The sequence below is a fragment of the Corynebacterium striatum genome, from assembly GCF_016728105.1.
In the GTDB taxonomy this organism is placed as follows: domain Bacteria; phylum Actinomycetota; class Actinomycetes; order Mycobacteriales; family Mycobacteriaceae; genus Corynebacterium; species Corynebacterium striatum.
Window position 1 is genome coordinate 745,624 of the sequence record NZ_CP068158.1, and the last position, 57,671, is coordinate 803,294.

At 58.7% G+C, this 57,671-nt stretch carries 49 protein-coding genes and 1 pseudogene (2 of these 50 only partly in view); 22 read left to right on the forward strand and 28 right to left on the reverse strand.

Going from position 1 to position 57,671, the window contains the following annotated elements; all coding sequences use genetic code 11:
* On the forward strand, positions 1-290 hold the final stretch of the coding sequence (gene cobA / locus I6I72_RS03460) for a uroporphyrinogen-III C-methyltransferase (RefSeq protein ID WP_053093403.1). Its footprint begins 469 nt before the window's first position; the window shows 290 of its 759 coding nt (coding positions 470-759); the start codon falls outside the window, past its left edge; its stop codon occupies positions 288-290.
* Between the two features lie 19 nt (positions 291-309).
* On the opposite strand, the gene I6I72_RS03465 is transcribed toward cobA, so the two are convergent.
* The 4 genes from I6I72_RS03465 to I6I72_RS03480 are packed head-to-tail and all read right to left on the reverse strand — an operon-like array spanning position 310 to position 4,003.
* Positions 310-1,350, reverse strand: coding sequence for a sulfite exporter TauE/SafE family protein (locus I6I72_RS03465; RefSeq protein ID WP_049146848.1), 1,041 nt, complete (start codon positions 1,348-1,350; stop codon positions 310-312).
* 3 nt (positions 1,351-1,353) lie between these two features.
* Positions 1,354-2,073, reverse strand: coding sequence for a sirohydrochlorin chelatase (locus tag I6I72_RS03470; RefSeq protein WP_005528155.1), 720 nt, complete (start codon positions 2,071-2,073; stop codon positions 1,354-1,356).
* 2 nt (positions 2,074-2,075) lie between these two features.
* Positions 2,076-2,330, reverse strand: coding sequence for a hypothetical protein (locus tag I6I72_RS03475; RefSeq protein ID WP_034656575.1), 255 nt, complete (start codon positions 2,328-2,330; stop codon positions 2,076-2,078).
* Positions 2,327-4,003: a nitrite/sulfite reductase gene (locus I6I72_RS03480; protein ID WP_049063003.1), complete on the reverse strand. Its 1,677-nt coding sequence runs from the start codon at positions 4,001-4,003 to the stop codon at positions 2,327-2,329. Before I6I72_RS03480 ends, I6I72_RS03475 begins: the two co-directional genes overlap by 4 nt.
* 307 nt (positions 4,004-4,310) lie before the next feature.
* Here I6I72_RS03480 and I6I72_RS03485 point away from each other — a divergent pair, with 307 nt between their 5' ends.
* On the forward strand, positions 4,311-5,660 hold the full coding sequence (locus tag I6I72_RS03485) for an FAD-dependent oxidoreductase (RefSeq protein ID WP_049063004.1): 1,350 nt from the start codon (positions 4,311-4,313) through the stop codon (positions 5,658-5,660).
* A 312-nt stretch (positions 5,661-5,972) separates the two neighbouring features.
* Here I6I72_RS03485 and I6I72_RS03490 read toward each other — a convergent pair whose 3' ends face one another.
* Positions 5,973-7,340, reverse strand: a complete 1,368-nt coding sequence (locus I6I72_RS03490) for a phosphomannomutase/phosphoglucomutase (RefSeq protein ID WP_049146850.1) — start codon at positions 7,338-7,340, stop codon at positions 5,973-5,975.
* A 77-nt stretch (positions 7,341-7,417) separates the two neighbouring features.
* On the reverse strand, positions 7,418-7,915 hold the full coding sequence (locus tag I6I72_RS03495) for a DUF3499 domain-containing protein (protein ID WP_080548590.1): 498 nt from the start codon (positions 7,913-7,915) through the stop codon (positions 7,418-7,420).
* A 94-nt stretch (positions 7,916-8,009) separates the two neighbouring features.
* On the opposite strand from I6I72_RS03495, the gene I6I72_RS03500 reads away from it, so the two are divergent.
* Complete coding sequence (locus I6I72_RS03500; RefSeq protein ID WP_005528148.1) at positions 8,010-8,480, forward strand: metallopeptidase family protein; 471 nt, start codon at positions 8,010-8,012, stop codon at positions 8,478-8,480.
* Between the two features lie 86 nt (positions 8,481-8,566).
* Here the strand turns inward: I6I72_RS03500 and I6I72_RS03505 are convergent, their stop codons facing one another.
* From I6I72_RS03505 to I6I72_RS03515, 3 genes are all read right to left on the reverse strand, one after another.
* Complete coding sequence (locus tag I6I72_RS03505; RefSeq protein ID WP_005528147.1) at positions 8,567-8,815, reverse strand: WhiB family transcriptional regulator; 249 nt, start codon at positions 8,813-8,815, stop codon at positions 8,567-8,569.
* A gap of 507 nt (positions 8,816-9,322) precedes the next feature.
* The gene (gene manB, locus I6I72_RS03510; protein WP_201807474.1) at positions 9,323-10,417 is read right to left on the reverse strand and encodes a mannose-1-phosphate guanylyltransferase; all 1,095 of its coding nucleotides are present in this window, start codon (positions 10,415-10,417) and stop codon (positions 9,323-9,325) included.
* A gap of 87 nt (positions 10,418-10,504) precedes the next feature.
* Positions 10,505-11,413, reverse strand: a complete 909-nt coding sequence (locus tag I6I72_RS03515) for a glycosyltransferase family 2 protein (RefSeq protein WP_049146854.1) — start codon at positions 11,411-11,413, stop codon at positions 10,505-10,507.
* Between the two features lie 170 nt (positions 11,414-11,583).
* On the opposite strand from I6I72_RS03515, the gene I6I72_RS03520 reads away from it, so the two are divergent.
* A complete protein-coding gene (locus tag I6I72_RS03520) occupies positions 11,584-13,227 on the forward strand; it encodes an LCP family protein (protein ID WP_201807477.1) in 1,644 nt (547 codons plus the stop codon).
* Between the two features lie 99 nt (positions 13,228-13,326).
* Positions 13,327-13,998: a TIGR03089 family protein gene (locus I6I72_RS03525; protein WP_049063892.1), complete on the forward strand. Its 672-nt coding sequence runs from the start codon at positions 13,327-13,329 to the stop codon at positions 13,996-13,998.
* Here the strand turns inward: I6I72_RS03525 and I6I72_RS03530 are convergent.
* Complete coding sequence (locus I6I72_RS03530; RefSeq protein ID WP_005528141.1) at positions 13,995-14,888, reverse strand: LysR family transcriptional regulator; 894 nt, start codon at positions 14,886-14,888, stop codon at positions 13,995-13,997. The two genes, I6I72_RS03525 and I6I72_RS03530, sit on opposite strands and share 4 nt — an antisense overlap.
* A gap of 137 nt (positions 14,889-15,025) precedes the next feature.
* On the opposite strand from I6I72_RS03530, the gene I6I72_RS03535 reads away from it, so the two are divergent.
* Genes I6I72_RS03535 through I6I72_RS03545 form a run of 3 tightly spaced genes read left to right on the forward strand, consistent with a single transcriptional unit; the run spans position 15,026 to position 19,083 of the window.
* The gene (locus I6I72_RS03535; RefSeq protein WP_005528139.1) at positions 15,026-16,684 is read left to right on the forward strand and encodes a thiamine pyrophosphate-dependent enzyme; all 1,659 of its coding nucleotides are present in this window, start codon (positions 15,026-15,028) and stop codon (positions 16,682-16,684) included.
* A gap of 26 nt (positions 16,685-16,710) precedes the next feature.
* The gene (locus I6I72_RS03540; RefSeq protein WP_201807478.1) at positions 16,711-17,988 is read left to right on the forward strand and encodes an amino acid permease; all 1,278 of its coding nucleotides are present in this window, start codon (positions 16,711-16,713) and stop codon (positions 17,986-17,988) included.
* A gap of 54 nt (positions 17,989-18,042) precedes the next feature.
* Positions 18,043-19,083, forward strand: a complete 1,041-nt coding sequence (locus tag I6I72_RS03545) for a histidinol-phosphate transaminase (RefSeq protein ID WP_005528137.1) — start codon at positions 18,043-18,045, stop codon at positions 19,081-19,083.
* A 26-nt stretch (positions 19,084-19,109) separates the two neighbouring features.
* Here the strand turns inward: I6I72_RS03545 and I6I72_RS03550 are convergent, their stop codons facing one another.
* A complete protein-coding gene (locus I6I72_RS03550; RefSeq protein WP_005528136.1) occupies positions 19,110-19,823 on the reverse strand; it encodes a TetR/AcrR family transcriptional regulator in 714 nt (237 codons plus the stop codon).
* Between the two features lie 162 nt (positions 19,824-19,985).
* Between I6I72_RS03550 and I6I72_RS03555 the strand changes: the two genes are divergently transcribed.
* The 4 genes from I6I72_RS03555 (at position 19,986) to I6I72_RS03570 (ending at position 25,512) form a co-directional block, all read left to right on the forward strand.
* Positions 19,986-21,497 (forward strand): flavin monoamine oxidase family protein, encoded by a 1,512-nt coding sequence (locus I6I72_RS03555; RefSeq protein WP_049166687.1) that lies wholly within the window; start codon positions 19,986-19,988, stop codon positions 21,495-21,497.
* Positions 21,498-21,500: 3 nt separating this feature from the next.
* Positions 21,501-22,424: a universal stress protein gene (locus I6I72_RS03560; RefSeq protein WP_049151908.1), complete on the forward strand. Its 924-nt coding sequence runs from the start codon at positions 21,501-21,503 to the stop codon at positions 22,422-22,424.
* A 76-nt stretch (positions 22,425-22,500) separates the two neighbouring features.
* Positions 22,501-24,063, forward strand: coding sequence for an APC family permease (locus tag I6I72_RS03565; protein ID WP_049151909.1), 1,563 nt, complete (start codon positions 22,501-22,503; stop codon positions 24,061-24,063).
* 72 nt (positions 24,064-24,135) lie between these two features.
* Positions 24,136-25,512 (forward strand): NAD-dependent succinate-semialdehyde dehydrogenase, encoded by a 1,377-nt coding sequence (locus I6I72_RS03570; RefSeq protein WP_005528132.1) that lies wholly within the window; start codon positions 24,136-24,138, stop codon positions 25,510-25,512.
* Positions 25,513-25,624: 112 nt separating this feature from the next.
* Here the strand turns inward: I6I72_RS03570 and I6I72_RS03575 are convergent, their stop codons facing one another.
* From I6I72_RS03575 to gabT, 3 genes are all read right to left on the reverse strand, one after another.
* Entirely contained in the window at positions 25,625-26,836 is a 1,212-nt protein-coding gene (locus tag I6I72_RS03575; RefSeq protein ID WP_201807480.1) for an aromatic amino acid transport family protein, read from the reverse strand.
* A gap of 127 nt (positions 26,837-26,963) precedes the next feature.
* On the reverse strand, positions 26,964-28,445 hold the full coding sequence (locus tag I6I72_RS03580; RefSeq protein ID WP_049151910.1) for an NAD-dependent succinate-semialdehyde dehydrogenase: 1,482 nt from the start codon (positions 28,443-28,445) through the stop codon (positions 26,964-26,966).
* A gap of 31 nt (positions 28,446-28,476) precedes the next feature.
* Entirely contained in the window at positions 28,477-29,805 is a 1,329-nt protein-coding gene (gabT, locus tag I6I72_RS03585) for a 4-aminobutyrate--2-oxoglutarate transaminase (protein ID WP_005528129.1), read from the reverse strand.
* 144 nt (positions 29,806-29,949) lie between these two features.
* Here gabT and I6I72_RS03590 point away from each other — a divergent pair, with 144 nt between their 5' ends.
* From I6I72_RS03590 to I6I72_RS03605, 4 genes are all read left to right on the forward strand, one after another.
* Positions 29,950-31,458 carry a PucR family transcriptional regulator gene (locus tag I6I72_RS03590; RefSeq protein WP_236592661.1) on the forward strand — a complete coding sequence of 503 codons (1,509 nt, stop codon included), beginning with the start codon at positions 29,950-29,952 and terminating at the stop codon, positions 31,456-31,458.
* 257 nt (positions 31,459-31,715) lie between these two features.
* On the forward strand, positions 31,716-32,672 hold the full coding sequence (locus I6I72_RS03595) for a DUF418 domain-containing protein (protein ID WP_049063911.1): 957 nt from the start codon (positions 31,716-31,718) through the stop codon (positions 32,670-32,672).
* 2 nt (positions 32,673-32,674) lie between these two features.
* On the forward strand, positions 32,675-33,748 hold the full coding sequence (locus I6I72_RS03600; protein WP_201807494.1) for a trypsin-like serine protease: 1,074 nt from the start codon (positions 32,675-32,677) through the stop codon (positions 33,746-33,748).
* Positions 33,749-34,011: 263 nt separating this feature from the next.
* Positions 34,012-34,158, forward strand: coding sequence for a hypothetical protein (locus I6I72_RS03605; protein ID WP_155115456.1), 147 nt, complete (start codon positions 34,012-34,014; stop codon positions 34,156-34,158).
* 31 nt (positions 34,159-34,189) lie between these two features.
* Here the strand turns inward: I6I72_RS03605 and I6I72_RS03610 are convergent, their stop codons facing one another.
* Positions 34,190-35,209 (reverse strand): YbjN domain-containing protein, encoded by a 1,020-nt coding sequence (locus tag I6I72_RS03610; RefSeq protein WP_049146875.1) that lies wholly within the window; start codon positions 35,207-35,209, stop codon positions 34,190-34,192.
* Positions 35,210-35,882: 673 nt separating this feature from the next.
* On the opposite strand from I6I72_RS03610, the gene I6I72_RS03615 reads away from it, so the two are divergent.
* A complete protein-coding gene (locus I6I72_RS03615) occupies positions 35,883-36,020 on the forward strand; it encodes a hypothetical protein (protein ID WP_236592662.1) in 138 nt (45 codons plus the stop codon).
* A gap of 304 nt (positions 36,021-36,324) precedes the next feature.
* Positions 36,325-36,627 (forward strand): hypothetical protein, encoded by a 303-nt coding sequence (locus I6I72_RS03620; RefSeq protein WP_201807497.1) that lies wholly within the window; start codon positions 36,325-36,327, stop codon positions 36,625-36,627.
* 147 nt (positions 36,628-36,774) lie between these two features.
* Here I6I72_RS03620 and I6I72_RS03625 read toward each other — a convergent pair whose 3' ends face one another.
* The gene (locus I6I72_RS03625) at positions 36,775-38,022 is read right to left on the reverse strand and encodes a M20 family metallo-hydrolase (protein ID WP_005528108.1); all 1,248 of its coding nucleotides are present in this window, start codon (positions 38,020-38,022) and stop codon (positions 36,775-36,777) included.
* Between the two features lie 123 nt (positions 38,023-38,145).
* On the opposite strand from I6I72_RS03625, the gene I6I72_RS03630 reads away from it, so the two are divergent.
* From I6I72_RS03630 to I6I72_RS03640, 3 genes are all read left to right on the forward strand, one after another.
* Positions 38,146-39,273 carry a helix-turn-helix domain-containing protein gene (locus tag I6I72_RS03630; RefSeq protein ID WP_034656565.1) on the forward strand — a complete coding sequence of 376 codons (1,128 nt, stop codon included), beginning with the start codon at positions 38,146-38,148 and terminating at the stop codon, positions 39,271-39,273.
* A gap of 247 nt (positions 39,274-39,520) precedes the next feature.
* Complete coding sequence (locus I6I72_RS03635) at positions 39,521-40,801, forward strand: arginine deiminase (RefSeq protein ID WP_049064071.1); 1,281 nt, start codon at positions 39,521-39,523, stop codon at positions 40,799-40,801.
* A 15-nt stretch (positions 40,802-40,816) separates the two neighbouring features.
* Positions 40,817-42,133, forward strand: a complete 1,317-nt coding sequence (locus I6I72_RS03640; RefSeq protein ID WP_201807500.1) for an SLC5/6 family protein — start codon at positions 40,817-40,819, stop codon at positions 42,131-42,133.
* On the opposite strand, the gene I6I72_RS03645 is transcribed toward I6I72_RS03640, so the two are convergent.
* The 8 genes from I6I72_RS03645 to I6I72_RS13970 form a co-directional block, all read right to left on the reverse strand.
* Complete coding sequence (locus I6I72_RS03645) at positions 42,130-42,381, reverse strand: hypothetical protein (protein ID WP_034656564.1); 252 nt, start codon at positions 42,379-42,381, stop codon at positions 42,130-42,132. The two genes, I6I72_RS03640 and I6I72_RS03645, sit on opposite strands and share 4 nt — an antisense overlap.
* Positions 42,382-42,420: 39 nt before the next feature.
* The gene (locus I6I72_RS03650; RefSeq protein WP_049146139.1) at positions 42,421-43,998 is read right to left on the reverse strand and encodes a PTS ascorbate transporter subunit IIC; all 1,578 of its coding nucleotides are present in this window, start codon (positions 43,996-43,998) and stop codon (positions 42,421-42,423) included.
* A 9-nt stretch (positions 43,999-44,007) separates the two neighbouring features.
* Positions 44,008-44,847, reverse strand: coding sequence for a PTS sugar transporter subunit IIA (locus I6I72_RS03655; protein ID WP_005528102.1), 840 nt, complete (start codon positions 44,845-44,847; stop codon positions 44,008-44,010).
* Between the two features lie 236 nt (positions 44,848-45,083).
* Entirely contained in the window at positions 45,084-46,583 is a 1,500-nt protein-coding gene (locus I6I72_RS03660; protein WP_046646292.1) for an integrase core domain-containing protein, read from the reverse strand.
* Between the two features lie 231 nt (positions 46,584-46,814).
* Positions 46,815-48,086, reverse strand: coding sequence for a Fic family protein (locus tag I6I72_RS03665; protein WP_070420882.1), 1,272 nt, complete (start codon positions 48,084-48,086; stop codon positions 46,815-46,817).
* Between the two features lie 142 nt (positions 48,087-48,228).
* Entirely contained in the window at positions 48,229-50,514 is a 2,286-nt protein-coding gene (locus I6I72_RS03670; protein ID WP_236592663.1) for a sigma factor-like helix-turn-helix DNA-binding protein, read from the reverse strand.
* Between the two features lie 77 nt (positions 50,515-50,591).
* A complete protein-coding gene (locus tag I6I72_RS13605; RefSeq protein WP_349018542.1) occupies positions 50,592-51,389 on the reverse strand; it encodes a 3'-5' exonuclease in 798 nt (265 codons plus the stop codon).
* A 54-nt stretch (positions 51,390-51,443) separates the two neighbouring features.
* Complete coding sequence (locus I6I72_RS13970) at positions 51,444-51,581, reverse strand: exonuclease domain-containing protein (RefSeq protein ID WP_279109908.1); 138 nt, start codon at positions 51,579-51,581, stop codon at positions 51,444-51,446.
* Between the two features lie 366 nt (positions 51,582-51,947).
* Here I6I72_RS13970 and I6I72_RS03675 point away from each other — a divergent pair.
* Positions 51,948-52,055 (forward strand): annotated as a pseudogene (locus I6I72_RS03675) (IS3 family transposase); the annotation flags it as partial.
* A gap of 126 nt (positions 52,056-52,181) precedes the next feature.
* Here I6I72_RS03675 and I6I72_RS03680 read toward each other — a convergent pair.
* From I6I72_RS03680 to I6I72_RS03695, 4 genes are all read right to left on the reverse strand, one after another.
* On the reverse strand, positions 52,182-55,748 hold the full coding sequence (locus I6I72_RS03680; protein ID WP_236592664.1) for a SpaA isopeptide-forming pilin-related protein: 3,567 nt from the start codon (positions 55,746-55,748) through the stop codon (positions 52,182-52,184).
* A 5-nt stretch (positions 55,749-55,753) separates the two neighbouring features.
* Positions 55,754-56,584 carry an isopeptide-forming domain-containing protein gene (locus I6I72_RS03685; RefSeq protein WP_049192331.1) on the reverse strand — a complete coding sequence of 277 codons (831 nt, stop codon included), beginning with the start codon at positions 56,582-56,584 and terminating at the stop codon, positions 55,754-55,756.
* A complete protein-coding gene (locus tag I6I72_RS03690) occupies positions 56,577-57,515 on the reverse strand; it encodes a class C sortase (RefSeq protein WP_070420881.1) in 939 nt (312 codons plus the stop codon). Before I6I72_RS03690 ends, I6I72_RS03685 begins: the two co-directional genes overlap by 8 nt.
* Positions 57,516-57,615: 100 nt before the next feature.
* A protein-coding gene (locus I6I72_RS03695; RefSeq protein WP_201807503.1) for a SpaH/EbpB family LPXTG-anchored major pilin crosses the window boundary here: on the reverse strand, positions 57,616-57,671 show its 3' portion. The gene runs 1,417 nt beyond the window's last position; 56 of the gene's 1,473 nt are visible here — the last part of the coding sequence; its start codon lies off the right edge, out of view; it ends in the stop codon at positions 57,616-57,618.

Genomic DNA, 57,671 nt, shown 5'->3' on the forward strand with positions numbered 1-57,671 from the left:
ACCTCCCGCCTGGCCACCCCAAGTCCTTGTTGGACTGGGGCGCGCTTGCGCAGTCTGGCGCCACCCTCAGCATCATCATGGGCGTAAAAAATGCCCGGGCCATTGCCCAGGCAGTACAAGATGGTGGACGCTCACCGCAGACCCCAGTCGCCTTCATCCAAGAGGGAACCATGGAAGGTGAGCGCACCTTCCGCTGTACCCTCGGGTCCCTCGGCGAGACGGTAGAGTCCGCGACCATTGCCCCGCCGGCCGTCTTTGTCATCGGAGACGTTGCGGGGCTTACGACTTAGCTTCCCCCTTATTGGGCCCCTATTGGGCGCGCACCGACGCCCGCTTCGCGCAGTGATCAGCCTCTGGCTCCTGTTCAGCGATGACTTTGAATCCCCGACCAGAGCGAGCCGAGTGTCCACGCGGTGCATGGAACGCTGCGTGCGCATCACGCTCAGCGTTTTCAGCTTCAAGCTCTGCCGCCCGCGCGGCCCTGGTGCGGCGCGCGCCCAGCGTGGTGGTCGCAATTCCGACCACAGCGATGGCAACCTGCACCACCGGAATCACCCAGCTAGCGACCTCCCAGCCGAAGTAGGTCTCCGCGCCACCGATGACCTTGCCCACGTTCAGGTCAACAATCGCGGTGCCCACGAACCCGCCCAGAACCACAGGGTTAACGCGCGAGATGAGCCAAGCCGCAATCGGGGCGGTGATGGCGCCACCGATGAGCAGCGCGATGACCGCAGCCAGGTGCGCCACAATTTCGTGCCACAGCCCCACGATGAAGCCAGCGGTAGCGCCAAAGGTCACAAGGAACTCCGCGGTATTTACCGTGCCCACAATACGTCGCGGCTGCTCCCGCCCAATGGCCATCATCGTTGACGTAGAGACCGGCCCCCAGCCGCCGCCACCTGTCGCATCCACAAATCCACCTACCAAGCCGAGGCCGGCAAGAAAGCCCGTGGAGTGCTGACGCTTATATGCGGAGCGCTTGGGACGCGGGCGGGAAAAGCGCCACACCAGGTTCGCGCCGATGGCCACGAGGATGATCGCTGTGATGGGCGCAGCCGATTCCGTCGAAACGTTGGAGAGCACCGTTGCTCCTAAGAATGCGGCGATGGCGCCCGGCACGCCAAGTTTGAACACCGTAGGCCAATGCACGTTTCCAAAACGCCAGTGGCTCAAGCCAGAGACCAACGTGGTTCCCAGCTCAGCGGTGTGCACCACCGCGGAGGCCTGCGCAGGACCTAGGCCCGCCAGCAGCAGAATGGTGGTCGAGGTTACGCCGAAACCCATGCCGATTCCGCCGTCGACAAGCTGCGCCGCCGCACCGGCTAGCGCGATAAGAATGAGGGATCGCATCTTTTATCGTCCGATCTGTACAAGCTGTCGAGTCTGATAAGGCAGGCCCGCTGCATGAGCAAAGCGGTGGGAGACGATTCCCGCAAGGTCAACGCCTAGCGGGGAGTCTACATACGCTGGGGCTTCTGCGAGCAGGTCAAGAAGTAGACCTTCAGTAACGAACAGCGGCAGCACCCGCACCGAGCCATAAATACGCGCCTGCTTGGCGACGTCTTCCCTACCGCCCCGTGTAGCAAAAGCCACTGAGGTACTCACGCCGGTCAAGACAGCCACCCGCACCGCTAGGCGCGCAATGGCCTGGTTGGCTTGCAGATTCGATGAGCCCACCGAGTAGATGACCAAATGATCGGTCATCGGCGCGCACTGTGGTTGGCAGCCTGCGCGCTGCGCCAGCACCTGCGCCATGTCGGCCCCAGTGCCCAGCGAGTCACCGCGCAGCAGGCGCAGCCCGGAGGCTTCCTCTGCCGCAGCGATGGCCTCCGGCACGTCCACGCGATGGTGGTAGCCCTCAGTAAAAAGCAGCGGCACCACCACGGCCTCGGTTTCCCCGCGCGCTGCGAGCTGCTGCGCTGCCGTGGCGAGATCGGGCTCGTTGAACTCGAGGTGCGCACACTGCCAGTGCGCGACGTCGGCAAGCGCGGCGGCGCGTTGGGTAAGCACCTCGATGCCAGCTACAGCATTCGGGTGACGCGAACCATGCGACAACGTAATGAGGGCGGTCATGGTTATTCCTTGGGGGTCGCAGTGACGTGGCCGCGACGCTGGAGCGATCGCTGCAACGCCTCGTTGGAAGAAACAGTCTTCGCCGGGGCGACGGGAGCGTCGTCCTGACCATGAAACATCACGGAGAAAATCCGCAGGCATTCAGTGCATTTCCAGGCAAACTCCCCTTCCTCATCCGGGAAGAGCCCGGTGCCCCCGCAGTACGGGCAGTACATGGGGTGGTTGCGGTTGGGATTGGGCTTGCGTCGGAAATTCACTGCAGATCCTCCTCAGCGGCGCGCAGAACCCAGTGGCGGAATTGCTCGCCTTCCGCGCGCTGCTCCTTGTACTTGTTAACCAAGCGGATGACGTAGTCAGGCACCTCGTCCGCAATGACCTTGTGGCCACGCAGCTTGCGGCCCCAATCCGGGGACAGGCCCAGCGCACCGCCCAGGTGCACCTGGAAGCCCTCGACGCGGTTGCCGTCAGCGTCGGTGACAATCTGGCCCTTCAGGCCGATGTCGGAGACCTGCGAGCGGGCGCAGGCGTTCGGGCAGCCGTTGAGCGCAATGGATATCGGAACGTCCAGGTCACCCAACGTGTCCTCGAGGATGTCCACGAGTTCGATGGCGCGGGCCTTGGTGGTCACGTGCGCGAGCTTGCAGAACTCCAGGCCCGTGCAGGAGATGACGCCCCGGCGGAACTCGGAAGGCTGGGAATACAGGCCGGTCTCGTCGAGTGCCCGGGAAAGCGCCGGGATGTCCTCTTCCTTGACATCGAGGAAGAGGAGCTCCTTCATCGGCGTGGTGCGGATGCGGGTGATACCGAACTTCTCAGCGACGTCGGCAATGGCGATTAGCTGCTCGCCGGTGGCATGGCCCACGGTGGGCTTCACACCGAGGTAGTAGTTGCCGTCCTGTTGCTTGTGCACGCCCAAGTGATCGCGGGAACCGGGCTCTACAACGAGTGGCTCGCCGTCGAGAAGCGGTGCGTCCAAGTACTCGGTCTCTAGGACCTCGCGGAACTTCTCAATGCCCCACTCAGCTACCAGGAACTTTAGGCGGGCGCGGTTGCGGTTGCGACGGTAGCCGTAGTCACGGAAGATGCGGGCTACGCCTGCCCAAACCTCAGGAACGCGCTCCAACGGGACCCAAGCGCCCAGGGACTGGGACAGCATCGGGTTGGTGGACAAGCCGCCGCCAACGAAGCAGTCGAAGCCAGGACCATATTCAGGGTGGTTGACGCCGACGAAGGCAATGTCCTGAATCTCATGGGTGACGTCCTGGCGGCGGTTGCCGGAAATCGCGGTCTTAAACTTGCGCGGGAAGTTGTGGAATTCATCGCGTGGCAGGTAGTTCTCCACAATGTCGTCGATTGCCGGGGTGGCATCGATGATCTCGTCTTCTGCCACGCCCGCGACTGGCGAACCGAGGATGACGCGTGGGACGTCGCCGCAGCCCAGCAGCGTATCGAGCCCTACGGCGCGCAGTTTTTCCCAGATTGTGGGAACGTCCTCGATCTGAATCCAGTGCAACTGGATGTTCTGGCGGTCCGTGAAGTCCGCGGTGGAGCGAGCGTAGTCGCGGGAGATTTCGCCCACGGTGCGCAGCTTGGCCGGGTCCACGCGGCCACCGTCGAAACGCACGCGCATCATGAAGTACTCGTCCTGCAGCTCTGTATTGCTCAGCTTAGAAGTCAGCTCGCCGCCCAGGTTCTGGTTGCGCTGGGTGTAGAGGCCGAGCCACTTAAAGCGTGGGGCAAGATCCTCTGGCGGAATCGACTTAAACCCCTGCTTGGAGTAGATATCGATGACGCGCTGGCGAGCGGACAGGCCGCCGTCTTCCTGTTTGATCTCCTCGTCGGTGTTGAGCGGCTCCTTGCCGTCAATCTTCCATTGCCCCTCGGGCTTGCGCGGACGAGCCTTGCGTTGTGGTTTCGTTGCGGTAGTCATGGGGATGAACACTTGCCTTTCGTCGTGGATGACAAAAACCTACCGGTCTAAGAACGATAGACAAAGCGGTACGGATTAATTTCACCACTCTTTACATTGTGAGCTGGGACAACGTCGCCACGCTGGAAGAATCTAAATAATCGAGTTGCCCAGCGTTCCAGAAAGCGGTTCAATAAACCCCACGCTCACACGCTTTTAGCAGACTGATCAGTCTAATATTCATTAAAAGAACTAGAACAGCTAGTATTACGACCAGTAACCGAATTCTTTAGCTGTTTATTGATTTGAGGAAAGGCCCACTACTGACATGTCGCAAGCCCCACTGAAGGTAGCCGTCATCGGCGCTGGCCCAGCAGGTATCTACGCCTCTGACATCCTGGTCAAGAAGACCGGTGGCAACGTCCAGATCGACCTCATCGAGCAGATGCCAGCTCCCTTCGGTCTCATCCGCTACGGCGTAGCCCCAGATCACCCACGCATCAAGGGCATCGTTAACTCCCTGCACCGCGTCCTGGAGACCGAGCAGATCCGCCTCATCTCCAACGTGCACATCGGCCGCGACCTCACCGTCGAGCAGCTCAAAGAGCACTACGACGCCGTAGTCTTCGCCACCGGTGCCGTAGGAGACCGCGTCCTCGACGTGCCGGGGGCAGACCTCGAGGGCGTCCACGGCGCCGGCGAATTCGTGGGCTTCTACGACGGCAACCCGCGCTTCAACCGCGACTGGGATCTCTCCGCTGAAGAGGTAGCCGTCGTGGGCGTGGGTAACGTGGGCCTTGACGTCGCCCGCATCTTGGCCAAGACCGGCGATGAGCTCAAAGTCACCGAGATCCCAGACAACGTCTACGAGTCCCTGTCCAAGAACAAGGCTCACACCGTGCGCGTCTTCGGCCGCCGCGGCCCGGCACAGGCAAAGTTCACCCCGCTGGAGCTCAAGGAGCTCGACCACTCCCCGACCATCAACGTGGTCGTGGACCCGGAGGACATCGACTACGACGAGGCTTCCCTCGAGGCACGCGCCAACTCTAAGTCCCAGGATCTGGTTTGCCAGACCCTGGAGGGCTACGCCATCCGCGAACCGAAGGAAGCACCACACACCCTGCAGATTCACCTGTTCGAGCAGCCGGTTGAGATCCTCGGCGAGAATGGCAAGGTCACCGGCATCAAGACCGAGCGCACCGCCCTCAACGGCGACGGCTCCGTCTCCGGGACCGGCAAGTTCACCGAGTGGCCGGTTCAGGCGGTCTACCTCGCTGTGGGCTACCGCTCCGACGCTATCGACACCGTTCCTTTCAACTCCGAGAAGAACGTCATCAACAACGACGGCGGCCACGTCACCGAGCTCGACGGCACCATCGTCCCTGGCCTCTACGCCACTGGCTGGATCAAGCGCGGCCCGGTGGGCCTCATCGGCAACACCAAGTCCGATGCCTCCGAGACCATCGGCATGCTGCTTGACGACGCCGAGGCAGGCAAGCTCTCCCACGCTTCCGAAGAGGACATCACGGAGACCCTGAAGGCTGCGGGCGTGGAGTTCCTCTCCTGGGATGGCTGGAAGAACCTCGATGCGGCAGAGCGCGCACTCGGCGAGGCCGAGGGCCGCGAGCGCAAGAAGTACGTCGAGTGGGAGGACATGGTTTCCCACTCCCGCGGCTAATTTTCCCGAATAAAAGCGCCAGCACAATGCTGACGCTTTTTGTGTTTTGCGGCGCAGCCGGGGCGGCGCGGCTCAGCCGCTGCAAATGTACCGTTTCTTGCAATTAAGCCGGCAAAGATGAGCCGTTCGGGTTCACTATTCACAAGGAAAGGTACGAGCTCTATGGACCGAGATGTGCGACAATCGTGGCGGCATCCAGGAGCCTTTTTCCTGCAAATAGCGGGCCAAAACACACAATTGTAGGGCACTATTTACAGGAAACGGTACGAACAGAAGAATGGTCGCCACGAAGGCGCCCGCACGGGAAAGTGCCTAAGCGCGGATGATTCCAAGCACCTCATCGACGATGGCCTGGACTTCATCAGCAGTTTTCGCCTCAACGTTCAGACGCAGCAGTGGCTCAGTGTTCGAAGCGCGCACGTTAAACCACGCATCCGTGCCCTTCAACTCAACGGTCACGCCGTCCAACTCGTCGACAGACTCAATCTTGTCCGCCAAACCATCTAGCACAGCCTGGGTTGCAGCCTTCTGGTCTGCCACGGTGGAGTTGATCTCACCGGAAGCCTCATAACGCGAATACTGAGCCATCAGCTCGCTCAACGGCTTATCGGTCTCCCCCAAAGCAGCCAGCACGTGCATCGCAGCCAACATGCCGGAGTCCGCATTCCAGAACTCCTGGAAGTAGTAGTGTGCGGAGTGCTCGCCGCCAAAAGCAGCCTTCTCCTTGGCCATCTGCGCCTTAATGAACGAGTGGCCCACCCGGGTACGCACAGCCTTGCCACCATTTTCGGCAATCAGCTCCGGCACCGTCTTCGACGTAATCAGGTTATGGATGATCGTCGAACCTGGGAACTTCTGCAAGTAACGCTGCGCCACCAACGCACAAATAGCTGACGGCGAAACAGCATCACCATTCTCATCGACCACAAAGCAACGGTCCGCATCACCATCGAAGGCAAGGCCAATATCAGCCTTCTGCTCAGTGACAAACTTCTGCAGATCTACGAGGTTCTTCGGATCCAGCGGATTAGCCTCGTGGTTCGGGAAGGTGCCATCCAACTCGAAGTACAAATCACGGACATCAAACGGCAGGCCCTCAAACACAGCCGGAACCGTATGGCCACCCATGCCGTTAGCAGCGTCTACCGCCACAACCAGTGGACGTGAAGACTCCAGCGGCACCAAAGAACGCAGGAAGTCCGCATAGTCCGGGAGCACCTCGCGCTCGCTGACAGAGCCAGGCTCGCCGTCAAAGGCCGGCACACCCTCAATCAGCATGCCCTTGATAGCCTCCAGGCCAGTCTCCTGCCCCACCGGCACAGCACCCGCACGGCACAGCTTGATGCCGTTGTACTTCGCCGGATTATGCGAGGCAGTAAACATCGCACCCGCACAATCCAAAGAACCAGCCGCAAAATACAATTCATCAGTCGAAGTCAGGTTCAACTTGATGACATCCAAGCCCTGAGAAGCCACGCCCTGCGCAAAAGCGTCAGACAACGCCGGTGAAGAAGGACGCATGTCGTGACCCACCGCCACCTTGGTCTCCCCTTCACCGCGCAAAATAGCGGCATAGGCAGCACCGGTGTCACGAACGAAGTTCTCATCAATATCTTCGCCCACGACGCCACGGACGTCATAGGCCTTAATAACGGCATCTAGCTGTTCACGAGTACGCATAACCTGCAATACTACCCCTTTTGCATATGCAAGAACGGACAGCGGCCTAGGAACAGGATTTTTAATCTTCTCTATTTTTAATCTTCTCTGACGCGATGATGATTGCCGCGGTCGACGTCGCTAAGCGCGGCTTCCTCACTCTCGTCCCGCACAACCGTCAGGTGGGCGCGACGGTGTTGCTTCGCCTCACTGACACGTCGAGTGCGAAAAACCGGGTGATTCGAGCTATCCGGATCTGCACCATCGAAGTTCGCGGCGTAGTCGATGGGGTCAGAACCGGAGCCAGCACCATCGTCCACCAGGCCGGTGGTCACACGGCCAGCCTCACGCACGGCCTCAGCGAGTGCCATGAGGTCATCTTCCTCGTCCAGCTCGATGCGATCCACGCGCACCATCTCCCAGCCGATGGGGGCGGTGATGCGGGAGCTATGCTTCTCGCACAGGTCCCAGCTATGCGGGTCAGTCTCCTCCGCAAGCGGGCCAACGACGGCCGTCTGCTGTGAATATGCGTAGGTCAATGTTGCCACGGCAGGTCGGCCGCAGCCTGGGCGAGAGCAATGACGAGAATGATTCACGGCAATGAGTCTAAACCCTTACTTGAGATTTGAATAGTCGGAACTCGGCGCGCCCCGCACCGAAAAGCACCTGCGGAGTCCTAAGATCACGCTCATGACAATGCGCCGCCCACATGTACGCCCGTTCCGCAATCGCCGTGGACGCGGCATGCGCGGCCCACTCCTGCCACAGACGACACCGCGTTTCCGCAGCAACAGCGAGCGCTTCGACATGGCAGTCCTCGAGGCCTACGCCCCGATTCAAAACGCCTTCGCGGAGCAGCTCGCGGGCCTCGACCTAGCTGTGGACACAGTTCCCCGCATGCGCCTTTCAGCAGACATGACCGTGCTGCCTGAAGAAATCATTGCCGATGGCCCGGTCCCTCTCGGACGCGTAGTTCCCGCCGGTGTGGATTCGGCCGGCCGTCCTACCCGCGCACGAATGGTGATCTTCCGCATGCCCATCGAGGAACGCGCACAGAATCCTGGAGAGCGGGCAGAACTCTTGGGGACAGTCCTCACCGCACTAGTGGCGAACTATCTAAATCTTGACCCCGAAGACGTCGACCCAAGGTTTAGTTGGTAAAGAAAAATCCCCCACCTAGCAGACGCTCAACCGAAAAAGTTGAACAGAACTAAACGGGGGACTTGAGCTAAGTCGGCTTTAGCTAACTAGCCAATCTCACGCTTGAGGCGGCGACGCTCACGATCAGACAGGCCGCCCCAGATTCCGAAGCGCTCGTCATGCTCAAGGGCATACTCGAGGCACTCATCACGCACCGCGCAGGCCTGGCAGATGCGCTTAGCCTCACGGGTGGAGCCTCCTTTTTCTGGAAAGAAGGCTTCAGGATCGGTCTGCGCGCACAGTGCCTGGTCTTGCCACTCCTGCTCGACGGCGCCAAAAAGCTCGTCAAGCGACATCTCTGCGGCAGCACCGCCACGGAGAATAGCGCCATTATTCGAGTTTTTCTCCACGCTACTTCCTTTCTCCGAGGTTGGGTTGTTCTTACTTAGTGGCACCGACTGTACACCAGGACCAACAAAGCCAGTCCGGCACCGCCGATGCGTTTGATTACACTGATGTTATTTCACACCGGATCACTAAATATCGTCAACCTGACCAGAGTCCATTTTGCCCAAATTCGCCAAAAACGCAGCACACGATCCTCAACTTTCACATCCGTCACACAGATCCCCCCATGGGGGTAAGGTGTGGGGGTACTACATATAGTGGTGCCTCATGATCCTGTAAACAATTCCCAGGTTTGATCGGCGTGTCGCCACCACTCTGAATTTTCTAGTGGATCTCAAAAAACACTTTGGCCACTTTGATCCCATGTAGCACCCAGCGGTTACGCAAGCCCATAAAAATATCCCCCCACCAGTGTCAATAGAGACAATGGTGAGGGAAACCCTCCAGCTCGAGCTTTAGGCGTCTGAGCTAAAGCGCACGCCCGCGTCAGGAATCTGCACGCCCGGGAAGACGCGCATGCCGCCCTTGAGCTCACAGCGCGCACCAATCACAGCGCCTTCGCCAATAACGCAGTTATCAATGTGCGCATTCGCCCCGATGTGAGCACCAGAGGCGATAATCGAATTGCTGATTACTACGCCAGGTTCGATTGTCACGCCGGCAAAGACCACTGTGCCGTCCAAACGCGAACCGGCCCCCACCTCAGAGCCACGGCCCACTGCCGTACCCGAAAGCAGCAGGACGCCGCCAGCAATACCCGCGGAATCATCCACCACGGATTCACCCGTGCGGCCCTCCAGCAACGGTGAGTGCGCAATGCCACGCACCAAGTCCGAGGAACCGCGTACAAAGTCATCCGGGCGGCCCATATCGCGCCAGTAGGAGTTGTCCACGTGGCCCACTACCAAGCAGCCTTCCTCCAGCAGATTAGGGAAGGTCTCACGCTCGACCGAAACCACACGGTCAGCCGGAATGCTCTCGATAACTTCGCGCTTGAAGATGTAGCAACCAGCGTTGATCTGGTTGGTTGGTGGATCCTCGGTCTTCTCCAGGAACGCCGTCACGCGGCCATTGCTGTCCGTCGGCACGCAGCCAAACGCACGCGGATCCGCCACGTTGAGCAGGTGCATTGTCACGTCGGCGTTCTTCTCATGGTGAGTCTGCAGGATGCCGTTGAGGTCCATGCCGGAGAGCACGTCACCGTTGAAGACCATCACCGTGTCGTGGCGCAGCTTGTCATACACGTTGCGAATGCCACCACCGGTTCCCAGCGCGGTCTCTTCCACCACGTACTCGATCTCTAGACCCAAGTCAGAGCCGTCACCGAAGTACTCCTCAAAAACCTCCGCTTTAAAGGAAGTCGACATCACCACGTGGTCGATGCCAGCAGCCTTAATACGTGCCAGCAAGTGCTGCAAGAACGGGTAATTTGCAGTCGGCAGCATCGGCTTTGGAGTACCGATGGTCAGCGGACGCAAACGCGTGCCGCGGCCGCCTACAAGGATGACGGCGTCGGCGGAGGCACCCCATTGGGTAGCTGCTTCAGTCATAACGAGGATTCCTTATTCGAATTAATCGACGTGTTATATCGGCAGATGTTGTATCGGGCTAAGTTTATAAGGCAAAAGGCGTGAGTATTAACTACGGCACGCAAGTGCCGTAACCGCATAGGCACGCAGCGTCAGGCCAGCTCTTAACACGAGCCGAATTGGCGCTTGCCACCAGTAAGGGTGACGGTCGGCCTGGAAGCGATACGCAGAATCATGGTGGGCGTGTAACATCGCGCCGGCGTGAGCCTGCGTCGAGTGGCCCTTAGCGTGGGTAATTATGGCATCTGGGCAGAAGACGTTGTTCCAGCCAGCGCGGCTAAAACGGTCACCCAGGTCGACGTCCTCCATATACATGAAATAGCGCTCGTCAAAGCCGCCAATCTGTTCATAAGCTTCCCAACGCACCAGGAGGCAGGAGCCTGATAGCCAGCCGGCTACACGCTCTACTGACATGTCTTTATCATCTCGGTACGCGCGGGACCATGGGTTACCCGGCCAGATTGAGCCAAAGAGGGCGTGTCCAATCCCGGTCGCCAGCGTCGGCACAGCACGCGCTGAAGGATAGTTGGACCCGTCCGGCTCTACGATGCGCGGGCCCACAGCCGCGGCCTGTGGGTTGCGGCGCGCGCACTCGAGCATGGTGTCCAGAGCCCCTGGCGTGAAGGTGACATCTGGGTTGCTAATGAGGAAGAACTCATCGTCGACCTCCCCCAAAGCACCGCTCTTGATGAGGCGTGCTCCCGCGTTCATTCCGCCGCCGTAGCCGATGTTTCCACCCGTGTCTAAAAACACAACGTTGGCGTGGCTTTCCGCGGCAGCCTGCGGGACCCCATCGGTGGAGCCGTTATCGGCTAAGACCACCGTGGTGGGTTGCTGGGTGGCATTCTCCAGCGAATCGAGGAAATCCCCAAGGTAGTGGCCCGGCGAATAGGTCACCGTCACCACTGCGAGGGGAGCGTTATTTTCTGTGTTCACGATGGTCCATAGCGTACCCATACTTGACGGGAGGATGCCGCCAAGACACTGCGAGCTAGAAGAAAATCATGCGCAGATCACGATTTCGCGCTTACCTCGCCTAAACTGTCACAAGACTAAAACAAATTATGCATCGGAATCACCACCGATACCTACAGGTGAAGAACTCCAAAATAGAAAGTCCTCCCACTGTGTCATTTGAAAAAAGATCGGACAAGCAGCGCCGCGCTCGTGCCATCCAGCCCGCGCCATCTTCGGCGTCGACCGTCAAGCAGCAGGGTTCCAAGCCGCTAAAGGCAATCCTTACTTTCTTGTCGGCCGCGATTCTTGTTTTCTCTGGCGTGGGTTATGCCACCGTGGGCCGCGTGGGCGACGGAGTGGCCTCAGTGGGAAATTTGGCGCTCGGCAACCAGGGCGGTTTCAAAGCTAACACCCAGGACGGCGCAGTGGACATCCTCTTGGTGGGCAAGGATTCGCGTACCGATGCACAGGGCAATCCTCTCTCTGAAAAGGAACTGGCGGATCTGCACGCAGGTGTCGCTGAGGGCGAGGAGAACACAGACACCATCATGATCATCCGTATTCCGGATGATGGCTCACGCGCAACCGCGGTGTCCATTCCCCGCGATACCTACGTCGACGACGGCGAGTACGGCAACACCAAGATCAACGCGGTCTTCGCAGCGCACAAGGCAGATAAACTCAAGGAACTCGAAGAGGAGAATGCGGTAGCGGAGGCCCAAGGCGATAAGAAGCCGTACTCCGACAAGGAGATTGAGCAGAAGGGCGTCGAGGCCGGCCGCCAGGGACTTATCGATATGGTCCGTTCCCTTACGGACATCGATATCGATCACTATGCAGAGGTCGGACTCTTGGGCTTTGTGCTGCTTACCGACGCCGTCGATGGCGTCGACGTGTGCTTGAACAACGACGTCAAGGACGAGATGTCCGGCGCCGACTTCCAGAAGGGAAGGCAGACTCTCCATGGCGCCCAAGGCCTGTCCTTCGTCCGCCAGCGCTACGGGCTGCCACGCGGCGACCTCGACCGTATTGTTCGCCAGCAGGCCTACATGGCTTCGTTAGTCTCGAAGGTGCTGTCCTCAGGAACCCTGGCTAATCCGAATAAACTCTCTAAGATCACCGAGGCGATTGAACGTTCCGTCGTCATCGATGAGGGCTGGGACGTCATGGGCTTAGTCACCCAGCTGTCTGGCCTGGCCGGCGGAAATGTCACCTTCACCACCATTCCAGTGACCTCCATCGACGGTGTCGGCGACTATGGCGAGTCCGTGGTGACCATCGATAAGGCTGAAGTCCACAAGTTCATGGATGACCTCGCAAGAACTGCGGAACAGGATGAAGCAGCCGCGGCGTCGGCAAGCGCTGAAGAAGGCTCCAACCCTTCGGAGCAGCCAGTCGCGGATGGCATCGAGCTTAACGTTCTCAACGCGGGCTCCATTGACGGTCTCGCGTCAGGCATCGGCAAGTGGCTCACCGGCGTGGGCTACATGGTCGAACGCACGAGCAACGCCGAGCCAGGCTTGTACGCGCAGTCGCAGATTGTCGCCGCCGACGAGAATGACCAGCGCGCCAAGGACCTCGCGGAGCAGCTCGGTGGCCTGCCCGTGACCTCGAACCCTTCCTTGGATGAAAACACCTTCGTGGTCGTTGCATACGACGACTACACCGGCCCATCCGATGAGGCCGCCCAAGCCGCTGAACCGGCTGAATCCGCTGCCAGCGACCAGGTAGGAACCCCAGGCAGTGACCTCGGAACGGCTATGGTTTCGCCGGAGATCGACGCCGGTGGCGACGGCCCGCGCTGCGTGAACTAAACGCCACACAAACTAAGTAATTCTCAAGCCGGGGCCTAGGGCCATCGCGCGAAAGCACTCCCTGCCACGCTAAGGCTAAGTCACCTACGATGGTCGGACATGGATATGCTTCAGCACCTACTTTCCGCAGATGCCGCAGCGCCGCGCCTGACTTTCTACAACGAAGCCACCGGCGCGCGCATGGATTTTTCCGCGCAGACCTTGGATAACTGGGTTTCCAAGATTGCCAACATGCTCTTAGAAGAGCTTGAGCTCGATTCCGATTCCCTCATTTTCTTCGACCTCCCTGTTTCCTGGCAGCCCGCGGTTATCGCTTTGGGCGCCCTTGCTGCCGGCGTCGACACAGCGTTCACGCGCGCTGAGCTAGACGGCGCAAGCCCCGATGTTATTTTTGCCGCGCCCGAGGGCTTTGCAGAGTTGACTGAGGAATTCACAGGCGCCGATGTTGTGCTCGTTACCGATGATCCATTCGGGCGCGGCGTCATCGAATCTGGCGGCGAATTGCCCGCTGGCGCCATCGACTTTGGGCCCACCGTGCGTTTCTACGGCGATCAGTTCTATGGCCCCACCACCGCTTTGCCGGAGCTTTATTCGGCCGCCGGCCCTGCCCAACGCGTGATGTCCGCGGGGTGGAAGGACAAGGATTCCTTTAAGAAGTTGATTCTCGAACCGCTCGCATGTGGAGGCTCCGCCGTTATTGTCGCCGGCATGTGCACTGCCGAGCGTTTAGAAGAAATCGCCGCCAACGAGAAGGTGGATCTGCGTCTTTAGCTGGCACGAACGCCATCGGCGGTGTTAATTCCCAGAAACTCCTGGAGGCGCGTGCCCACGGCATGGATTTCCGCGGCGGCAAAGTGCCCGCTACGCCAAGCCGCATGCAGGGGCACACCGCCTAGCATCTCCTCCTTGTTGCAGATGCGCAGGCCTACCGCGTCGTGGTCCTGCAGAGCACTGGAGATGGCGATTGCGCGCCCGGCTCGCGCGAGGGCGATGAGCGTAACGGTGTCCTCGCACTCGACGACGTCGCCAAGCACAGCGTGGCTGCGCCCTACGAAGGCATCGAAGAGCCCGCGCGAGACGCTGCGCCGGCCTGACATGGCGAGACGATGAGTGACCAAGTCCTCCACATCGATGCTGTCTTGGCCTGCTAGAGGGTGCTCCTTGTTTACCCAAGCTCGGATAGTGGCCTCCCCCAGCGGAACGGAATCGAGCCCCTCCTTTACTGGAATTGGCGTCACCACCACATCCGCGGTGGTATCTAGCGCTTGGTACACCTCGTAGTGCTCGACCGCCAGCGTGGTCAGAAGCGGAATTACCCCGCGCGCATCAGCGATGAAAGGCGCCAAAATCGTCGAGATGGTCGTCGGCGTTGCGGCCACCTGCAAGGCTCGCATTTCGCCGCGTTGCAACGCCGCAACCGCCTGCGTAGCCCTGTTATTATCTGCCACCAATTGCTGGCACACAGGAATCAATGCCTTGCCCGCTTCGTTGAGACGCAGCACCCCAGCTGCGCGTTCGAAAAGCTCGAGCCCCAGCTCCTCCTCAAAGCGCCGCAGCTGGCGGCTTAGCGCCGGCTGGGTGATGCTCAATTGCTCTGCCGCGGTAGTCACGGAACCGGTGCGCGCGAGCGCCAAGAAATATTTCGCCCTCGTGTAGTCCATAAAGCTTCATTTAACACGAGCTATTACCAATGGGCATGGATTTCAAAATCCTTAGACATTAGACAACATGGTCAAAAGTCCCTCACAATAAGGTGAAAATGTTGCACCAATCACAGAAGAAGGATTGTTTAAAAACTATGACTCGTCGCCATGTTGGCACCGCCATCGCTGAATCTCTTGCAGCGCACAACGTCAAGCGCGCATACCTTGTCCCGGGCGAGAGCTTCCTGCCAGTGCTTGATGGACTCTATGACAGCCCCATCGAAGCCATCGTTACCCGCCAGGAAGGCGGCGCTTCCTACATGGCAGAGGCACACGGCAAGGCGACCGGTGAGCCGGGCGTCGCAATGGTCACCCGCGGCCCAGGTGCTTCCAATGCCTTCGTTGGTATCCACACCGCCTGGCAGGATTCCACCCCGCTGGTCCTCTTCGTGGGTCTTATCCCCTTCCCCGACCGTGACCGTGAGTCCTTCCAGGAGTTCGACCCAAAGGCTTGGTTTGGCACCCAGACCAAGCAGGTCTTCATCCTCGATGACCCATCCCGTGCTTCCCACGTGGTGGCCGAGGCGTTCTTCCAGGCCAAGCAGGGCCGCCCAGGCCCAGTAGTGGTGGGCCTGCCGGAGGACATTCTCCACTTGGACTTCGACGGGGAGATTGTCCAGCCAATCAACGTGACAGACGGCGCGGTATCCCCAAGCGATATCACCGCGCTTTCCGAGGCCCTACGCTGCGCCGAGCGCCCACTCATCTTCGCCGGCGGCCCGCGCTGGACCCCAGAGTCCGCACGCCAAATCACCGAGTTTGCAGAGACCAACCAGATTCCGGTGGTCCACGATTTCCGCGCCAGCGACCGCGTCCCTTTTTCTTCCCCGGCCAACGCCGGCTGGCTGGGCTACGGCCGTGATGAGAAGGCAGCTGCGCTGCTCCAGGATTCCGACCTCGTACTCGCCGTTGGAGCAGTGCTTGGCGACGTCTCGACTGACGGCTACAAGCTGCGTCAAGGCGCAAATGACCGCAACTTCTTCATCAACATCGATTCCAGCCTGCGTGGCAACTCCGCAGCCGTCACCCGCCACATCCTGGCCAGCCCGGTAGCCTTCGCCGAAGCGCTGTCTGAGATCGATGCGGGCGAGGTCTCTGCTGCCCAGCAGCAGTGGTTCGCGGATGCGCACGCGGCGCAGGTGGCTTTCTCAACGGTTCAGGACGAAGCCGACTGGCGCCCGGCTCCTGAAGGAACCGCACACATCGAATCACTCATGCGCGCCATTCAAGAGCAGGCCCCAGAGGATTCCATCTACACCTTCGGCGCCGGCAACCACTGCATCTGGGCGCAGCAGTTTATGCACACCAACGTCTACCCCTCCCAGTTCAGCGTGCGCAATGGCTCGATGGGCTACTCCGTTCCAGGTGCAGTCTCCACCAAGCTGGAGTTTCCTGAGCGCACCGTCATCGCCATTGCTGGCGACGGCGAGTACCTGATGAATGGCCAAGAGCTGGCTACCGCCCTGCAGTATGGCGCTCCTTATCTGACCGTCGTACTGTCCAACGGTGAGTTCGGCACCATCCGTGATCACCAAAAGAACCACTTCCCTGATCGCGTTTCCGGCACCCAGCTTTCCAACCCGGATTTCGCCGCCGTCGCCCGTGGCTTCGGCGCACACGGCGAGCTTGTCACTTCCGACGCCGAGGCAGCACCTGCCGTCGAGCGCGCACTGCAGGCTATGCGCGAGAAGCAGATTCCAGCAGTCATCAACGTGATTGTGGATCAAGCTCTGTCGCTGCCTGACAACGACTAGACCTGTCCCCAAACAAAGGATTTTCAATGAGCAATACCGTTGCTACCACTGTTGAGCGTGCGGAGGCCAAACCTGCTGGCTCAACCATGACTTGGGTCATCACCCTGTTCGGCACTGCCGTCGGCGCAGGAATTTTGTTCCTTCCACTTAACGCTGGTGGATTTGGTTTCTGGCCGCTGGTCTTTGCCACGGTCTTCATCCTGCCGCTGGTCTATTTCTCGCACCGCACCTATGTCCGAATAGTCAGTGGCGCGCCCATCCGTGACCACGGCAAGGACGTCCTGGAACTGGCCACGCAGTATTTAGGCCGCCCCTCCGGCATCGTTATCGCCATTTTGTACTGGCTCGCTATCTTTCCCACAGTGCTGATTTACGGCATCAGCATCACCAACTCGGTCGATAGCTTCATCGTCAACCAACTGGGTGGACCTTCCATCAACCGGTGGGTACTCGCCATCCTCTGCGTGGGCATTATGACCGGCGCGTTCGCGGTGGGCCGCAAACCCATGATTTGGCTGGCCCAAGTGCTGGTCTATCCGCTCATCTTCGCTTTGACGGCAACGTCCATCTACCTCATCCCTCGCTGGGATTTTCAGAGCTTTCTGCACTACGACAACGGGGAAGGCGACTTTGGAATCCTCAAGGGAATCCTGCTGATTCTGCCGGTGCTTGTATTTTCCTTTTCCCACATGGCGGCGCTGTCTCAGTTCGCACTAGACATGCAGCCGGCCTATGGCGAGAAGACCGCCAAGCGCGTTGACCGCACGGAGATACTTACCGCCATCTTGCTAGTGGTCTTTACCATGTTCTTCGTTTGGTCATGCGTCCTGGCTTTGGGGGCCGATGGAATGAATGAGGCACTGGAACAAAACATTCCGGTACTGTCCTACTTCGCTAACGTCACCGGCACCCCGTTCATGGCCTACATGGCACCCGTTGTGGTCATGTGCGCCATCATCTCCTCCTACTTCGGCCACATGCTGGGCACCGAGGAAGGCACAGAGTACCTGCTGCGCCTAGCAGCGCCAAAGCTGGCTGAGCGCATCTCGCACCGTAGCCTGCTCAACATCGTCTATCTCATCACCTTCGTTGGCACTACCCTGGTGGCGGTCTATAACCCATCCATCGTGTCGATGATTTCGGTCGTCGGTGGCATCTTCGTGGCTTTCCTCGTTTACCTGGCCCCGGTCTACATGTTCAAGAAGCTCGACGCTTTTTCCAAGTTCAAAAATGACCCGTGGAACTACTTCGTATTTGGCATGGGAATCGTCATCATGGCGGTTACCGTGTGGAACATGTTCTAGGTCTTATCAATCACTTCTTAAAAGTCGCTTTAAAGTAAGGAGTTTTAAAACCATATGCTTCGCCCTGATCTCAACAAGTTCCCTGATTACAAGCCCGGCAAGTCCGACGGCGACAAGCTGAAGCTCTCCTCCAACGAAATCCCTAACCCACCGCTTCCCTCCATACTCGAGGCAATGACGCGGGCGGCAGCGGAGACCAACCGCTACCAGATCAATGGCTGCCCAGAACTGACCACCGAGCTTTCTAAGTACCTAGGCGTTCCTGAAGATCACCTCGCCATCGCGGCGGGCGCCTCGGCCATCGTTCAGCAGGCCATCGGAATGTCCTGCCACACTGGTGACGAAGTAATCTTTCCGTGGCGCAGCTTCGAGGCTTACCCGCTCTACGTGCGCATGGCCGGCGCGGAACCAGTGATGACTCCGCTCACCGAGGACGACCGCTTGGGCTTGGATGCCGTGATCGAGGCCATCACGGACAAGACCCGCGCCATCATCCTCTGCAACCCAAATAACCCAACCGGCACCACCATCACCAAGGGCGAGTTCCGCGACTTCATGGAGCAGGTTCCGAAGGACATCGTGGTTATCCTCGATGAGGCTTACTGGGAGTACAACGACGCGGAGGATACCCCGAACTCTGCCGAGGAGATTTTCAACTACCCGAACCTGGTGGGCGCCCGCACCTTCTCCAAGGCCTTCGGCCTTGCCGGTGCACGCGTGGGTTACGGAATCGCCTCCCCGGAGCTCATCCACGGCCTCAAGCTAATGACCATGCCGCTGACGGTTACCTACATGGCAGAAAAGGCTGCCATCGCAGCACTTAACTCGGCAGAGGAGCTGCTTGCCCGCGTCAAAGAGACCAAGGTGCAGCGCGAGCGCGTAGCTGAGGCAATTGGCGCGCGCCCTTCCAAGGGCAACTTCGTTTGGATTCCACGCGGCGACGCCGAAGAGGTTGAACGCAAGCTTTCCGACGAAGGCGTCATCATCCGCCGCTACCTGGATGAGGGCGTACGCGTTTCCATTACCACCGAGGAAGAAACAAACATCTTCTTGGCCGCCTGGGAGCGCGCGGGTATTCGCCCATACGGCGAATAATCGCCTTCTATCCCATCGCCCTTTCCCTACTTAGACGGCGGTTGCTCACCTGGAACCGCCGGCAGGAAATCTGCCAATAACGCCGCCAAACCCGTTTGAAACGGATCTTCCGCAAACGGGTTGGCGGCTTTTTGCTCTTTAATTGCCGCAGCCGAAAGTTTTTCCAGCCATGCAGCACGGGCGCTGCGCAGATACGGTACTTCTACATCACCGTCTTCGGGAATCTCGAAGATTTCTTGGGGAGCATTGGCATCGAAGGCAGAGCCGTAGATGAAGGACTCCAGCATGATGATCCGCGGCAGAATCTGCGCGGATTCGACGCCCGCAAAGGCCAGTACCTCAGCTAATTTTTCGTACATTTTCACTGCCCGTGGAGCACCTGACACGGGGGTAGAAGCAATGACCTCCACCAGCGGATAATGCCGCGCGAATACATCGCGGTAGGAACGCGCCCAGACCTCTAATGCGTAACGCACGCTCACCTCACCCGCTAAGGCGGCGTCGAGAAGCGATGCGTCTACCTGTGCCATCACCGCATCCTCCACGAGGATAAGCAGCTCGTGCTTGTTCTCAACGTGGTTGTACAGCGCGCTCGGCCCCACCCCCATTTCGCGAGCGATTCGGGCCATTGTGAGCTTCTCGTACCCCTGTTTGTCAATAATTTTTAGGGCAGCCTCAGCAATTTTTTCACGAGTTACCAGCGCCTTTGATGGTCGGCCTTTGGCGCGCGAAAAATTCATGGTTCTTACCCCTATCCAGACTCACACTGAGTCCTGTACAGTGACACGCAACACAAAATGAATGCTGTTCATTTTGCGCTTTGCTTTCATCAAATCTTCCCACAGTCGCGCACGTCTAGGCGCGCGATTCAACGGGAAGGCCATACTCAGGAGTGAAACACCATGTCATCTCTTTTCAGCAATGACTCCAACACCAACCCCGTCATCGAGCGCGATGTCGTCGTCATCGGCGCAGGTCCAGCAGGCCTCATGGCGGCCCGCACCCTGAAGAAGAAGGGTCTGTCCGTCGCAGTCCTCGAGGCACGTGACCGCGTCGGCGGCCGTACGTGGAACGGCAAGGTCAAGGACGCCGAGGGCGTAGAGCACTTCGTCGAGCTGGGCGGCCAGTGGATCTCCCCAGACCAGACCCGCCTCATCGCGCTCGTTGATGAACTAGGACTCGAGACCTTCCAGCGCTACCGCGAGGGCAAGTCCATCTACGTTGCCCCAGACGGCACCCGCCACGAGTATGAGGGCACCGTCTTCCCTGCTTCCGAGAAGACCATCGCAGAGATGGACCGCCTCATCAAGATCATGGACGACCTCGCAGCAGAGATGGACCCGGCGCGCCCATGGGCTCACCCGCGTGCGAAGGAGCTGGACTCCATCTCCTTCCGCACGTGGCTCGAGGGGCTGTCTGACGACGCCGAGGCAATCGACAACGTCTCCATCTACGTAGCATCCGGCATGCTGACCAAGCCTTCCTATGCTTTCTCCACCCTGCAGGCAGTGCTCATGGCATCCTCCGCAGGGTCCTTCTCTAACCTGGTGGATGAGGACTTCATCCTCGACCGCCGCGTGGTCGGCGGCATGCAGACCGTCTCCCTGACTCTGGCCAAGGAGCTCGGCGAGGACGTTTACCTCGGTACCCCGGTTCGCGAACTGCACTGGGCTGAGGTTGACCCAACCACTGCTGATGACCTCAACAAGATCGCAGCCGACGTTCGCAACGGCGTGCCGAACAACGGCGCTGCTGGCCAGGTGACCGCCTACTCCGAGAAAGTCACCGTCAAGGCCCGCTACGCAGTCCTGGCAGTTCCGCCAAACCTGTACAGCCGCATCTCCTTCGTACCGCCGCTGCCACGTGACCAGCAGATCGTGCACCAGCACATCTCCATGGGCTTGGTCATCAAGGTCCACGCCATCTACGACAAGCCTTTCTGGCGCGAAGAGGGCCTTTCCGGCACCGGCTTCGGCGGCGGCCGTTTGGTTCAGGAGGTCTACGACAACACCAACTACGGCAAGAACTTTGCTGCCTCCGTCGAGGGCGAAGAAGACCAGTACGGTACCTTGGTCGGCTTCGTCTCCGACGTTTATGCCGAAGAAATGTGGCACCTGCCAGAAGAAGAGCGCAAGGAGCGCATCCTGTCTGCAATAGCTGATTACCTGGGCCCGAAGACCAAGGAGCCAATCGCGTTCTACCTCTCCGACATGGCTGCAGAAGAGTGGACCCGCGGCGCATACGCCACCTCTTATGACCTGGGTGGCCTATCCCGCTGGGGCCACCTGCAGAACGAGCCGACCGGCTCCATCTACTACGCCTGCTCCGACATCGCTGCCGAGGGCTACCAGCACGTCGACGGTGCTATCCGCCAGGGCGAGCTCGTCGCCCAGAAGATTGCCGATAAGGGTTAAATATTGTCTGCTTCTGATTTCCAGCGCCGCGCAGCCACCGGACATATCTTGGTGGGCTACGTTGCTACGGACTATGGCAAGGACGCGCTCCGCTTGGGCATCGCCCTTGCCAAGACCCGCAACGTCAACCTTGAGATCGTCATGGCGGCCCCGGCCAATAATTCCTTCTCCGGTGTCTACCCGCACGACCGCGGATACAGCTCCATCCTGGAAGAACAGATTGCAGGTTGGTTGCAGGAGGCGCTGGGCGAAGTCCCCAGTGATATCCGCGCCACCGCCAGGATCGTCCCCGGCGAGTCTGAGGCCGAGGCCCTCAATCGCGCGGCGGAAGAACTGGACTGCGACATGATCGTGGTTGGTGCGCGCAAGGGCGGCCTTTTTGGCCGCTTCCAAATGGGTACTGCGGTCAACACGTTGTTGCACTCCGGTACTGTCCCTATCGCTCTCGCACCACGCGGCTACTCCTACCCCGGCCCCATCAGCCGCATCACCGTCATGTTTGGTCCGCGCCCAGGCACCACGGATGTCATCGCGATTGGTTTGGACCGTGCGCGGCGCCGCCACATTCCGCTGCGCCTGCTTTCGCTCGTGCTGCCTGGCGAGTCCGATTTGCATGGCCTCGGCACCGACGTTCCCAATGCAGTACGCGCTTACGCCAACCGCAAGCTGGGCGATATCGCCGAAGAAATGCTCTCGGCAGGCTATGCCACAACCGACGTCGCCACTGGGCGCGACGTCGAAGCCGCAATGGAAAACATCACCTGGCAAGACGGAGAGCTCGCCGTGGTTGGCTCTTCTCGTCTCGCGGTTCCCGGCCGGCTCTTCTTGGGTGGCACGGCGTCGCGAATGCTGCGCTCCATTCCCGTTCCCATGGTCGTCGTACCAGCCGGCTATATGCACGCCGGCGCCGACAACGAAGCGATCTAGCAAGCGCTTTCGCCCAGATCGCCTCCTAGCACCAGACCGTATTTCCTAGTTCTTTTTTGAAAGGCGGTGAGTAGTCATGACTAGTGCCACTCCTGCACCACCGATTCAACCCACGCCGGGCAGCGGCGATAACATCGCCTCCACCAAGGGCCTGGCTACCGGACGCGTCGGCTTACTCGGCGCAGTCGTCATCGGCATCAGCTGCATCGCGCCGACCTATACGCTGACTTCCGGACTTGGCCCCACCATTTCCGCGGTAGGCGAGTTTGTTCCGGCGGTCCTCCTTTTGGGATTCATCCCGATGCTCCTGGTGGCCTTTGCCTACCGTGAGCTCAACAACGCCGTGCCTGACTCCGGTACTTCCTTTACGTGGGCTACCAAAGCATTCGGCCCGTGGGTGGGCTGGATGGGCGGATGGGGCCTTATTACTGCCACCATCCTGGTGCTTTCGAACCTTGCCGCAGTCGCTGTGGACTTCTTCTATCTCTTCCTGGCCCAGATAGCAGGCCGCCCCGAAATTGCAGATCTGACGCGCAATCTCTGGATTAATATCCCCACCACGATAGTGTTTATCGCCATTGCCGCGTGGGTTTCCTACCGTGGCCTAGATTCCACGCAGAAACTACAGTATGTGCTGGTGGCGGTCCAGATCATCGCCATCGTTGTCTTTGACATCGTGGCCATCGTGCGCGCTTATAAGGGCGGCGGATTCGACTTCACCCCGATTTCAGTTTCATGGTTTAATCCGCTGGAAATCGGCAACTTCTCCCTCATCGCGGCGGGCATTTCCTTGTCCATCTTCATGTTCTGGGGTTGGGACGTCACGCTGACGATGAATGAGGAAACGAAGGACCCAGAAAAGACTCCGGGCCGCGCGGCAACCATCACGGTCTTGGTCATCATCAGCCTCTACGTCCTCACCGCACTGGCGGTCATCACCTGGGCGGGTACTGGTGACGAAGGCTTAGGTGCCGGCAGCCCGGAGAACCAGGAATCCATCTTCGCCGCGCTCTCCTCCCCTGTGCTGGGCTCGGCCGCCCTGCTTATCTACGTCGCGGTGCTCTCCAGTTCCTTCGCCTCGCTGCAGTCCACGATGGTCGGCCCCGCCCGTACACTGCTGGCAATGGGCTACTACAAGGCGTTGCCGCCGGTCTTTTCCAAGATCAGCCCCAAGTTCCGCACGCCGTCTACGGCCACGATTGCCTCCGCTATTGCAGCGGGCGGTTTCTACACGGTCACGCGGATCCTTTCTGAGAACGCTCTGTGGGACACCATTTCTGCCCTCGGATTGATGATCTGCTTCTACTACGGCATCACGGCGGTGGCCTGCATCTGGTACTTCCGCCACGAGCTTTTCAGCAGCGTGCACAACGTGGTTTTCAAGTTCTGCTTCCCCTTGGTCGGCGGTGGATTCTTGCTGCTGATGTTCTTTATCACCGCATTCGATTCGCTTAGCCCGGAATACGGTTCTGGCTCCTCGATTTTCGGGGTGGGTACCGTCTTCGTTCTGGGCATGGGCATCTTGCTGCTGGGGGCCGTACTGATGCTGTTCACGCGCTTTGCGCACCCGGATTTCTTCAAGGGCCGCACACTGAAGCGGATAACGTCCGGCGAAGACTCTCAATTGCCGCTAGTTTAGAGGCTAGCCCTATTTCAACCTAGTTCACTTTTAGGCTCCAAAAGGAGCTGGATCACACAACAAGGAGAATTAATGTCTACCACTTACCGAGTTCAAAACCCTGCTACCGACGAGATCGTCGAGACCTTCGACGCGGCAACCGACGCCGAGGTAGAAGGCGCATTGGCGAAGGCCGCCGCAGCCTACCGCGAGTGGAGCGCACGCCCGATGTCCGAGCGCGCGGAAATCGTTGCCCGCGTAGCAGCGCTGTTTGCAGAACGCAAGGAAGAGTTGGCCAAGATTGCCGCGGAAGAGATGGGCAAGCCTATCTCCGAAGGCATCGAGGAAGCAGAATTCTCCGCCGCCATCATCAAGTACTACGCCGATAACGGCGAGGAATTCACCAAGGATCAGTCGATTCCTACGGGCGCCAACGGCACTGCGGTTATCCGCCGCCTGCCCATCGGCCCGCTGCTTGGCATCATGCCGTGGAACTTCCCCTACTACCAGATCGCCCGCTTCGTCGGCCCTAACTTGGTGCTGGGTAACACCATCGTGTTGAAGGACGCTGAGATTTGCCCACGTTCCGCACTCGCAGTGCAGAAGATCATGGATGACGCTGGCATCCCGGAAGGCGTATACAACAACATCTTCGCCACCCACGATCAGATTTCCACCATCATCGCCGATCCACGCATCCAGGGAGTTTCCCTAACTGGTTCCGAGCGCGCCGGCTCCATCGTTGGTGCCCAGGCAGGCCAGCACCTGAAGAAGGCTGTGCTGGAGCTCGGCGGCTCCGATCCTTACATTCTGCTCGACACCGACGACGTCAAAGAAGCAGCCAAGCTGGCTTGGACGACTCGCATGTACAACACCGGCCAGGCCTGCAACTCCAACAAGCGCATGATCGTCATGGAGGACATCTACGACGAGTTCGTGGCTGAGCTCACCAAGCTCGCTGAGGCAGCAAAGGCAGCGCCTGCCGACGCCCAGGGTGAGAACACCTACTCCTGCCTGTCCTCCCGCGGTGCGGCGGAGAACCTCCACGACCAAATTCAACGCGCGGTAAAGGAAGGCGCAACGCTGCGTGCTGGCGGTGAGCTGGCCGACAAGGGTGCTTTCATCTCCCCTGCCGTCATCACCGACATCCCGGTTGGCTCTGACATCTACTACGAGGAGTTCTTCGGCCCAGTCGCAGTGGTCTACAAGGTTTCCTCCGACGAGGAAGCGCTCGAGCTGGCCAACAACACCCAGTTCGGCCTGGGTGGCACCGTCTTTTCCAAGGACACCGAACGCGCAGCCGCCATCTCTCGTCGCCTCGAGGTGGGCATGGCTAACGTCAACACCCCGGCCGGTGAAGGCGAGGAGCTGCCTTTCGGCGGCGTGAAGCGCTCTGGCTTCGGCCGCGAGCTCGGCCCGCTGGGCATGGATGAGTTCGTCAACAAGCAGATGTACTACGTCGAGGGCTAGTCGCTGCTTCCTTCTTTAAACTGCTCCGTTCCTGACACGTTTGGCTCTGAAACTCGCTGTGGCGAGGACCTTCCGCGTTAGGAACGGTGCAGCAACAGTGCGGCCCTTAGAACTAAGCCCAACCGGCCGGCACGAGCCCCAGGATCGAAATCACCGAGTAGACAAACGCCAGGAAGTAAACCACGATGATGGTCCCCTGAATCACCGGGTTTGCCAGCGCACCGACGCTCCAGCCGGGGTCACGATCGCCCTTCTTGCGGGAGGCATGCAGCAACATCACCGGAATGATCGACATGATTGCACCCGCAAAGCCGCCCGCGTAGGACAGCGCTGCGACGAAACCGCCAAGACCCGCGACGGAGATAGCCAGCGGCGGTACAACGGTCAGCGCCACGGCAATGCCACGCTGCGCGTTGTTGCCCTCCCAGTGCAAAATGTCGAGCACGTTGCGCATGGTGGTAAATCCAATCGCGAGGAAGGAGGTCAGCATCGCTGCCAACGCGAAGATATTGGCCAAGTAGTACGCGACCGGTCCAAGCGCCTCGCCCCAGGCGATGGTAACAACCTCAGTAACGTTCATTCCCAACAGCCCCAGAGCCGCAAACGGCACAAGTGCCAGTGTAAAGCCGGTAATCACCATGCCGAGCACGATGGCGCGAGCTGTCTCCTGCGGCTTCGCTGGGTCCATGCCCTGTACTAGCTCCGGCACCACGTACTGAGCCAAGAACGAGAAGACGGCCAGGTTCAAAATAGGAACGATGAAGAACGGGTGGAGTACCAACAGATTCTCGGCCTCGATTCCAGGTCCCAGAAGGGTCCAGCCGCACAGCACGGCAATGATGATGGCCATACCTGCGGTAATAGCGCCTTCTGTGGCACCGGTGGTGTGCAAGCCGCGGTACATAACCCAAGACCCAAAGCCGAAGAAGATCAACGTTCCTGCCAGCGGCGGCAGGCCGAAAATATTATTGATGAGGTCGCCGGAGCCGGAGGCGTAGGCGATGAGCGCGCCGACGCCGTTGACGATAATCGCCACGAAGACCAGCCAGCGGCCCCACTGCCCCAGATAGTGCTCAGCAAGACCAGAGACCTGCAGAGGCGCCCTCGTGCGCATCGCGGTTTCGGCCACATAGAGCATCGAGATAGTGGTCAGCGTTCCGGCCACCAGCAGCGCAATGACGAGCGCAAGGAAGCCACCGTTGCGCGCTGCATATGGAATCGACAGAATGCCGGCGCCAATGTTAGTGCCGAAGATCAGGGCAATGCCTTGAATAAATGACAGCGCTGGCTTAGGTGCCGCGTTGCTGCGCGTTGAAGTTGTCATCGTTTCCTCCGTTTAAGGCGCCGGCTGCTTGCCGACGCCGCTCTATATAAAACGCACCGTTCCAGACACGGAAGGCCCCCGCCGAAGCGGGTTTGAAAGCCAAACGTGTCAGGAACGGTGCAAGGTATTAAGGCTTCGCGATGTAGCGCACCGAGATGTACTCCTCGATGCCCTCTGCGCCGCCCTCGCGGCCGAAGCCAGACTCTTTGATGCCACCGAATGGAGCGGCGGCGTCGGAAATCGCAGCGCGGTTGATGCCAACCATTCCGGACTCCAGCGCGTGTGCCAGGTACTCCGCGGTGTGGAAGTTCTCCGTGAAAGCATAAGCTGCCAGGCCAAACTCGGTGTCGTTGGCTTTAGCCACGCCCTCCGCCAAGTCGGAATAGGTGGTCACAGTCGCAACGGGACCGAAGATCTCCTGGCGGAGAATCTCGGCGTCGTCAGGCAGCTGCGCCAAGACCGTTGCCGGGTAGAAGAAGCCCTTGCCCTCCGGCTTGGAGCCGCCGGTCGTGGCAACAGCACCCTGCTCCAGAGCCTTCGCTACCAAGTCGGCCACCGCATCGCGCTGCTTTGCGCTAATCAGCGGGCCGAGCGCGGTGCCCTCAGACAAGCCGTGGCCCGTCTGGAAAGCAGCCATCTTCTCAGTCAGCCGCTGGGTGAATTCCTCAGCCACTGCCTCGTGCACGATGAAGCGATTCGCCGCGATGCAGGCCTCGCCACCGTTGCGCATCTTCGCCTGCATCGCGCAGTCCAGCACTAGGTCGAGGTTGGCGTCCTCGTGGACCAGGAACGGGGCGTTGCCACCGAGCTCCATGGAGGTCCGCTGCAGGTTATCGGCGGACTGGCGCACCAGGATCTTGCCCACGCCGGTCGAGCCGGTAAACGTCACCTTGCGCAGGCGCGGATCCGCCATGAGCTCGGAAGACAGCGCGCTAGACTGCGTGGTGGTCACGATGGAGAACACACCAGCCGGTACCTCGTGGCGGGCGAATACCTCAGCAATAACCTCACCCAGCAGGAGCATGGTCAGCGGAGTCTCCGCAGCAGGCTTCACCACGACCGGGCAGCCAGCGGCGAAGGCCGGGGCAATCTTGCGGGTGGCCATGGCCAGCGGGAAGTTCCATGGGGTAATCGCTAGAACCGGACCAACCGGGGTGTGCGAAACGGTGATGGAACCATTACCAGCCGGGGACTGGGAGTAACGGCCTGGGATGCGCACTGCTTCCTCGGCAAACCAGCGCATGTACTCTGCGCCGTAGGCCACCTCGCCCAGCGCTTCCGCGTAAGGCTTTCCCATCTCCAGGGTCATCACGCGAGCGAAGTCTTCCTTGCGCTCGTTGATTGCATTGAAGATGTCGGTGAGGATGATGGAGCGGGTACGCGGCGCAAAACCCGCCCACTCTTTTTGCGCGGCGTCGGCAAGCTCCAGCGCGCGCATCCAGTCAGCGGAGGTGCCATCTGCAACGTTGGCAATGACTTCTTCCGTTGCTGGGTCGAGGACCTCGAAAGTGGCGCCGCCGGTGGCTGCGACGTTCTTGCCCTCCAGCCAAAGGCCAGTTGGCAGAGAATCCAACAGCTCAGAAACCTGCGAATAATCAAAGTTTGTCATTTGCTTCTATCCTTTTGGCTGCAGCCCGGACTTACTTGCACTCGTTGAACTGCTTGACTACTACCTGCAGGGCCTCGCGCCACAGATCCTCCGGAATGGCCAGGGAAGGCAGGAAGCGGATGACGTTGTGGTCAAGGCCGCAGGTCAGGAGAAGAACGCCCTCGGCCTTGGCAGCGTCAGCGATCTTGTGGACGAGCTCAGCGTCCGGCTCGCCATCAGCGGTGACGAACTCGAGCGCCAGCATGGCGCCACGGCCACGGAACTCTGCCACGCGCTCGTCGCCGAGGATTGGCTCCAGCTCCTCGCGGGCAATCTTTTCCAGGTTCAGCGCGCGGGCGCCAAAGTCCTTGTCCTCAAATTCCTTGAGGGTAGCCAGCGCTGCTGCACAGGAAACTGGGTTACCGGTGTAGGTGCCGCCCAGGCCGCCTGGCTGCGGTGCGTCCATGATCTCTGCACGGCCGGTGACTGCGGAAAGCGGCATGCCGGAGGCGATGCCCTTAGCGATGGTGACTAAGTCAGGAACGATGCCCTCGTGGTCGGAAGCGAACCAGGAACCAGTGCGCATCATGCCGGCCTGGATCTCGTCGACGATGAAGACGACGTCGTTGTCGTTGCACCACTTCTGGATAGCTGGCAGGTAGCCCTCAGCTGGGACCACGAAGCCGCCCTCACCCTGAATCGGCTCGACCACAACGCAAGCCAGGTTGGCAGCGCCGACTTCCTGTTCAATCATGGTCAGAGTCTTCTTGGCTGCTTCCTCGCCACTGAGTTGGTCGCGCAGCGGGTAAGACATCGGTGCGCGGTAGATTTCCGGCGCGAACGGGCCAAAGCCGTTCTTGTATGGGGACTGCTTTGCGGTCATGGCCATGGTGAGGTTGGTGCGGCCGTGGAAGGCGCGGTCCATGACTACAACGCCGCGCTTGCCGGTGTAGTTGCGGGCAATCTTGACGGCGTTCTCAACGGCCTCCGCGCCGGAGTTAAACAGCGCGGTCTTCTTTGGGTGATCGCCCGGAGTGACCTCGTTGAGCTTTTCAGCGACCTCGACGTAGGACTCGTACGGGGAGATGGTGAAGGAGGTGTGGGTGAAGTGTGCGACTGCTTCCTGGACGGCCTTCACCACGGCTGGATTGGAGGCACCGGCGGAGGTCACGGCGATGCCGGAGGCCAGATCGATGAAGCGGTTGCCGTCAGCGTCGGCGAGGATGCCGCCGTCAGCGTCGACGACGTAGCCCGGCAGCGAAGGCGCCATGCCAGCTGGGATGGCGTTCTTGCGGCGCTCATCCAGTGCGGCGCTGACTGGTCCGGGGACCTGCTCGGCGAGGTGGCGGGTCTGCTCGATGCGGTATTCAAGTTCCTGCATGATTCTCCTTCAATCGTCTTGCTTTGTGATGTGAATCATTGTGGATGCCACGACTAGTCACAGGCCATGGACATGGCGTATATATTTGGGGCAAAAGACTATTCACTATGTCTATCGACGAGTTGCTGTAAGAAGGACCGGGCAATGAGCGAGCTTCGCTTTCAATGGCTGTTTAACCAGCGCAAACTAAACCTGCGCCCGATTCTCGAAGGCCCGCGTGAGTTCACCACCATCCAAGCCAGCGAGTTGCGCGATCCCAGCGAGTTCACCACTCAGGGCGCCATCATCTTGACCTTGGGACTGGCCTTCGAGCACTCGCCCAGCGACTTTTCCGTCTATGCGCGCACCCTGGCGGCGGCGGGAGTAGGGGCCATCGGCTTCGGCACGGGCCTGACCTTTGCGGAGGTTCCGCAGGAGCTTATCAACGCCGCGGCGCGCCACCACCTCACCCTCTTCGAGGTCCCGCGCGCCACGCCTTTCATCTCGATCATCAATACAGTCACCACGGAGCAAACTCGTATTGAGAACAATCTACAATTCGCACTACATCGGCAGCAAGAGCGTCTCAACCAGGCGGCCTCGGATGGCATCGAGGTTTTGCTCGAGCGCGCGTCGAAAGAGCTCGGCGCAGCGGTTGCCATTGCAAACGACTCCGGAGTGGTCATCGCACGCCACGATTTCCGTGGACTCAACGCAGCGGACTTCGCGCTTGCCGCCGCCAGCCAGAGCTCAGGGCGTACCTCGGGCGCGCGTTCCAACACGACGAGGGACGGGACCACGATTGCCGCGATTAGCAACGTGTTCAACAGCCACGGCCGCAATCGCATCGCGTTGGCGGTCTCGCGCGAGGAGAAGTTCGACTCTTATGCCCGCGCCCTCATCCGCCACCTCGCGGGTCTTGCCGAACTGCTGCTGCAAAACCGGGATTCCTCCGCGCGCGTGATTTTGGGCGCATTGGCGCTGGCCACGCAGGTCTCCGGCACTGCCACTGCCCTGACAACGCCAGCGATGGAGGCAGCGTTTAATTCGGTCGCCTCGCACGGCAAGGTAGATGTCTATCTCGTACAGGCCGACTCCCCGGCCCGGCTCAGCCGCGCGCTGGGGCTCGTCCACCACGCAGCCAACGACGGCGGCTTTGCGTGCTTTGTGCTGCCGTTGGAGGGGACGGCGTCGGAAAGCGCGCTCATTGCTCTGCCCCCTGAGCCCATCGCTATGCAGACCCTGTTCGGCCGCTACGCCAACCACCTGCGGGTTTCCCTGCTTAGAGGCGTGGAGTGGGGCGACATCAGCGGCAACCGCGTCAAGGCGCTCACCGCGCACGCGCGTAGCCTGCCGCTGGGCACCCTCGCGGAATTTAGCTCCGACGCGCCCGCCTGGCTCGGGGAATCAGCTGTCCACGCCGCGTTAGGCAAGCGCCGCGAAGCCACCATTGGGCGCCTTTCGCTTTACGACGCCGCACACAACACCGAGCTATTGCGCACGCTGCGGGCTTACTTGCTTGCAGACTCCCAACTCGCCGCTGCCGCCACCGAGCTCAGCGTGCATCGCCACACCGTGCGAGCCCGTATCGAAAAGATCCAGTCCTTATGCGGATTCGACCTCAGTAACCCCGTAACGCGCGCCGAGGTACTTTTGCTTTGTTTGAGCGACTAAAAACTTTCAGTTCACTTTCTTTTAGCCAAGCCTTCAGGTACTAGTTGCCCCTGGGCTCTTTGAGCATGCTAGCTTCCCAGAGAATACACAGATGAAACACTGTGTTTTACACATAATCACTTTGTGTATTGCCAGATTCGGTTGCTACAAATAGGAAGTCGTTTCAATTAAGACGTTTACAGGTCGTACGACGTTTGTAGGGATGCTCTTACTAAAGAGCACCTCCCGATAAGTTGTAATATAAGGAGAATACTGGGGTGAATAAACCTTCACGAATTGTGGGGCTTGATATAGCGCGCTCCCTCGCCATCATCGGCATGATCATTGTCCATATGGCCTCACTGCTTTGGAGCACAAAGGTTGTGCTCTCCGGCCTGCCTTCATCATTGTTCGCCATTATTGCCGGCGCCACCATGATGATTATCGGCCGAAACTACAGCAGCACCACTTTCTTGCGCCTCATCACTCGCGGCGCTCTGATTATCCTCATCGGCATGGCCTTGTTGCCGGTCGGTGGGCAAATTCAAGTAGTCCTCATTGTCATGGGCCTGGTAATGATGTTGGTTTCCTGGATGCCAGCACTCGGAACCTGGTGGCGAGTCGGCTTCTTCATCGCCGCAACTATCGCCGCAACAATTAAGTACGCGCCCATGACGCTGCCACAGATTTATCCGCTTCTGGCGTGGATCGCATATTTCATCGGCGGCATGCTGCTTTACGACGTCTACCTACGCGGTCGCCTGCACGGCACTTCCTCCTCCGAGACCAGCGCTAATACTCGGTTGAGTTGGATTGTTACCGCTGTCAGCGTTGTCATCGCAGCCGTCGGCATGTACTTCCGATTTGATCCTGAGATTGCTGGCTGGCTCCGATTTACCGGACATACCGGTGTCTTCGGCGAAATCATTCTCTCCGTCGCCGTTGCCGCTATTGTGCTGCATTTGTGCCTGTTCGTCGGCGACCGCTTCGCGACCGCGCTTTACCCATTCGCGGCCATGGGAACAATGTCGTTGACCATTTACATCCTGCACGTTCTCACCGCGTTTTATTGGCAGCAGAATGTGTCTTTGCATTCCACGTTGTCCGCAGCAGGATTCATCGTATTCTTCCTCGTCATCGCAAGCCTCTGGAAGAAGTTTGTGGGACAGGGCCCTGCTGAAAAGCTTGTTGCCACCGTGATCAAGGCCATTGTTCCTTCTGGGAAAGGGAAATAACCGTGAAGAAAACATCTTTTTCCATCGCAGCACTTGCTAGCAGCATCCTGCTTCTATCTGCTGCCCCGGCTCTAGCATTGGAAAACGGCGAACCCGCACCTGCAAATGCTGAAAGCGGTTCTGTGGCCGCGCTAAAGATGGGTAAAATCGGCAATTTTGGTGACTGCACCGGAACGCTGGTTGCAGATCAGTGGGTGCTCACAGCACGCCACTGCCTGGAGTCTGTAAACAACGAAGGAACCCAGGCCCGCATCGGCGGGAAAGTCTACGATGCCGATTCTTGGGCACTGTCTCCAGTGTCTGATGCAGGATTGCTTCACTTGACCGAGAAAGCCACTGACGCAACCCCGGCGAAGGTTTCCCGCAATATTCCGGCACCTGGGCAGACGGGTACTCTCTACGGCTGGAGCAGCAGCTCGTCTATGGCACGCTCCGGGCAGCTTCCGATGACCAAGATGGTGGTCAATGAGCTGCTGGGCGGAGGCCCCTCTGGAGGTACTCCAGACGAGGCTGCGCCTGGTGAAGCTACTCCAGGTGAGGCTATTCCAGGCGGTGCCATGACATCAATGGAAATGCAGCCAGACGCCGTCATGCCAGGTACAGCAATGCCAAATGCAGCTAAGCCAGACGCAGTTAAGCCAGATGATTCCAAAACCGAGTCAATCCCTGCTGGAACCGAAAGCATCCCAGCCGACGGTTCCATGATGCCGCTGATCCAAAGCGCCATCCTGGACGCACATTCCGTATCTGGCGCAGGTATGCAGGGCGGCGACTCCGGCGGACCATTCTTCGTTGACGGAGAGCTCGCTGGTCTCGCTACCGCCCAAACTGCGAATGGCGATCCTGACCTGCCCTCCCCCAGCGCGGCAATCACTACCCTCGCAGGAACCGCCGACTGGATTGACGGTGTCACCTCTGGTCGCGACACCAAAAGCGTCCTAACCGCAGAGACCACTCCGGCTCCACCAAAGACCATTCAGACCAGCGCCGATCACATGTGGAGCTACCTCGCCATCGCGTGCGTTGGCCTGGTTGTCGCAGCAGCCTGGTCGCGCGTTAGGAATGGCCGAAAGTAGAACCGTCTAACCACAACCACAAGCCGCCTCCCCAGCAAGTGCTGGGAAGGCGGCTTTTATCGTGCATGCGAGGAACTTAATCGTGACTGAAACCACCATGCTCCCGCAGCTCAATGCACTGGTTTCAGGTATTCAGGCCTCTCCTGTTCCCGTGTTTGCCACATGCGAAGGTGCAACTGCCTGCGCAGACGCTTCAATTGCATTTGCTTGCGATGTCGTTGGGGCGTCACCGCGCGCTTCAGCTCGCGCTGCTCCAGGACCGCATGAGCGTAGAAGAAGCGGTGGGTGCGGGGGTCGTCGCCAAGCAGGTGCCCCGCGGAGAGGCCCTCGGCGCCCTTCCCGACCGCTTGGTGTGGGAAGAAGATCCCAATACCGCCTACTCGCCTCCGACGAGCACAAGAAAGGCGTAGCAGCCTTCATCGCAAAGCGCCCCGCTCAGTTCTAGTTGTCCGGAGTTTCTAGTTGCTCGGGGTCTGCTTCGTCTTCCCAATCGAAGTCGAGGTAAGGCCGCTCGATTTCCGCGTCCTCCCGCGCAAGGTGCTTGACCACCGGCTCTAGCTCACTGATTGCGTCGAGGTGCCCAAAGATGGCCCCATGAATAGCACAGCCAATCTGCCCCGCGGACATCCCCCTATCGACAAGGAAGTGCTGCTCAAGCGCGATTCCTATATGATCATCTGAGCTCGCCGCGTGAGCCATAGACTCATGCTCACCCGCGTTAAAGTCGTTGAGCACCTGGAGGAGTTCACCATAATTGAACTTCGCGGTATCAGAGTCGAAGTAGGCGCGGACGGACATCCAGCGCCGCCCATCCATGCGGAATACGAAATAATAGCCGTTGATAAACGCGTAAATGGCTTGCTCTTCCGGCTCCATCTCCACATTCTCGATACCTTCCGCAGCGAGAACGCGCTGCACACGTTCCAAGGTCACAGGTACCAGTGTTCCCGTGTTGGATTCCCCGAAACGCTCCGTGAATCCATCGGGTACTCCCGCGAGCTCAGGAACATGCTCGCTGAGAATCTCCAGCGCCGTTTGGACGCTACACATGCTGATATCGATCATGTCCTCCAATTGCATGTCACTTAAGCCTGCACGCAGTTCATAACGGATAGTGATGGCTACTTCGAGGTACCCGTCTTCCTTCTCAGTGAAAGAGGAAGCCGGCCAAAGCAACCGGTTGTTGGACTCGGACACGGCGAATGCAAGATCCGCTGCGCGACTCGAATGCACATTCACCTTGGGTACAGCCTTGAGAGAGAAAAGCTGGCCGTAGGCGCCGTCTAGGGCAATCAAGACGGTAAACCGGGAAAATTCCACAACGAGGATGTCTGATTCGCTTCCTTCGACATGGAAGTCAATGCCGACCTCGCGAAGTGCACCCATGATGCGGGTCAAAGTGACGGGGCGGGCGTCATCGCCAAAGCGGGAAAGGGACTTGTTCTCGCAACTGTTGCACATAATGGCTCCTTCACGGACGAGAAAGCCAGCTAGTTAGCTGGATGTTTAGGGAACTGTTTTCAACACACCACACACCCTAGAAACCGCACCGGACACGTCCGCCCCCGCAAAGCCGCAAGATTCGAACATCCGGGCCAAATAGCCAGTGAAATGACAGGAAGTTCCAGTGGACTATCAGCCGCGAATCATGGCTGTGCCAGCTGCGTGCCCCATACTTTTGTTGTGCGTTTGAGAGAGCGCATGAGAGAGATAGAGAGAACCCCTCAGCTTCCGGAGGGCAGCCTTGGCTGATAATCGGGAGTGTTTAGAGAGAGACAGCGTCAGCGCCTAGGGCCCCACGTGAGAGCCCGGGCGCTGACGTTGTTTTTACTTGCGGAACCATAAAGTGTTGCCAAAATTATGGTCGCGTCTCCCCAAATTCAAATCGAGTTGACGCGTAATAGCGCTGTGCGTTTTGAGAGAGTGCACGAGAGATAGAGAAGAGGAACTGCGGCGCATACTCTTCCCGTTAGGGAGGACAGCATCGCGGTTTCTTTAGTTTTCGCAGGCCTGCACCGTTCCAGACACGTTTGCCCTAGATCCAAGTCGGCGTCAGACCTTCCGTGCCAGGAATGGTGCAGGCGGGCTCATCCTGATTCCTGCCATCGCTGCCTTTGCCACCGCCACCTGGAAGATGGTGACCGGCACCCCACCGGAGCCGCCCCTACTGTCAGGCACCGCACTCTTGGCCATGGTCATCAATTTCGACACAGCAAAAGAGGTCCTCGAGGCCGCACAGGCCGAGGACCCCGAATTGGAGCTGGACGAGTAACTGCCAGGAATACTCAAGGTTTCGTTAATCGATATGCCAGCACGAAGCCGCATAATATCCTCATGCGTTTGAGAGAGCGCATGAGAGAGATAGAGACAACTTCAGCGCCCTGCGGCCCCATGTGAGGCCCGGGCGCTGAAGTTGTTTTGTGCCTCTCGACCCCAGCCAATTGGTGTCACACAGGCGCGAGGGAACACTCCCCACTTTCCGTCACCTCACCCCGCCGCTAGGCCACACTCCTTTCTAGACATTAATTTCTCTCCGGAGTCCAAAGCTCCCTCCTCCGCCAGAAAGGACCAAGCCCGTGCCTACTGCCTATCTCCTGCCCGACACTGCCACCGAAGCCGAAAAGAAGCGCGCCCGCGCTGCGGCCCTAGCCGATATCCGTCATCGTCGCGAGCAAGCCGCAATCCTGGCCGCCAAGGCCCGCGAGGCAGAAAAGGCTGCACAGCAGGCTACGCTCCTCGACGGCTTCGATCTGGTGTTCCTCGGCACGCTTGTCGCCATGCTGCTCATCGGCGCACTCGCGATCCAGATGTGGCCACTGGCCATCGGCATCGCCTCAGTCGTGTTCGTTCTATTCGCACTAGGCGCTTTCCGCGACTAAGAGGCTGCAGGCAACTTTTACCCGGCCACCCCGTGAATGCCAGAAAAACTACTATCTTTCTCGCAGCATTCTGCCGAGTAGTTTTAGCGCCACTTTGGGCATAATCAGCTTGCTGAGTTTAAGAGAATGCACAAGAAAGATAGGCGATTAACCTTTTAACAACGCTCCTTCCACAAGTCGGATAGCCACGTGGGTAAATACATCAAGACCTGCAACGCAGTCTTCATCCTTGGTGTATTCCGCCTCATTGTGGGAGACGCCGTCAACGCTTGGGATAAAGAGCATGACGGTCGGTACGTGCTCCTTCATATTCGTCGAGTCGTGCCCGGCCACGGTGAAGATCTCCTGGTGCGAATAGCCCAGCTCTTCAACCACTTCACGTGCAAGTTCCACGCCGGCCTCTGGATACGGGTTGAGTGCCCACTCATGGGTAACGTTCAGCTCAACACGGGTACAGGACTCTTCTTCCGCTGCCGAAATAATCTCCCGAACGCGCTTCTGCGCGGTCTCCAGCGTCTCACTGTTCGGCGAGCGTAGGTCAATGTTGAAGCGCACCTCACGGGCAATGGTCACCGGCGAGTTTGGTTCCAGGGTCAGCTGGGACACTGATGCCTGAAGCTCAAACTCCGGGAACTCTCGCGTTAAACGCTGTACCTCAGCGATGATGAGGGAGGCGCCAAACAGCGCATCACGACGATCCGCCATCATGGTCGAACCGGTATGTCCCTGCTCACCGTGCACTACCGCCTGGAACTTCTTCGCGCCCCAGGTCGCGGTCACCAGGCCGATGGTATTGCCAGCAGCCTCCAAACCCTTGCCCTGTTCAACGTGGATTTCGCCGTAGGAAACCACTTTCGGGGCCTGCTCCACCGGGGTCCACTTCTCTTCCTCAAAAGCCTCTGCCACGGTGGTTCCTGCGAGATCCGTCGATTCCAGCGCTTTTTCCAGCGGCATGACTCCGGTGAACACGGAGCTGCCCATCATCGACGGGGAAAAACGCGAGCCTTCCTCGTTAAACCAGTTGATTACGGCCAGGTTATAACGCGGCGAAATCTTCTCCTCTTCCGCAAGGCGGGCCACCCGGTTTGCCGCATGCGCTGCCGCCAGCACACCGTATGCACCGTCATAGCGCCCGGCCAAAGGCTGTGAATCGAGGTGCGAACCCAGGCCTACAAAAGGCGCGTCCGGAACGAACTCGAAAAGACCATACTGATTGCCAATCTCGTCGTAATGCACACGCGCACCCATCGATTCCAGCACCTGGGCAAACCACACACGATTAACGCGGTCTCCTTCGCTCGCAGCTTGCCTTTCGACGCCGCCTCCCGCAGTCGCACCATTGGCCGACATCTCGCGGAAGTCCGCCAGGTACTGTTCATCAGTTGTCGCTCGCATGCCTCTATCCCTCCGAATCTGTTAATTCATGTTCCAAGTCACACTAGAGCCCAATCGACAAGTGCACAGGCAGATTCAGAAAACTGGGGCAATATCCCACATATTCAGATTATGGTTATGCATATGCACAATTCCGATTGGAAAAAGATCCTCGCCGAAGTTCGTGCAGACATACCGAGCATGGCAGAAGAATTCATTCAGAAATTTCGCGATTCCGGAAGCTACGGTACCTCTCGCATCGACGAATACGAGCTTCGAGAGACCGCAACCGCCGTGCTTGGCATTCTTATGGACTCACTTTCCGGTGAGGCCACCGAAGAGAAGGTTCGCCAGCACGCCGATAACCTAGGCCGGCGCCGCGCACAGCAAGAAGTTGCCATCGGGACGCTTGTCGACGCCATCCAGCTTGACTTTCTTGTCATTTGGGAGCGCATTCGCCGCACCGCACATGCTAATCAGGAAGTGCTCATAGCCCATGTCGATGAGCTCCACAACGTGGTTGCCAAATACAACTTCTTTGTCCGCGACGGCTTCCGTAGAGAAAATGCCCGCCTCGCCCGCGACCTCCGCCTCGCTAATGGTCGCTATATCGACAAGCTCTTTTCTTCTGCAACTATTAGCCCGCTCGGAGCTGAAGAAATAGCTCTTGCCCTAGGATGCGCCGCGCAAGAAACTTTCGATGTCGCCGTATTTCACGCAAGCAGTTCACTCGAAGCACGCGACGCACTCGACACGGCTACCGCGCAAGGCCATGTATTTGGCCATGCTCATCACGGACTCTTCGCTGCGTTCTGGCCAAATAAACTACATCCCGCACCTGAGCTTCCCGATTTGCCCAGCGTCATTTTCCCTAAGGTAAAAGGCTTAGTGGGTGTGCGAAAAGCTGTACTAGCTACCCCTTCCCTTTTTGAAGCGGCTATCCTTGCGCCCCGCCCCACACCAGTCGGAGAATTGGCGTGGGCAATCGCTGGCCAAGCATTGGCGGATTTCCCCGGCACCCGGCTCAAGAAGTTGAGTACTGCAATCACCAAGCTGCGCGCCGAACAACCCTTAATTGTCGAAACCGTCGAAACCTACCTGCGCACAGGTTCTGTCAAAGCAACGGCAGAGGCGAGTTTCTGTCACCGCAATACTGTCATCAACCGGCTGCACCAGTTCGCCGAAGCCACGGATTACGTAGTAACACTCCCCTATGATGCCGCCGCAATTATTCTTGCGCTCAATACTAATATCGAACTCCGTGAGCTCTGAACTAACTTCTTCCGCTCTTGTCTTGGCGCGCCGCCTGGTCCGCGAAGCGAATCCCACCCCCAGACGGGTGCGACGCGAAATTCCTGAATCTTTTGCGAATTATGCAAATCTTATGCACTACCAGCAGCATGAATGATATGTATGATTTAAATTACTATTCATTTCGTCCTGTGATCCATAACTCATAAGGGTTTAGTTACTGTTGCCCCCAACACCAAACACTTGAAAAAGGAAGGCACAGATTTACATGATGGACTTTGCTGAAACCACCTCCGGCAACAAGGGCGGCCAGCAACTCGGTGCTTGGTCAGAGGTGGGCAAGCTCCGCCAGGTAATGGTCTGCCGCCCCGGCTTGGCACATGAGAGGCTTACCCCGAGCAACTGCAAAGAGCTGCTTTTCGACGACGTCCTGTGGGTCGAGGAGGCACAGCGCCACCACGATGAGTTCGTAGCCCGCATGGAAGAGCGCGGCGTCGAGGTGCTGCACATGCGAATTCTGCTGGAAGAAACGCTGGCGACCAAGGAAGGCCGCGAGTTCATCCTCGGCAACAAGCTCCTGGATAAGAACGTCGGCGTGGGCGTGGGCAGCGAATTGCGCGAGTGGTTTAGCGAGCTGGACAACAAGACTCTGGCCGAGCTCCTCATCGGCGGCGTGCCCTTCAACGAGATCCCGAAGGGCCTTGGCCACGGCGTCATCGACACCATGCGCAACGTGTACGCGCCCGATGAGTTCGCGCTGCGGCCCCTGCCCAATAGCCAGTTCTCCCGCGATAACTCCGCCTGGATTTACGGCGGCGTCTCTCTTAACCCGATGCGTCTTCCTGCCCGTCACCAGGAGACGATGCTCACGCGCGCTATCTACCGCTACCATCCGCGCTTTGCCAACGCATCCTTTGAGTTCTGGTACGGCGACACCGACGAGGACCCAGGCCTCGCCGCTCTCGAGGGCGGCGACATCATGCCGGTGGGCAATGGTGCGGTCCTAGTGGGCATGGGCGAGCGCACTACTTGGCAGGGCGTTAGCCGTCTGGCTAGCAACTTGTTCAAGGCCGGTGCGGCCGAAAAGGTCATCATCGCGGCGATGGCCCCGGAGCGCGCATCGATGCACCTGGATACCGTGTTCACCTTCCTCGACGCCGACAAGGCCACCGCGTATCCACGCGTGGTGGACACCATCCGTCCGCTGATTCTGCGCCCTTCCGACGATCACACGAAACTGGAACTGGAAAACCCGGACAAGCACTTCGCCACGGTGGTCGAAGAAGCGCTCGGCCTAGATAAGCTCCACATCGTGGAGACCGGCGGCAACGCCTATACCGCCGCCCGCGAGCAATGGGATGACGCCAACAACGTGGTTGCCTTGGAGCCCGGTGTGGTCGTGGCTTACGATCGCAATAAACACACCAATGCCAAGCTTCGCGACGCTGGCGTCGAAGTCATCGAGATCGGTTCCGCCGAGCTCGGCCGTGGTCGCGGTGGCGGACACTGCATGACCTGCCCCATCGTGCGCGATGCAGTGGACTACTAAGGGAAGAACTAGCCGTTGACAACATATGACACTGCCGCGCCCGCCGCGGACGAGACCGCATCTACTGCCTCCCCAGTAGGTCGCGGGGGCAAGAAGACCGAAGGTACTGCGCTGGGCTGGGTGCTCGCGCTCTTCGGCACCGCGATGGGCGCAGGAATCCTCTTCCTTCCGCTGCAGGCGGGCACCTTTGGCTTCTGGCCGCTGGCCTTTGCTACGGCGATCATCTTCCCGGTGGTTTACTTCTCCCACCGCACCTACGCGCGCATCGTCTCGGGCGCTCCGGTCAAAGACCACGGACTCGACGTCCTCGAGCTAGTACGCAAGTACTTAGGCCGGCACACCGGCCTCTTCGTGGCCTTGATGTACTCGCTGGCGAACATCCCCTCAGTGTTCATCTATGCCATCTCTTTGACCAACGCCATCGACAGTTTCATCGTTAATCAGTTGCACGGCCCATCCATTAACCGTTGGGTTCTTTCGGTCCTATGCGTGGGAATTCTGACCGGAATCTTCGCCATCGGCCGCAAGCCCATGCTGTGGCTGGCCCAAGCGCTGGTTTATCCGCTCATCATCTCGCTGGCTGCGACCTCGATTTATCTGATCCCTCAGTGGGACCTGCGTTCCTTCATGGAAGTGCAGTACCAAGATGGCAGCTGGCCGTATATTCTGCTGGGCTCCGTGCTGATTCTGCCTGTGCTTGCTTTCTCCTTCTCGCACATGGCCGGCCTTTCCCAATTCTCCGTGGACATGCAGCCAACCTACGGCGAGAAGACGGAAAAACACGTTACCCGCATTGAGCTCTACACTGCCGCACTGCTGGTCGTCTTTACCATGTTCTTCGTATGGTCCTGTGTGCTGGCTCTTGGCGCGGATGGCATGAAGGAAGCAACTGAGCAGAACCTGCCAGTGCTCTCCTACTTCGCCAACGTCACCGGCGTACCGCTGCTTGCCTGGCTGGCCCCGATGGTCGTTATCTTCGCGATTATTACCTCTTACTTCGGCACCATGCTCGGCGCTGAGGAGGGCACCTCTTATATGATGCGCCTCATCGCGCCGCGTACTGCGAACCGTCTGAACCGCCGCGGCCTACTCACCATCGTCTACACGTTCATCTTTGTCACCGGCACGCTGGTCTCGGTGTTCAACCCGCCAATTCTCAACCTCATCTACTTGGTTGGTGGCGTCTTCGATGCGGTGCTTATCTTCCTGCTTCCGGTCTACATGCTCCACCGGGTCAAGGAGTACAAGGCCTACCGCCATGACCCGTGGAACTACTTCGTATTTTTCTTTGGTTCGGTGATTCTCGCAGTCACCATCTGGGACTTGTTCTAGTCCGCTTTCTGAAGCGGCCGGTTTGGGGTGGTCTGGGTTTCCAGGACGTCGCCAAGCAAGCCAAAGAAGCTTTCGCGGTCCGCCTTTTCGATGACCGTCGCGTTAGCTTCTAGCCCAAAGGTCTCCCAGGCCATTGCCGCATAGCCTCGCGTAATACCGTTACCCGTGACCACGTCTGCCTTGTAGCGCCCGGATTCTTGGATGAGATCTGGGTGCGGCAGCGTTGCCAGCCACCATCGTGATGGCACGGAAATCCGCGCGATTGTCCAACAAGCCAACCAGAATTGCTACGCAATCGTCTTGGGCGGAACCGGAGCACCCTTCGGAGGAAGCACCTTGGGATACTTCTTCGAAGCTGCAGTCTGGCCAGCAGCAAGCGGCTTAACGTCAGATGCCTCACCCTTCGGAGCGGCAGCACCCGGCTGCTCACGCCACGGGGTGGGATCCCAATTGGTGGCAACGAGCTTGCGCTGGGAGAACCAGCCAAGTGCCAAGACAGCCAAGCCAAGAACTGCTATGAGAACGAGGCCCAGTGCTCCGCCGGCCTTGGAAGACCAGCCCAAGAGCAGGCCGAACCAGCCGAAGTCGGCATCGCCGAAGGTGGTGTTAGCATCGCCGAAGGAGCCGAGCACACCCAGGAGGAAGGCCGGCAGGAAGGTGATGATGAGGCCGTTAATAAACGCACCGAAGATGGCGCCGCGGCGTCCACCGGTTGCGTTGGCGTAGACGCCCGCTGCACCACCTGTGAAGAAGTGCGGAACCAGGCCCGGCAGGATCAGCGCCACGCCGAATGTTGGACCGAGCCATGCGGCTAGAGCAGCGAGGCCGACGAGGCCGCCGATGAAGGAGGAGATGAAGCCCACCAGTACGGCGTTTTGTGCGTACGGGAAGACGATAGGCGCGTCCAGAGCCGGGATGGCACCGGGGACGACCTTGGCGGCGATGCCCTGGAATGCAGGAACGAGTTCGCCCAGGATGGTGCGCACGCCGAAGAGGATCACGGCCACGGCCACGCCGAATTGGAGGCCTTGGGTAAAGGACTGCATGAGGTAGTTACCCACGTTGGTGGCACCGCCTTCGAATGCGGTGAAGGCCTCCTCGGTACCAGCGCGCACCATGAACATGACGGCGAGCACGATGTACATGAGAGCCATGGACAGTGCGGTAGCCACCATGGAGTCACGCAGGAAGCGCAGGCCTTCGGGAAGCTTGAGCTCCTCCGTGGACTTGGACATCTTCTCGCCCTTACCGCCGACCATCTTGCCCACGGCACCGGCAGCGAGGTAGCCGGCGGTGCCAAAGTGGCCGATGGCGATGGAGTCGTCGCCGGTGATGCGGCGCGTCCACGGGTGAGCAATGGCAGGCAGGGAGACCATCAAGATACCCAGCAACGCGGCGCCAAAGGCGACCACGATCCAGGAAGAGTATCCAGCAGGTGCAAGGACCATGGTCAGCAAGGTGGCCATGAACAACACGTGGTGGCCGGTCAGGAACACGTAGCTCATCGGGGTAAACCGGGCCAGAATCAGCGAGACCACGAAGCCCAGGATCATAATCCAGGCCACTTGGGAGCCGAACTGGTCTTGGGCAATGCCCACGATGGCCTCGTTGGTGGGCACCACGCCCTGCGCGCCGGTGGCGCCGGTGATCATGGCGCCGAGCGGCTCAAGGGAGGCGGTAACCAAGCCGGCACCCGCGCCCACCAGGAGGAAGCCGAGTGTGGCCTTGATGGCGCCGCCGAGGACCTGGCCCACGCCACGGCCCATCGCGGCGAGACCCACCGCGGTGATGATGCCGATTAGGAACGCCGGCACGGAAAGAATTTCATTGACCAAGAAGTTGGCAATGTTCAACAAGACATCCATGAGTGCTCCTTAGACGTCGTAAAGCTCGCGCAGAGCAGAATCGATTTCGGACATGTTCGTAAAGTCTTCGATGACGTGGACGGGCACCCCGACGTCGCCAAGCGTTGCAGCGATTTCCCCGGACGTCAGCAAGAAGTCAGCTTCCTTCGCACGCCCCTTGGCCGAAATCGTGTCTGTTGCCTCGACGGTGAGGTACTTGCCCCAGCCCCATTCATCGAGGACCTGCTCCAGCGTGTTCTTCAGGAACAACGACGTGCCCAGGCCATTGCCGCACACGGTGTAGATTTTGCCCTTTGAGGCCACCGAATCAGCCGCGGTCTGGTGCTCGGCGCCATCTCGCGCGTCACTGTGATCAGCTGCAAGAGCCGCGCTTGCCGACGCCGCCCCTGCCCCACCGTTCGCCACATCCACAAGCACCTGGCGCAGCTCAGCTTCGCTTTCTACAGAATCCAGACGCGTACGCACGTCCTTCTTCCCCAGCAGCCCTGCCAGCTCCTTCATTGCCTTCAGGTGCTCGGATGAATCCTTCGCCGCAAGTGCTACGACAAGAGTCACGGGGTCATTGGCTTTGGAACCGAACTCCACTGGCCGATCCAAGCGCACCCACGACAACGCCGTTTCGCGCACTGCCTCCGACGGCCGCGCGTGGGCAAAAGCGAAGCCCGGCGCGACCACAATGTACGGTCCGTTTTCTTCCACCGACTGCACCATGGCCTCGGTGTATGCCGGGCCCGTCTTGCCCGCCGCAACGAGCAAGCCGCCCGCCAATTCAATGGCCTCACGCCAGTCACTCGCACGGCCGTGCAGGTCAACTGCACCTTCTGCGAGCAACGCATTCAGCATGGACATACGCGTCCTCCTACCTTTACTCTCTGCCGGCCACGAAAGATATGACCAGCTCTAACTAAAGTATTAACAGGTATGCAAACGTTTACCTAGTCCTGTTATGTCCATGGGCTTTTTGGACACGGAGTCCAGTAGCTTTTTGGGCTAGGAGTCCAATGACTTTTTGGACGTGGAGTCTCCCTGCTTTTTGGGCAGGGAGTCTTTGGTGTTTTTGGACAGTCTCTAGCTCGTCTTACCGGTTATGGTTTCTTTCGTCTCGACGGGCGCGGACGCGACAGGATTGGTTTGATCTCTGGTGGCCGGCGGTGCCACATTCCTTCGACATGCCCGATGTTGATCTGTCCGCCGGCTGGACGCTCAAGTAGCTTGATGGGCAGTGGGAATGAAAACAGTGCTTCACCATCATGATCAGTGAAGAACTCAGCGGTGTCATCGGTAACGTGGCTGTATATGAGCCGGTTTTTAAACCGGAGTCCTACATAGAATCCATAGCCCAGGATGCGCACCACTCCGCTTTTGTTGATCCACAGTGTGTCGGGGATACCCCAGGCGTTGCTTGACTGGGCGGATAGACCGTCTACGGTGGGACTGATGGTAGGAGATGATTCTTGCTGGATTGGTTCGTTATCGTCATCGATGGTTGTGGGAGAAGCTGCAACTTCTCCCACAACCGGCGCCATCGCCTCTTTAACCCCATTCTCGATACGATGCTCGTGGTGTATCGCGCTTTCTGAGTGTGTATCCCGGTATGACTTCACAATCTTGGCCCACAGCACATCCGGGTCAATGGGTTGTGTTGGGGATTGAGCGTGGGCGAAGTGCTCACGGGCTTGGGCTGGAGTGATGTGCATTTTGCCGACTAGCAGGCCTTGATGGCGGCGCCTGGTGTTGTAAAACTCGCGGTAGTCGTCCAACAGCTGTTTGACGTGCTGAAGTGTTGTAGGTTGGCGTGCATCGAGAAACTTGGTCATGGTTTGATGCGAGCGTTCATCTTTGCCTTGGGTTTGCGGGCCAAAACCTGCAATGGACCAGATACCTTGGGCGGCGAGCCAGCGCTCGGTATCGGACAACCGGCCCCGGTGATAGGTGGCGAAAGCTTCACCGTTATCGGTCAAAAGTTCCTGCGGGCGACCATACGTTTCTATTGCTGCGGCCAAGGTAGTGCGAGCATCGAATCCGTTTTCTTTGGCGGCGAAGGCTTGTGAGCCCAGATCAAACCGGCTGGCATCATCAACCAGCTGGTAGATAGTGATCTGGGTATGTGGAGTGTCAAAGAGTCGGTAGACAAACCCGTCGAGTTGCCACAGCTCATCGACTTTATCGCGTGCCCAGCGTTTAAAGCTTTTACGAGGACGTTTACGGGCATTGGCCTCAGCAACACCAGCTTCGTGGAGCCAAAGCGCAATCGTAGACCGTGCCGGTGGGTGCTCTAAACCAAGGTCATCAATGAGGTAGTAATAGATTGACCACGGGCCATAGTCCCGTCCCTGGGCCTTGAGCACTGATCGAGCTGTGATGACTTTCTGACGAAGGTGATCATCGTAGATTCTGGCTGGGGAATGCGGGGCGGTGGAGTCAGGCAGGATGCCTGCACGGCCGCGTTGTTCAACGCGGCGTTTGATGTTGGCATAGGTTTGGCGAGATACGCCAATATCCTTGCAGAATTGGGTGACGGTTCGTCCGTCTCTTACTGGGTCGAAGTCCGCTATTTTCTTGCGGAGATGGGTTGAAATAGCCATCTTGGTATTCCAACCCACCGACTGTCCAAAAAGTCTTGAGACATCACGACAAGGAAGTCTTTGGACTCCGTGACCAAAAACTATCTGGACTCCCCGTCCAAAAAGCCATTAGACTCCGTGACCAAAAACTCCATAGACATCACAACGTTTACCTAGTCCTTGCCTAATCTTTGCGCGCGATTAACCTTATCCGCGCTGATTTCCGATAGTGCACACCGATCGCTGGGTTGATCACTCTGCTAACCCGAGCCACGTCAATCCCGACGTGGTAAGTGCCGTAACGAGCGGGCGCCGCGACAAGAACTCGACGTAACCCATGCTCTCGAGATCGGTAATCCCTTTACGCGCGGTCGGCTTGGACACTCCCACAACGCCGGCTACCTCGTCCAAGCTCAGTCCAGCACGTGGGCCAAAGAGCGCAACCTGTCCAAGCAAGAATGCGATTGACAATGCCAGCTCGCTTACAGGCCCTTCGCTCTCTAGCGCACGCAGGCTCTGTTCCAGCCTATTCAATCGGTCGCTTCTTTCCTCGAGGGAGGACAACAAACGGGCCTGGGCGGCATTGACCATCGCAGCCATATCCTCGACAAAGAAAGTCAGCTCACCATAGTTCATGGGGTCTTCTGCCGTAGTGAAGGCATCGTAGTAGCGCCTCTTCTGCCTAAAGATTTCCGCCGAAAGCGACAACGCTGTCGGGGTAGAAAGCAGCCGTGAGAGCCGAATGCTCAGGAGGAATCGCCCCATGCGTCCGTTGCCGTCGTAAAATGGATGGGTATGTTCAAACATGAAGTGCTCCACAAAGGCCGCGAAGAGCTGAACCCCGCGAGACTCATGAACAGAATCGAGCATCACCTCGAGGCGCGCCCGAATGGCGGACTCTCCCCGTGCGCCCGCATGAAGCTCACGCACTCCATCGTTTAGCGAAACATCACCAGTTCGGAAAAGCTCGCCATCGGGCGCATCGGCTTTGTCTACTTCTTCGCCGACGAGGGAGTCGTACAGCGAGCGAATCTCAGACAAGTTTGAGGGGAAACCCAATGGTGGAAGGTCATCTCGCCCCAAAAATTCGCTGGGGAGGGCCAGGTATTGCCGCACCATTTCCCGGAATCGCCGCACTGGCGCGCCTTCCGCCGCCTTTCCCATGCTGCGTTCAGCCTCAACCGCGGCGGCGACTTCTTTGCGGGTGGAGGAAATGTTCTCAATATCGTTGGTCGCCTTTATTTCATCGACCACCAGCTCGTGAAAATAGTGCTCCCTAGCCGTCACTGGAAGTTTCTGCCACAACGCAGCAATCTGAATCTCTTGGCGCCAGACGCGCTCCACCCTTTCTGCGAGACCACGGGTGTGAACATAGAAAACTCCGTGCTTGCCCACCTCATAGGGCCAGGTAAAAGCAGCAGGACTTGAACGCCGCACACGGAGCTGCTCAGCAACAAGCTCCCTGCCACCGCTCGTGGCACGATAAAACACCTTTTTCAGTGGTTCGTATTTTTCCACAGGCATCACACTGCCTAAACGTTAAAAGATCGAGATTTTTGTAATTAAGATAACCAACAAACTGCCTAAAATGAAAAATTCGCCCTTTTTTGATTTTAAGCAATGCACGGAGCCACGTTATTTCAGTCCCCTTGCTCCATGAAATCCCCTAGAGCACCTGAATGAGGTCAGCGATCTCGTCCTGGTGGCGGTGACGGAAGACCGCCACCGTTCGCCGGCGCGGCGCCTGCGGGCTCAGCCCCAGCATCTCGTTAACTCGAGCTAGCGAATCTTCCGTCGATTCACCCGGCTGCATCAGCGTGCCGTCAAGTCCCACGAAGTCATAGAGGCGAGCCAACCCAGTCTCATGATGCTGGACAGCAGGTGCGATCGAGACATCAAAGGTCCTTTCTTTGCCCAGCTTGAGCCACACCCGCTGGCCCTCGCGTACACCGAGCTCGTCGAGGAACCGCTTTATTGTTGACAACGAGACTTGCTTGAGACGATTGACACGAACAAACTCCTCACCTAACCGGCTACTCAACGCACAGCTCTCGCCCATTACTCCGTAGTACGCAGCAATGGGCGCAGGAACTGCGAAGCCGCTGCCACGCAGGTGGTCCTTGTTAACTGTCAGCAAGAGGTGCCACTCGCCATCACGGAGGTAGGCATCGCGGGCATCTGCGATATCGCCCTCCATGACGTTTCCAGACTCATCCACTCGTGCAATAACCATGCCGTCGCGAGTCTCAAAATCTCCATTGGCCGCATATTGGCGGATCGAAAGCTCTGAAATTCGCAATCGCTCTGCCTGCGCTAGCAGCTCATTCAACGTAATCGCAGGGACTTCCTGCGCGGAACCTGCGGCATCGACAACCGTATGAGTGCGGGTGCTAGCTGCCAGGCGCGTAGAGATCCAGCTAGCAATGTTCTTGAATTCCTCGTGTCCCCACTCCGTCAGCGCCCATTGATCGGCAGAGACTTTTGTCAGACGAGGGTCAATGGAGAATTGATTAGAAGCAGACCGTGGGCTGCCACCCCCGAGGGTGTCTATGATCGCCTCTGCGGTCATCGGCTCACCGTTTATAGCAAGCACGCTCACGGCACGGTCTTGGTAGCTGCCGACCTTTGTCAGCACATAGTTGTCCAAGACTGCGACCTTAAGTTCATCATTGGTCACGATGTATTGCTCCAGCCGTTCCGGCGTAACTTCCAGGCCCACGGCGAGTTCATCAACCCGAACAATACCGTGGTCGTCCGCCAGCATTGTTAGCCTCTCTGACAAGGCCTGAGTGAAGCCATTGAACACCAACCAGCCGTTAACAACTTCCCATTGCTTGCCAATGCCCGTGAAGATTTCACCGAACGTTGCGTCAAACTCTGCTGGCTTTCGTACGAGATCAGGTAGCTCCCTTCGGAGCTCATCCACAGGCAAGATTAGACGGGCACGCTCAGCCACAGCCGCCACGACTTCTTTAAAGAGAGCACTATCCTTCTCAAAATCTTCCGCCAATTGTCGCTCCAACTGACGGATCCTCTCGCGCGTGAGACCAAACGCGGCGCCGATGGAATCCAACGTCGCCTCACCAAGCCACCGGCTGTAAACGATTCCGCGTTTGCGTTCGTCACTGCCAATGACTCGAATGAGCTCATCCACGGCGCGTTGGAACAAAGCCCGCACTGGGGATTGGTGCTCAAGGTGTGCAGTAATAATGGGGACCTCGGCTGCGACGGCACTTGGTAACGACGCAACCTCTACAACCGCGCCATTTAGCTGTGCCCACCCGATGTACAACGCGGCTTGGTCCAACGCGCGGTTTTCTTCGGACGTTCGACCCAAAAATTCAGCAGCGCGCCCAGCGGATTTATCGTCGCTAAAAGGATTGTCACCAAAGGGGATGTCACCATAAGGGTTCTCCGCTGCGCCAATGCTATCGATCACCGCGGCATTTCCGCTGTCGCTGGCTGCAATAACCACGGCTTCCACCATGGCCACAAGCTTGTGTTCGCCTACTCCTGGTAGGTCACGCAAGTCCTCCACGGTTGCCTCCAGCGGTTGCGGGAACCGCGCAAACCACTGTGTGTATCCGCTCTTGTAAGAACTTTGCACCTCGATCTCACTAAACGGCGTCAACTGAGGCGAGAGCTCCAGAAGTTTCCGTCTTGGGTGCTTGGCGCACCACTCCACCGCCAATGCCTTTGTGCCAGTGTGCGCACTTGTGCCAGAAACGCCAATGCTCCACGGGAAGATCCCGTAGGTTTCTGTCAGATCAAGTTCAGCAGGCTGTGCCGACAGGTCCTGCTCCACGAGTTGTCCGCCCCCAGACATATTGCCCAACAGACGAGCAAAGGCCGTCTCACCAATAATCGGGATGCCGTACTCCCTGGCCTTGCGCGCCTTTCCACTCATGGAGTCAGGGTTCGCTGCAACGAGTAGCACGGACTTTTTCGTCACGCCGCCGACGCTTAGCCCTACTGCCATTGCGCGACGTTCCCATTCTTCTCGGGGAAGATCGAACTGCCCCGTAAACGTCACTCTGTCCCCAGCAGACAGGCTGATACCCAGTTCACTTTCCCTTGCTGTGGGGCCGCAAGGAGTGCCTCGGCGGTATCGGCAGGCAGCCCCAGCTGCTCGTTGAGCAACAGCAGCGTGTCACGTTCTTCCTCTGTCACCTCACCATCAAGCCAAACCTCCACGGCGAGCTGCCGGATGAATTCTTCATGAATACTCATCACGTCATTTCTGGTGAGACCCTCCTGCTGCGCTTGGTTCTGCAGCTGGGCAATTTCAGACTTGGAAAGTTCCTTATCTACCAACGCTGCCGCGAGCAGTTTCTTGTACTTCTCCGCGTCTCCGGAGCCTTCAGGTGCTGCAGTATCTGCCAGGCGAGCCAGCCATTCACCACGCTTGTGCGTCAAATCTTCTGCCAACGCGGTGCGAGGTAGAAGCGCGCCGCGGGCAGGAAACTCGTGCGGTGGGAGGGTAATTGCTCTACTGCTTATCACCACATCAGTCCCTTGGCTAACCAGCCGGGCAAACAGCTCTGCAGTCGCCAGTGCATCTGCCAGTGCCGAGTGCGGACGGGCATTTGTAATCCCAACAACTTCCAAGGCGTGCTCAAGGGTTGCACTCTCGCCTGGATACGTCTGCTGGAACAACCGCTTGGTATCAACCACCCACGCCCCGTAGTTGGGCCACGCCACCCGTAAACTAGAAAACTCCCTCTGCAAGAACCGCGCCTCGAAAGGCGCATTGTGTGCGACCACCGTGCGCCCGTTGAGAAGTTCGAAGAATTCCCCTGCGACTTCGCCGAAAAGGGGCGCATCCACAACGTCAGTCGGTGTGATGCGGTGAACGAATGAGTTCGGAATATCCCGCTGCGGCTACAGCAAGGTCTCCCACGTTGACTCCACCTCCCGGTTGTGGTCCAACAGAACAACACCTATCTCGATGACTCGATCAGTCGAGCCAAAGCCTGTGGTCTCGAAGTCAACGACGGCGTATCGCTTAGGGCCAACCATGGGGCCTTCCTTCTAGCTTGTTGGATCAATGCGTTGAGCTACTCAATTGCGCTGCACACCACATCATATGTGTCGACATGTCTCGAGTCTGTCGGCCTGGCCCAGAAGTACCTCGAATTCCAATCAGATCATGCACAACAGACTGCATGTCGAAGCTCTCTGCAGCACTTACCCAACTGCGTGAAAACCAGCCGAAGACCAAGCACGGAATCGCCTTCGAGAAGTTGATGATGAGCTGAAGTGCCCCGAGTTTCGCGCCTAGGCGTTTGCCTTGATTTCTACTATTTCCTGTGGCGGTTTCTGCTTCCACAATTCGGTTTCCACCTCAACCGAGGTTCAATATCCCAAGCTTGGTGGAGCGTGTCTGATGGTTACATCCCGTGGTACAACACAACCCGGCTACAGGAACAGTTCAAGGGCCTAGCCCCGATGCAATATCGGAGCCAGACCCTTGCAACGACCCAAACCATTTAGAACTAACCCAGTCTGGAAAGCAGGGAGCAGTTCAGCCCGTGTGCTGAACTCGCCCCTTCTTTATGCTCCTACTACCTAGGTCGGGTGGCGCGATGCACGCGCCACTCCCCTGCCTGGTTTTACCGCTTAGGCGGTCTTGCGGCGGCTGAGCAGTAGGCCCGCACCTGCGAGCACAGCACCAATGAGCCCCACAAGGCCCACGCCGTACCCACCGGTCTTCGGCAGCTTACCGGTCTTGGTGTCGGTCACTTGCAGGATCATGAGTTCGCCGGACCCTTTGGCCTTGATAAACGGGCTACTGCCGCCTACCACGGAGATTGTGTACTCCTTGGTCTTCTGGTCGATTGAAATTTCAAAAGCTACCGGCTCGGGCAGCAGGTTGAGACCTGCCGGTGCCTTCGTTTCTACGAGGTAGAAAGTGCCAGTCTTAGTAATTTCAATTGTTTTCATCTCAGGCGTGATGGTGTAGACCGGTCCTCCACTGTAGTCCGGCTGACCACCAACCGAAGGATAGATTTCGAAGGTCGCACCACCGAGTCCCGGTAGAACCTTGACTCCCTCGCCATCGACGTATTCCGCCTTTTCCAAGGTCAGCTTGCCTGGCTTGGGGGCCGGCGCTTTGTAGTTATCGACGACGCAGGAAATGTGAGACAGAACCTTATTGGATTCCGACATCTCTACGCGGAAACCAAACTCGCCCACATTTTCCACCTTGAGAGGTGAAGTCTTCCCGTCTCGGGTTTGAGTACACACGGCGTTGAAGTCACCGGTGGAATCCAAGTTGGCACCGCGTCGGAACAAGGTGTAGCCATCCTTCTGCGTTTCAGTCAGAACCAGCGACTGCTTCCGCTCGCTTTCAATGTTCCACGATGCAGTACCCTTTTTAGATTCAGATCCAGAGGTCACCTTCATCGACTGGTGGACCCGCGGACCGTTACCAGAGCCGATGACATTGTCATTTGCGGACAGGGTGAATTCCCAACCTGGGGCACCGTCTTCGAGAACCTTGCCGTTTTCATCGACAATCCTCTTCTTGACCTTCACTACACCGTTACAACGTGTAGCAAGTTCTTCACCGACCTTCTTCATCTGCGCGGCGAGCTGCGAATACTGCTTAACGGGGATGGTGTCGCCCTTACCAGAAATGTCCTCACCCATGGTCTGGAACCTTCGCGTACCGTAGGTCCACTTCGACTGGTTCGGAGTGACTGTGATTTTATTCCCATTAGGCGTCCGTTCAAACACCTGCAGTGCCTGATTCGGCGCCAGCTTCGCGGCCCTCTCCAGATTCGCCATTTGGAATATGCCGCTCTTCTCGTCGTTGTCTTTATGCTCCTTGTCGTTGTAGTTTGCTTCGCGCGCCCTTTGAATCCCGGAGTTGATTTGGTAGTAGACACCAGCCTCTTTAGGAATTTCGTCACTCTGGGGGATGCGTTTGATGTCTTTGAGGACATAGTCTTGCTCAACAACCCAATCTTTACCCGTATTTCCGCCAAGCGTCAGATCAACCATAATCGGAACAACACGGGTACCGGCAGCTTTGAGTTCGTTGGCGGCCTTGATAGCGTCGTTGAGGGCACTGGCCTGAACAAACGCGCCACCGATGCCCTTGCTCTGGATTGTCGAGGAGGTCGTGGGCATACCGTCAGTAATGAAGTACACCACATCATAGTTTCCCGCAGCGACTTGCTTAAGACCGGCTTCCCAGTTGGTAGAACCGTTGCCGTCCCAGTTAGACACAAAGCTCTTTGCTCGACTAACCCCATCATCAGACTGCAACGAGATATAAGGCGGATTCTCCTTATGCGTAGACCCGAGTGGGTTCCGCGGCGCGCTACCAGCAAAATTGTAGATGCCGAGCTCTGCAGGAGTTCCAGCCAGCGAATCAATCAAAGCATTCGCCGCTTTTTTCGACTCGTCAAAGCCATTAGAATCAGCGTACTTCAGCGATGTCGAGAGGTCGGCCACTACAGCAATGCGCAGACCACAACGCTGTGGCATCGGCGGGTTAGGAACTCGCCCATGCACCCAATCAGCTCCATCTGGTGGCGAAATAATCGGTGGTTCTGGCTCACCTTTTTTCTCTCCATACACATCGAGGGTGACTTTCAGATTCTTGTTCTGTGAGAAATTATTAGTGAAGGTGAATACCGCATCCTTCGGCACAACGGCAGAGTCAACCGGCTTGCCATCTTTTACCGGCACGACTTCCATAGTGATGAAGCCGTTGCCAATATTGACATTGCGCTTCTGCAAGGTCACGCCTGACTCAATCTTATCCAGCTCGAGGTTGTACTGCTGCGCTTCCAAGGGGGTCGCGTCAGTCTCGATACGCACGGTTGCGTACTTCATGCGAGACTCCTCGGTCACCTTAGCCGTAAAGGCATTGGGATTCTTCGGATCTACTGGGTCACCTTCAACTGCAAACTCGTGACCGATGGCTTCAAAGTGACGCCCTTCAACAGCCGGTGGCTTGTCCGAGCAGTCTTTTACCTCGCCGCTCAGTTCAAAGGTCCACTCGGTAGGTGCGGTCGGAGCGAGCTTAAACCCTGGCTGTGCTTTTGCAGTGACCTTGACTGTAGCCGGCTTGTTCTGCTCGAATACGTAGGGTCCAGCCGGCTTCTTCTCTCCGTTGAGGTAGTAATCAACGCCCTTGGTGTCCGGGATATTGATATACGCCTTCTCCACGCACTCTGGTGCAGTCGCGGGATCCACAAGGGTTGGATCCGCAGGCGTAACGGACGCACCCGGTTCCGGGTCAGTGTCAGTCTCGAAGTTGATATTGAAGGTTCCAGGCCCGATGGGGGACTGGATACTGGAATCGGTGACGGGGTTCGCCGGCCGGCGACCATAGGGAGACACGATCTCAATGGTGGTTCCAGCGTCCACCTCGAGGTTCTGCGGCAGCGGGAACTTCACACCTGCCCAGTTTTGGATCGGCGTCACGTTATTGCTGCCGGGCCAGCCACTGGTTTCGTAGATGACAGAACCATCGGATCTAGTGATACGCAGCCTTGAATCCTTGGCACCGTCGACGTCATAACCGTTTTTATCAGCTACCCACGCCTCGACTGCACCGCTCAGCGTCCCGGCTGAGTCCAGCTTTCGGGTGAAGGTGACCGTCGGCTCTTGGCCTTGCGTTGCACGCATGGTGAACTGGCCATGCGGGTCTGAGCCAGCCCATTCACGCGGCTCCGGGTCAGGCTCCGGCTGCGTGAACGTTGCGAAGATTACCTGGTTCTGCTTTGAGCGGTGCACGCCCATAAGCTCAAATTCTACGGCGCCACCGATGGTAATTTCTTTCGACAAGGTTACCTCGAACTTTGTGTCGCTGACCTTGTTATAAGTTGCCGGGGCCTCGCCCCAGCTATTATCAAGTTGCGTGTAGTTCACTATGTGGTGTGCAGGATTTGTAGAGAAATTAATCTTGTCGCTGGATTCCAGAGTGACAACCGTGCCTGCGCCCAAGGTGATGGTGCCACCGCTAAGCTGCTCGGTAGGGATCTTGTAATTCGGAATAAAACGGGCGCCCTTTTTTGGCCACTTGTCCGTACTAGGCACCGTGAACGAACGATCCTGCGCCTGCGCAGTCGGAGCCGGAAGGCTGGGCAGCGTCCCTGGGACAGCGACGCCGAAAACCAGCGCAAGCGCGGCAATCAGCGCGGCCGCTACTCCCATGAATCTTGTTTTCATCGTCGCTACCCTTCTTGCTTTCGCTTCTTCGTGATCAACAGCATCAACAGCCCGGCGCCCATCAGCGCCACCGCGGCGAGGACGAGACCGATGATCTGCACACCAGTCATCGCCAGGGCGCCCTGTTCGCGTTCTTTCTCATTACCCGACCCGGGGGTCTCCCGTGGCGGCGGGGTTTCGCCCGGCGGGGTGTCCCCTGGGGGCGGGGTGGACGGCGTCGTCGGCGGCGTCGTCCGCGGCGTCGTCGGTGGTTCGGTCGGTGGGGTGTTCGGCGGAACCGTGTTGTTCGTCTTCGCCACGATCACACCTTCCACCGGCCGGGGGTTATCAGCAACAGTATGGAAAGGAACCGCCACCAGGAAGGGGCTGATCTCCCGGTACTCTCCCGCCGCGGCACCAGCCGGTGCCTGGGAGGTGACCAGGTAGATGCCCTTCTCGAGCCCCTGGAATCGGACCTGGCCGGCCTCGTTGGTCACGGCTGTGATCGTGCGGTCGGTCGGCCAGTCAGCGATCTCGTCTGCGCTGGTGTTGCGGACCTTCGCCTTATCCGCGGCGTTCTCCGGGTCGATGCCCTGCAGCCGCTCCAGTTTGATGGTCACGCCCGCGACCTTGCCCGTGGCAGGGTTGACCGGGTCCCCATTGCCCGGGGAAAGCGTGATGCTCAGCGTGTCGGTTCCGTAGTCGCGGGATACCCCGGGCTGATCACTCAGCCCGGCTACCTGGGCTGCGTCGGCAACCCCGACGGCACCATTTGCGCCGCCGAGCAGGCCAGCGCTGAGGGCGATGGCCGCCACAAGGCTGCGACTGGTCCGTACCGCGCGTGCGTGGCTAGTCATCTGCTCCAGCCCCTTCATCATTCATCGTCTCTGTCGTTTCTTGGGATTCGTCATCCCGCTTGTTCTTCAGCAGCCACCGCAGCAGCAGGAGCAGCACAACAGCTGCTGCCGCGAGGAGCGCGTACATCCACCACTGCCACCCGGCACCGTGGTTCTTGTCGAAAACCTCGTGATCCTCTGGGTCCAGCGGGACCTGGTGGCCGCGCACCAGCAGGCGGTGCGTGTTGATCCCGTAGGGTGTGCAGGTGATCAGGGTGATGTAGTCCTTGCCCTGCTCCGGGCGGAGTTCCTCGGTTTCGGTGGGGAGCACAACCTTGATCTGGTCGACCACGTACTTCAGCTTCTTGCCGGAGACCTGGACGTAGAAGACATCACCCTTCTCCGCCTTATTGAGGTGGTCGAACATGGTGGAGTTCGCCAGGCCCGTGTGACCGGTGATCACCGAGTGCGTGCCCTTGCCGCCGACTGGCAAGTCGGAGCCGAAAAGGTGCCCCAAGCCCTTTTGCAAAGTGTCGTCATCTGTCCCGTGGAAGATCGGCAGGTCTGCCTTGATCTTCGGGAAGATGAGGCGCGCCATCGCGTCGTTCGCGCTGAGCTGGTCCAGGTATTCCTGGTATTCCGGGTTGTTCTCGTCGAGGCGGGCGAGCCAGGGGTCGAGGATGGGGCCGGTTGTTCGGTTCTCGTTGTACTCGTGTGCACGCTCCCACTGGGTGTCCTTCACCTCTTGTGGGGCACTCTTTTCGAGTTTCGCGTATTCCTGCGCGGCCTTCGTGGCCAGGTGATTATTCCACAGGGTGGACGTCACCGGGTACAGCATCACGAGCACCCCGACGATCACGAGTGCCGCGGCCAGCATGGGACTGGTCTTGGTGTTGTTAGCACGGCGGGGTTCCTTCTTCGGTTCCACGTCAGTGCTGAGTGTGTGATCCACGGGGTACTCCTGGGGCTGGTTCTGCTTGACTGTGCTTTGGGTGAAACCTCCGCCCGCGGGGTTGTCCGCTGGGCGAAGGTTTTACCTATTCAGCGGGCTATTAGTTCTTAGCGCCGCGGCGTGCGAACCATGCACCGGCTGCCACGATAGCGGCAC

Bases quoted from the DNA above. Each gene is read 5' to 3' on its own strand.
- I6I72_RS03590 (WP_236592661.1), top strand. From the start codon at position 29,950: ATGAGCGAGCTTCGCTTTCAATGGCTGTTTAACCAGCGCAAACTAAAC.
- I6I72_RS03610 (WP_049146875.1), bottom strand. From the start codon at position 35,209: ATGTGCAACAGTTGCGAGAACAAGTCCCTTTCCCGCTTTGGCGATGAC.
- I6I72_RS03630 (WP_034656565.1), top strand. From the start codon at position 38,146: ATGCACAATTCCGATTGGAAAAAGATCCTCGCCGAAGTTCGTGCAGAC.
- I6I72_RS03680 (WP_236592664.1), bottom strand. From the start codon at position 55,748: ATGAAAACAAGATTCATGGGAGTAGCGGCCGCGCTGATTGCCGCGCTT.
- I6I72_RS03485 (WP_049063004.1), top strand. From the start codon at position 4,311: ATGTCGCAAGCCCCACTGAAGGTAGCCGTCATCGGCGCTGGCCCAGCA.
- I6I72_RS03665 (WP_070420882.1), bottom strand. From the start codon at position 48,086: ATGCCTGTGGAAAAATACGAACCACTGAAAAAGGTGTTTTATCGTGCC.
- I6I72_RS03555 (WP_049166687.1), top strand. From the start codon at position 19,986: ATGTCATCTCTTTTCAGCAATGACTCCAACACCAACCCCGTCATCGAG.
- I6I72_RS03655 (WP_005528102.1), bottom strand. From the start codon at position 44,847: ATGTCCATGCTGAATGCGTTGCTCGCAGAAGGTGCAGTTGACCTGCAC.
- I6I72_RS03625 (WP_005528108.1), bottom strand. From the start codon at position 38,022: ATGCGAGCGACAACTGATGAACAGTACCTGGCGGACTTCCGCGAGATG.
- I6I72_RS13970 (WP_279109908.1), bottom strand. From the start codon at position 51,581: ATGGTTGGCCCTAAGCGATACGCCGTCGTTGACTTCGAGACCACAGGC.
- gabT (WP_005528129.1), bottom strand. From the start codon at position 29,805: ATGCAGGAACTTGAATACCGCATCGAGCAGACCCGCCACCTCGCCGAG.
- I6I72_RS03480 (WP_049063003.1), bottom strand. From the start codon at position 4,003: ATGACTACCGCAACGAAACCACAACGCAAGGCTCGTCCGCGCAAGCCC.
- I6I72_RS03530 (WP_005528141.1), bottom strand. From the start codon at position 14,888: ATGGACTACACGAGGGCGAAATATTTCTTGGCGCTCGCGCGCACCGGT.
- I6I72_RS03490 (WP_049146850.1), bottom strand. From the start codon at position 7,340: ATGCGTACTCGTGAACAGCTAGATGCCGTTATTAAGGCCTATGACGTC.
- I6I72_RS03565 (WP_049151909.1), top strand. From the start codon at position 22,501: ATGACTAGTGCCACTCCTGCACCACCGATTCAACCCACGCCGGGCAGC.
- I6I72_RS03470 (WP_005528155.1), bottom strand. From the start codon at position 2,073: ATGACCGCCCTCATTACGTTGTCGCATGGTTCGCGTCACCCGAATGCT.
- I6I72_RS03660 (WP_046646292.1), bottom strand. From the start codon at position 46,583: ATGGCTATTTCAACCCATCTCCGCAAGAAAATAGCGGACTTCGACCCA.
- I6I72_RS03575 (WP_201807480.1), bottom strand. From the start codon at position 26,836: ATGACAACTTCAACGCGCAGCAACGCGGCACCTAAGCCAGCGCTGTCA.
- I6I72_RS03605 (WP_155115456.1), top strand. From the start codon at position 34,012: ATGAGCGTAGAAGAAGCGGTGGGTGCGGGGGTCGTCGCCAAGCAGGTG.
- manB (WP_201807474.1), bottom strand. From the start codon at position 10,417: ATGACTGAAGCAGCTACCCAATGGGGTGCCTCCGCCGACGCCGTCATC.
- I6I72_RS03500 (WP_005528148.1), top strand. From the start codon at position 8,010: ATGACAATGCGCCGCCCACATGTACGCCCGTTCCGCAATCGCCGTGGA.
- I6I72_RS03685 (WP_049192331.1), bottom strand. From the start codon at position 56,584: ATGACTAGCCACGCACGCGCGGTACGGACCAGTCGCAGCCTTGTGGCG.
- I6I72_RS03545 (WP_005528137.1), top strand. From the start codon at position 18,043: ATGCTTCGCCCTGATCTCAACAAGTTCCCTGATTACAAGCCCGGCAAG.
- I6I72_RS03505 (WP_005528147.1), bottom strand. From the start codon at position 8,815: ATGTCGCTTGACGAGCTTTTTGGCGCCGTCGAGCAGGAGTGGCAAGAC.
- I6I72_RS03580 (WP_049151910.1), bottom strand. From the start codon at position 28,445: ATGACAAACTTTGATTATTCGCAGGTTTCTGAGCTGTTGGATTCTCTG.
- I6I72_RS03615 (WP_236592662.1), top strand. From the start codon at position 35,883: ATGGTGACCGGCACCCCACCGGAGCCGCCCCTACTGTCAGGCACCGCA.
- I6I72_RS03465 (WP_049146848.1), bottom strand. From the start codon at position 1,350: ATGCGATCCCTCATTCTTATCGCGCTAGCCGGTGCGGCGGCGCAGCTT.
- I6I72_RS03515 (WP_049146854.1), bottom strand. From the start codon at position 11,413: ATGGGTACGCTATGGACCATCGTGAACACAGAAAATAACGCTCCCCTC.
- I6I72_RS03535 (WP_005528139.1), top strand. From the start codon at position 15,026: ATGACTCGTCGCCATGTTGGCACCGCCATCGCTGAATCTCTTGCAGCG.
- I6I72_RS03650 (WP_049146139.1), bottom strand. From the start codon at position 43,998: ATGGATGTCTTGTTGAACATTGCCAACTTCTTGGTCAATGAAATTCTT.
- I6I72_RS03525 (WP_049063892.1), top strand. From the start codon at position 13,327: ATGGATATGCTTCAGCACCTACTTTCCGCAGATGCCGCAGCGCCGCGC.
- I6I72_RS03635 (WP_049064071.1), top strand. From the start codon at position 39,521: ATGATGGACTTTGCTGAAACCACCTCCGGCAACAAGGGCGGCCAGCAA.
- I6I72_RS03540 (WP_201807478.1), top strand. From the start codon at position 16,711: ATGAGCAATACCGTTGCTACCACTGTTGAGCGTGCGGAGGCCAAACCT.
- I6I72_RS03550 (WP_005528136.1), bottom strand. From the start codon at position 19,823: ATGAATTTTTCGCGCGCCAAAGGCCGACCATCAAAGGCGCTGGTAACT.
- I6I72_RS03570 (WP_005528132.1), top strand. From the start codon at position 24,136: ATGTCTACCACTTACCGAGTTCAAAACCCTGCTACCGACGAGATCGTC.